We start from the raw sequence: 57,671 nt of genomic DNA on the forward strand, positions 1-57,671 counted from the left end.
ATTAACAGTAGATATTCTCTTAAAACTCCTAAAACTACAAAGAATATTAAGTACTTCTTATAATAAGAAAACCAGAATATTGAAGGTGGTTGTTAAGAATTTGGGCTCTGGTGTTGGTGTTATAAGCTATATTATAAAACGTAATAAGCCTGTTTATAATGGTCGAAACATTAGAGTTTCTAGATATACTTATACTAATTATCATCCAAGGAGTGTGTTTAAGGCTTATAGTGTTAAAGCTCTGAAATCACATAAAATAACTAAGATTAAGGTGACTAAAAACACATCTTATAAAAAGAAAGGTATTGCTGTTTATAGTGTTGCTAAAAATCTTAAAACAAATCAGAAAACTCAAACAATAGTTTACAGTAAGAAAAAAACTTAATATTCAAGTAACAAACAAAAAAATAAAGAAACTTATAATTAGTTTAAAATATTTTATTTACAGATGGAGACTTATTTTTTTCTCTCCTATTTTTACTTCATTTTTTTTTAAATTTTTAGATTTAATAAAATATAATCCAGTATATCGATTTATGAAATAACACTGATTTTAATTAAAAATCTTATTAAAAAGTATTAATTAACAATTTAGCTAATAAAATTATTATTATTATTTTTATTATTATTATTATTATTATTATTTTAAAATATTGAATCTAAAGTTAACATAATAAACCTAATAGGGTATTATCATATAATATTATTATATAGTATTATTATATAATATTATTATTTAGTATTTTATTATTATCAAAATAAAATATAAAATTATATAAACCAATAAAATTAATTTAAATTATTAAACTATATTGATTATTAATTTAGATATATTCAATTAATTTAAACTTGTTTAATTTCAATTCAAACCTATTTAATTAATATAAATCTATTTCATTAAGTTTAAAAATATAGATAAAAAAAGGTTATTAATTTGATCGCGATATTATCTGGTGGAACAGGAACTCCAAAATTAATTCAAGGAATTAAAAATATTCATAGTCCTTCTGATTTGAATATAATTGTTAATACTGTTGAAAATGATTACTTTTCTGGTGTATATGTAGCAGCAGATATTGATACAGTTCTTTATACTTTAGCTGATATTATAAATGATGAAACTTGGTATGGGATTAAAGGAGATACATTTTTTACAAATGAATCTCTTGAAAAATTAGATTGTCCAGAACTTCTAAGAATAGGGGATCAGGATAGAGCTACAAAGATCCAAAAGACAATTCTCATGGAAAAGTATGGGCTTAGTAAAGCTGTGGATATTCAAAGAAAAAAGATGGGAATAGAATCAAAAGTAATTCCAATGAGTGATGAACACTCTGAAATAATTGTAAAAACAGATATAGGTCACCTTAAGTTTCATGAATTCTTAATAAAGCATCAAACCAAACCAAAAGTATTTGGAATAGAATACACTGATATAAACCCTAGTTCAAATATTATAGAGACAATAGAAAACTCAGAAATGGTTATTATTGGACCTTCAAATCCTATAACTTCAATTCTCCCAATAGTTAATCTTGAAGGAGTTGAAAAAGCACTGAAAAATAGCTATGTAGTTGCAGTTTCTCCTATAATAGGAGATAATCCTGTTAGTGGACCTGCTGGGAAATTTATGGGGTCTATGGGTTATGAAGTTTCTTCTTTTGGTGTTGCATCAATTTATAAGAGCTTTTTAGACAAATTTGTAATTGATGTTGTCGATACAAAGCTAAAGAATAATATAGAGAATATAATTGAAGAAGTTCTTGTAACTAATACTAATATGAAAACTATTTCTGATAAAGAAGAGTTAGCTAGAATATTGTTAGAATGATTAAAATATATAAAAATATATTTAAGTACCAATAATAAAAAGGATAAATGTGATGAAAAGGTTCTATTGTAAAAATCTATATGTGATATTTACTTTAATATTAAGGTGAGATTAATATGATACAAATGACATTAATTCAGATTGATAATTACGGCCCATGGACAGTTACTCCAAACCCTCGAAACGAATCAGATCTTCAAATTTTACAAGCAGAATTATTTGCAGATGTTCAAAGACAGATAGCTATGAAAAAAGGACTTGTATTTTATACTAGATTTGATAATATGCTGGCAGTAACAAATGGTCTTAATGAAGAAGACCATATGAGAATCCAAAGATCAATAAGAAACAGATACCCTATTACTATTAGTATGGGTGTTGGAACTGCAAAAACACCATATGAAGCTCAAAAAATAGCCACTGAAGTTCTTCAAAAAAATGGAGGGGCTCAATCTGAAGATAGAACTGAAATTTTAGCTATTGATTCACTTGTAAAACCAGAAGATAGCTTTGTTCAGATGGCACATATAGATATAAATGGAATTACAGAATCTTTAACCGATATTATACCTGCATTTGATACTAATTTCCTTGTTAATAAAGCTCAACATTATCTTATGACAAAATTAATTGAAAAAGGTGCTCTTTTATTCTTTATAGGTGGGGATAATTTCATGTCTCCGTGTAATGAATTAACTACCAAAGATTTAATGGAAATAATTGAAGAAATCGATGAAGAAATCGATATACCTTTAAAAGCTGGTGTTGGAAGAAGTGATAATGCTGAAGATGCTGCTTATATGGCAGATCTAGGTCTTGAAGAAATAAGAGAAAGAAATAATGAAGAATTGGTTTATGTTTTAGAAAAAACAAACTAATGATCATAAATAATAATCATAACTAATAATCATATTATAATAAAATATAAATTATAAAAATTATAGATTATAATAAAGTAAAGGTTGTAATAAATTATATTTACAATAAATTTAGATTTTATTAAGTTATAGACTTTATTAGATTATATACTTTATTAAATTATATACTTTTATTAAATTATAAATTTTATTAGATTGATATTTAATAATCATTTAAAATTAATATTTAATGATTATTTCAAATAATATCTAATATTGTTTCACAATTTTATTAATAAAAAAATCATTTTATTAAATGGTTTTTATTTTGGAATATTATTTTTTAGATTCATTTAAAATTATATAAATTTATCACAGATTATATATTAGATTATAATATCATTAATATTATTAACATTACTTATTAAGATTATTAATACTATTAATATCATCAATACCATTAAGATTATTATATTATTAGGTTATTATCATTAATATTATTAACATTATTAAGATTACTAAGACTACTACGATTATTAATAGTATTAGATTATTCAGATGTTGAAATTTAAATATGGAGATAATATGATTAAAGTACTTGCTCCAATGGCAGGAATATCCAATAGTAACTTTGCATTGAAACTTATTCCATATGGATTTGATGTTATTACTCTTGGAGGTTATAATACAGATAATAAAACAATAAATGCTGGGGAAAAAATTCTAAAAAGAGGAAGGGCTGAGTTTAATATATCTGAAGAAGATTTGGTTTCTCATATTGAAAGTGAAGTAAATATAATAAAAAATAAACACCCTGAAATTGATGTTTCGGTTAATCTTCGTGCTATTTCGCCAGAACCAATTATAGAAATTAGTAAAATTAATAATTTAGATATTATAGAGATTAATGCACATTGCAGACAGAAAGAATTTTTAGAAATTGGCTGTGGACAGGAAATGCTTACTAATCTTAACAAACTAAATGATTTTGTTAGTGAGGTTGTTAAAAAATTAAAATCAAAACAAAAAGTTTCTGTTAAAGTTAGAGCAAATGTTCAAGGCGTTGATAGTGTAAATATAGCTAAAACAGTGGAAAAGGCTGGTGCAGACTATCTTCATATTGATGCGATGAAACCAGGGTTTCCTACTGCAGATTTTGATATAATAAAGAAAATAGCTAATGAAACAAATATTTTTATCATTGGAAATAATTCTATTACTGATATTGAAAGTGGACAAAAGATGATTAATTCTGGTGCATCTGGAATATCAATTGGGAGAGCTGCAATTAATGGAAAATTAAATTTTGATATTTCTAAAATATGAAATTATTAGATTAGATGTCAATATTAATTAGATATCAATTATAATATATATCATATGTATTAACTCATAATGTGTTAATTATATTGAGAGAATTAATTATAGTAATAGTATTAATTATAGTATATATTAATTATAATAATAAAATATTTATTATTATAATATATTAGATTTTAATAAAACATTTTATATTATAATATATTAGATTTTAATAAAACATTTTATATTATAATGTATTAGATTTTAATAAAACATTTAAATATAATGATAAAAAGTAAAGTATTATGGTATTATATTAAATTATTATGATAGAAATAACAGGGTATTATGATTATCTATTGAATTATTACAATTAAATAGTAAAGTATTATAAAAATTATACAAACATTAATTTTAAATGTTATAAGCGTGAATATTATAATACTGAGAGTGTATTTTAATAATCAAATAAATATAACGATAATTATATTATTAAATCGTTTAATATTTTATTTTGAATACTTAATCAAGATATTATTGATATACAATCAATTAATTTTTAAAGGTGGAGATATGTCTTTTATAGAACTTAAAAACATTACAAAAACATTCAATGGAGTTGCTGTTTTAAAAAATTTGAATGTTGAAATCGAAGAAGGAAATGTTCTTGGAATTCTTGGTAGAAGTGGCTGTGGAAAATCTGTTCTAATAAATATGTTAAGGGGAACTAAAGAGTATAAGCCAGATAGTGGACAGATGATTTTCAACATAGCTATATGTAATAAATGTTCTCATGTAGAGCCTCCATCAAAAGTAGGGGAAACTTGTAAATGTGGGGGTGAATTAAAAGCTAAAACTGTTGATTTTTGGCATTCTGATAGAAAAGACTTTGCAGAAATCAGAAAAAGAATAGCAATAATGCTTCAAAGGAATTTTGCTCTTTATGAAAGAGAAACTGTAATAGAAAATGTTTTAAGAGCAATGGAAGAGGGTGAATATGAAGATAATCTTTATAAAGCTTTAGATCTTCTTGATATGGTTCAGATGAGTCATAGAATTACTCATGTTGCCCGTGATTTAAGTGGTGGGGAAAAACAGAGAGTCGTTCTTGCAAGACAAATGGCTAAAGAACCTATGCTATTTTTAGCTGATGAGCCAACTGGAACTTTAGATCCACAAACTGCAGAATATCTCCATCAAACATTAATTAATGGTGTTAAAAATAAGGGAATAACCATGGTAATCACTTCTCATTGGCCAGAAGTAATGAATAAACTTGCAGATCAAGTTATATGGTTAGATAATGGGGAAATTATTGAAAAAGGACCTTCAACTGAGGTTGTAAAGCATTTCTTAGAAACTGTACCTTTACCTAAAAAAGTTGATGAAGTTGAATATGGTGGGCCAGTAATTGATGTAAAAGATGCTAAAAAACATTATTATTCTATTGAAAGAGGAGTTATTAAAGCTGTTGATGGTGTTGACCTAAACATCAATAAAAATGAAATATTTGGAATTGTTGGTCTTAGTGGGTCTGGAAAAACTACATTATCAAGAATGCTGATTGGTTTAACTGAACCTAGTAGTGGGGAAATAAAAGTTAAATTAGGGGATGAATGGATTGATATGACTAAGCCAGGTCCTTTAGGTAGGGGTAGAGTTATACCTTATATTGGATTACTTCATCAAGAATATTCATTGTATCCTTATAGGTCTGTTCTTGAAAATTTAACTGATTCTATAAGCTTAGAACTTCCTGCAGAGTTTGCTAAGATGAAAGCTATTCACACATTAAATGCAGTAGGCTTTGATAATGAGTATTCTAACACTATATTAAATAAAGAACCTAATGAACTAAGTGGTGGAGAACGTCATAGGGTAGCAATTGCCCAAGTATTAATTAAAGAGCCTAATATAATAATATTGGATGAACCAACTGGAACAATGGATCCTATTACAAGAGTACAAGTTACAGATTCTATATTGAAAGCTAGAGAAGAATTAGAACAAAGTTTTATTATTATTTCTCATGATATGGATTTTGTAATCGATGTGTGTGATAGAACTGCTTTAATGAGAGGAGGAAAAATCCTTAAAATAGGAGATCCTAAAGATATAGTAAAAGAATTGACTCCTGAGGAAGAAGAAAAAATGCTAAATTAATTATAAATTCTTTTAGCTAAATTATATTTATAATTTAATAATTATAAAAAATTATTAATATTTATAAAATTATTACTATTTATCTAATTAATATTAACAATAATATCATTTTTATTATATATTAATTTTATTAGTATATTCTTTATTACTATATCTTTTATTAATAAATTTTTTATTAATTAAGTTAAATAATAAGTTATATATATTTTAATTAGATATAGTAAGTCATTGTTGACTTATATTTTAAAATTAGTTGAGAAAAATGACTAATATTATAGTAAATAATAAATATTATTATTAAATAATTACAATTAAATATATAAATCTTATCGGAGGATTATTAATGGTATGGGATGATGCACCATCACATGTATGTAGGGGTGGAGACAGTAGGGCATTAGCTTTTTGTTGTCCACCAGTAAAACCTTGTCCAATATTACATGCTCTTGATGATGTAAATTTAACTCCTCAAGAATACATGGATATTAAGGAGGACTTTGCAAAAAAAACTAGACTTGGTGAAGGAGCAGGAACTTGTTTTGGATCTTTAGTCTGGTGTTGTAAAACATCAAAACCTTGCCCACTAAGGGATATGGTTTTAAGAAATATTGATATGGATGTAGATGAGTATTTAACTCTAAAAAAACAATTATCAGAAGCTTTAGTAGGGAGTGATATTAGTAATAGTGATGATAATGTTAATGCTCTAGCTGATGCTTTTTCAATTAGTGATGAAGAGGCATTTAAGGTTCTTCATGATTGTGATAATGATTTAAGGACTGCTATGAAATTACTTAGGATGAAGGCTTTAGAGAATTCAGAATAAATATTTTTTATAATATCTTGATATAATAAATCTTATTAATAATATAAGATTTATAATTAAATATAGTTTATAATTAAATATATTTTATAATTAAATAAAATTCATAGTTAAATAAATTCATAAATAAAATTTATAATTAAAATTTATTATTATAATTTATAGTTAATATTCTAGCTAATTATATTTATAATTAATATTCTAGCTAATTATAATTTATAATTAATTAATAGAATATAATCGAATGATTTATGATTATATTTTAAATATACTTTGTATTTCTATCTTTATTTAAATTTTATTATATTTTACATTTTTATTAATTAATTTATATTTATAGAGGGCTTTTTATGGGATGGACTTCACTTTTTTTAGATGTTAATGGAAAAAAGGTATTTATATTAGGTACTGGTGAGGTTGCACATCGAAGAGCAGATAGATTTCTTGAAAATGGCTCAAAAGTTATCTTGTCTGGTAATAAAATATCAAAAGATTTATCTGATAAAGGAGCAATTTTAGAAGAAGATGGATCTAAAGAGACCTATAAAAAATTAGTTGACTGGGCAGATATTGTAGTGGTAGCTAGTGGAGATAAAGCTAACAATGATTATGTTTCACATATTAGTAAAGATAAATTGTTAAATAGGGCAGATTTCCCTGAAAAAGGAGACCTTGTTGTTCCAACCAGTTTTTGTATCGATGATATTCAGATATCGATATTTACTAATGGAAAAAGCCCTTTAATGGCTCGTGAGCTTAGAAAAAAGATTCAAAACATAGTTTCTGATGAAGATATACTTCAAATCAAGCTTCAAGATTTCTCAAGAAAAATTTTAAAGGAAAAATTTGATAATCAAAAAGTTAGAAAAGAATACCTCTATAAAATTCTTAATAATTCTAATATTTCCAAACTTTTAAAAGAAGGAAAGTTAAAAGAAGCTGAAAATTATGTTGAAAAAATTATAAACAATAATGATAACAATAATGATAGATAATATGATAAATAGCAATGATAAATAGTAATGATAGATAGTAATGGGGGATAGTTGTTGATAATCAATCTGAGAGTAGATCATAAACTTGCAAGCATTGAAACAATGGAAAAAACAGCGAAAGATTTGGAAGTGATATTTCATAATCTTAAAGAAGAATTGGATGTTCAAGAATATATTGAAATAAGTACTTGTAATAGAGTTGAGTATTATATAAATACTGATATTGTTAGCTATGAAAATGATTGTTTAAAAACAGATAATGAAAATATAATTATTCATTATGATGATATAGCTATAATTCATCTTTTCAGAATGGCTTCTGGGTTGGAATCAATGATAATTGGTGAAGATCAGATATTAGGTCAAATTAAAAGTGCTAAAAAAAGAAGTATTGGTGAAAATCATTGTGGTAAGGTACTTGATGCTCTTTTTACAAAAGCTATTCATGTTGGGCAAGTTGTAAGACAAAGGACTAATATAAATAGGGGCTCTGTTTCTATTGGATCTGCAGCTGTGGATTTGGCAGAGGAAAATATTGGGAATTTGGAAGGTAAACATGTTTTAGTGATTGGTGCTGGAAAAATGGGGAAATTAGTGGCTAAAGCTCTCGCTGAAAAGAATTTAAAAGCTATTTTTGTTGCAAATAGGACTTATTATAGGGCTGTTAGATTAGCTGAAGAACTCAATGGAAAAGCTATTCTTCTCGATGAACTAAGTCAATGTTTACCAACAGCAGATGTTATAATAAGTGCTACTGGAGCACCACATACTATTTTAAACAAAGAAAGAATTGAGAATTTTATAGATACTAAAAAATCTTCATCAATAATTATGATTGATATAGCTAACCCCAGAGATATTGATGAAGATGTTGAAAATATTGGTGTTAAACTTTTCAATATTGATGATCTAAGAGGAATTGCTTATAAAAATAAAGAATTAAGAGAAAATGAAGTTAAAGAAGCAGAAAAAATAATAGACTCTGAATTCACATTACTTAAAAATTCTTTTAAATTAATGGAAGTGGAAGATATTTTAGCTGATATTCGTTTATCAATGGAGAATATCCGAACAAAAGAAGCTTTAAAAGCTTCTTCTAAGCTTTCAGATATTGAAGGTAGTGCTAAAATAATTGACAATATGTCTAGATCTATTGTTAATAAAATATTTCATGATATGTCTTCAAATATTAAAAAAGTTGCAGAAGAAGAGAATCATGATGTTATAGAAACATTAAAATGTATATTTAAAGAAAATTAGTTAGAAACATAATCAAAAAAATACTCAGAAAAATATTCAGAAAAATACTTAGGAAAATACTTAGGAAAATATTTAGGAAAACACTCAGAAAACCCTCAAAAACATAATTATCCTATTAAGATTAATCTTCTTTAAAATGATATCTTCCTATTAATCCTGTGAATCGTGCTGAAAATACTGTTAAAAATGGCAGTATAGTAAAACTCATAATTATTAATATTAACGGGTGCATATTTTCAGAAATATCAGATAAAATAGGCTGAATGATTAATGTAAATAATAACAATAATGAAAATGAGCTTATTAAATTACTAAACCCCATATTTTTTAATTTTTTTAATATTGTTTTAATTTCAAATGCTGTTCTTAATTTTGAATGCTTATATTCATAGTGTATAATTGCACTTTGCATGATCACTAATGAGAAAAATAATGAGAAAATAAATATTATTAGCAGTATTAAAGTTGAAATATCATCTGAAAATATTATAATTTCAAAAATTGCTATTATTAATATTATAATAGGTATTGTTGAATAAACTAACAATATTAAAAGTTCTTTTATTCCTCTCCAGATTAAATTTTTGATATTTTTGAATTTAGGATGATTATCTGAGCCAAATAAAGTATTTTCAATTATTGTAGCAATATATCCTCCTTCTATAAACAGAAAAATTGATATTGGGATAAACAATATAATACCTAATATTGAATATTCATTAGTAATATATATACTAAAACTTATAGACCATAAAAGAAATCCAAAAAAAATGAAATCTTTTTTTCCTTTTAGAGAGTATTTTATAGAGTCAATAATCATTTCTTTTGTATTCATTTTTTTCATAATATAACTATATATTTCATATTAGTATTTATATTTAATATATTATCTTATTCTTTCTTTAGCAGTTTTCTTTAAATATCAATTATTTATCTAATTATTTAGCTTTAGAACATTCATATTATTTGTTCTTCATGTATACTAACTTCCATATGAATAATAGTATTTTAAATTGTTTTTATTACATTTTACATAATATTTATATATTTTTATATACATAATATATAATATATACAAAAAATATTTTTAACATATTAAAATTGTCTTAAATTATTATTTGATTTATTATTTAATTTGATATTTAATTTAATGTTTAGTTTATTATTTGGTTTATTATTTTCAGTGTCATTTTCAATATCATCTTTAATATTTTTATAGGGGTTATTATAATGGAAAATTTTAAAAAAGAAGATATTATTAAATTGGGAATTTCTTTATTAATTGTTTATATAATTGCTTTAATAGGATCTTTTATCACATACCCTGAAATATCTACATGGTATGCTTCCCTTGCAAAACCAAGTTGGACACCTGCCGGCTGGGTTTTTCCAATTGTATGGAATATTCTTTATATTTTAATCAGTATCGGTCTATTTTTTGTTTGGAAAGATGGAATTAAAGATAAAAAAGTTAAAATAGCATTATATGTGTTTGCTGTACAACTGGGTTTAAATTTACTATGGTCTATAGTTTTCTTTGGATTTCACTCTTTAAATGGTGGACTTGGAATCATTATCTTATTATGGTTATTTATACTTCTAAATATAATTGTTTTTTATAGAGTATATAAATTAGCAGGAATAATATTAATACCTTATATAATATGGGTCACTATAGCTATGTATTTAAATTATACTGTTTATATTTTAAACTTTTAATATTTAAATTTCATTATTTTTCTTTATATAATTTATTAAGGATTTATAAATAAAAAAGTTAAAATAAAAAGACTAAAAGATTAAAAGGCTCTATTAATGTAAAATAATAAAAATATTAATAAACACAATATACAAATACCAAGACCTATTCAAATAGAAATTCCTAAACAAATTATAAAAAGGTGACATCCCAGATAGCTAAAAAACTTGATTTGAGAATTAATCAAGTTAGTACCTTAAAAGAATTATCTGCGAAAAATATATCTAAACACCCATGATTTCAGAAAACTAAGAGGACAGCACTTATATTTAGATGGAAATAACTTAGAGATTATCCAAAGTTTATATGCACATAATTTCATTAGACTAAACAATAGAATATTTACAAATATAAGAAATAGAAGTAAAATAAAATGTTATTATGGGATACTAGTTAATTAATAAAAATAAGAAGTAAGTGGCTAGCTAATTTTTTAACATTTTTCAAATGAAAATTTATACTATTTTTTCTGTATTAAGAAAAAATAGAAAGTGTGTTAAAAACAGTAGAAAACTGAATGGAAACCTACATTTTTATAACTGGAAATTGAATTTCAGTAAGTAACTCTTCTTCTTGAACTTCATGAGGGCTATTGATATAAATTTCTTTAGGAGAACCAATAATATCATAATTGTGTTTAATTGAATATTCAACCATTTCTTTATAAGATTCACTTAATGTTTCATAAGATCCTTTATGAATAATTGATATAACCCTATGTTCTAAAAGTTCCACTACTTTTATTTCACCTTCTTCACTAAGCTCAGTATCTTTTGAAACAGGAATTCCTATATCATAAACCATTTCATCAGGCTTTGTGTTTTGAGGACTAGTAAAATAAATAGCAAATGGACTTCCAACAACCTTAACCTTGTTAGCTTCTGCCCATGAAAGTAACTTTGCAATAAGTATATCCATATCTTCAACATTTCCATTATAATTAATTATAGCTAATTTTTCCTCTTCAATTATTTTATCTTCTATTTCCATTTTTTCACCATATTTGATTTATTTTACTATAATTTATCTTAACCCTAATTAATTTATCTTATCCTTAATTAATTTATTTTATCCTTATTTAATTTATCTTATTATTATTAATTTATCTTATCATTACTAACTTATTTTAATTTTATTTAATTTATAATATTAATTTATTAATTTATTTAAAAAGTGTGACTGTAACTTTTTCCCCTTCATCTAAAAGCTCTATATTTTTTGGAATTTTTATATATCCGTCTGCATGAGCAAGAGATGTTATTGCACCAGAGTCTTTTATAATAGGATAAGCAAGATTTTCTTTCACATGTACTAAACTATAATGCATTCTCCCTTTTGGTGAATGAATCCTTTTAGATAAAGTAACATTAACTTTTGAATTACTTTCACCAGGTTTTCCAGCTATTTTCCTAATATTTGGTATTATAAAAACATAAAAAATGATTAATGCTGATACAGGATTTCCTGGAAGCCCAATAACAACCTTTTTACCTACTTTTCCAATAATTGTAGGTTTTCCTGGTTTTACTGAAATTCCATGAAGAATTACTTCTCCAATATCCTCTAAAACATTTCTTAATACATCTCCAACTCCTGCTGAAGTTCCACCTGAACAAACAATAATATCTGAATCTTTAAGTGAATTTTCTATATTTGTTTTTAATTCATGGTAATTATCTTTTACTATTCCTTTAGAAACAGCTTCAGCTCCATTGGATATGGCTGCATTTTTAATAGAATAGCTATTAACATCATATATTTTACCATATTCAATAGACTCATTTTCCATTACAAGCTCGTTTCCAGTAGATATTACTCCAATTTTAGGTTTTTTAAACACTTCAACCTCTTTTATACCTTGACCTGCTAAAACACCTATCTTATCAGGACTAATGATTGTTTTTTCTTTTAAAAGTAGCATATCTTTTTTAATATCAGACCCTTGAAGTGCCACATCTTGATTTGGAGCTACACTTTTTAAAATGTAAATCTTATCATATTCTTCATTTTCATTTTCTCGGTCAGTAAATTCAACCATAGCTATTGCATCTGATCCATTTGGAATAGGTGCACCGGTACTTATTTCAATGCACTCTCCATTTTCAATCGTTTTTTCACTAAATGAACCTGCTTCAATACTATCAATACACTTTAATATTTTAGGAGCTTCATCAGTAGCTCCAAATGTATCTTCTGCTTTTACAGCATATCCATCCATAAGTGAACGATTAAATGGAGGAAGATCCATTAAGGCAGCAATATCTTTAAAAATAACTTGATCATGACTATCTTCAATAGGAATATTTATTGATTTTTGGGGATAAAGTTCATCAAAAAGATTTTTTATGATTTTTTTTGCTTCATCTGCTTCTTTTATTTTTAAAAACTCAGTTCCCATATTTAATTATCTCCTGATCTCTTTATAAATTTATTTTATAAAAATAAATTACTATAAACATAAATTATTATATAAACAAAATTACTATATAAAAATAATTTATTATATAAGAATATTCTTTTAAAATGATTAATTTCTAAATACATCAAATTCTTTTTCTCTTATCAATGGTTTTATATTTGATTGAGTATTTTTTAGTTTATCAAAATTTTCAAAGCCTCTTATTATTACTATTGGAACCCCTTCGTTGGCTTGACCCATTAAAAGTGATGCAGCAGCAGCTAATTCATCTGCAACACCTATTTCAGTAGTTTGAAGTTCTCGCCCATAAAGGTCTTTTTCTCCAATCCTCTTCCAAATGGGGGAAATTCCAATACAACCAATAGCTACACCCACTGCCCCATTTCTAAAAGCTCTTCCTTGAGTGTCAGTTATTATAACTCCTATGTTCTTTCCAGTTTTATTTTTTAAAGATTCATAAATCTTTTTTGCTGATTTATCAGGGTCTATTGGCATTGGGGTGGCTAATCCTTCTTCAACATTGGATTCATCAATTCCTGCATTTGCACAAACAAATCCATGTTTAGTTTCACTAATAATAAAATCAGGACCGACTGCTATAATTTCTTTAGATTCATTGATTATTGATTCAACAAGTTTTGGATCTTTTTTACTTTTTTCTGCTAATTTTTTAGCTTTAGAGCTAGGATTTATTTTTTTTAAGTCAATATAATTTCCTTCAGCTTTTGATATTAGTGTTTCTGCTATTAATATTATATCTCCATTTTTCAAGCTGTCTTTTTGTTTTTTAAGAGAAGATAATATTAGCTCATCAATATCCTCTCCTTTTATTACTAAAGGAATTTCTGTTAATCCAAAAAGTTCTAATTTCATAATTTAAAACCATTGATTTTTTATATTTAATATATTTTTTATATTTAATATCTTATTGATTCTATATCTTATTAATTCTAATTAAATATAATAATTAATAAATAATCACAAGTTTATTGATTTGATTTTCCATTTTCCATCAAACACTGACCCTACAGAAGCTACAGGATTTGTAAAATTTTCAAATTCACCTTCATCAAGTATGAATTTTGCAGAGGATTCTGAATCACTTGCTATAAAATCTACTTCTTTAGGAGATTGGCATTCGTATGTTGATATGAAAAAAGCTTTATTTTTACTTATTTTCTCTACTAATATTTTTTCATGAGTTACTATTCCAATATAACCTTCATATTCTTCTTCATTAGTTTTTGGCTTTATAACTGCTGCTATTCTAGGAGTATTATAATCATCTTTTTCATAATCCATTGCCATTAAGGATATTGTCAAAGCATCTTTTATATTCATTCCTACAGATATTTTATCTGCTATAACATCGGTATGGGATCCATTAGAAACTATGGCTATGTTATCAATGATTTTGACACAATTGTAAGCTATATATGCATTTTCAAATATATCTGTTTCATATCCTTCTTTTGGTATTATAGCTGCTTTATCTTTAAAACTTTTCGCCATTCTATTTGGAAAAGACCTACTAGATACTCTATATGCTATGAATGGATTTCCTTCTTTATTCATTCCTGCGGATACTATTCTTCCTAAATACATTTTATTCCCTCTTTATTTTTTTATTATTTCTTTATTTGTTATTCTTTTTATTTATTTAGCTATTCTCTCTTAAATTAGATAATAATATTAATAACAATAATAAACAACAATAATAATATAATCAATACTAGTAATATAAAAATGCTAGTAATAGAATTAATAAATATTAATAATTATATTAGTAATAATATTCTTAATAATATTAATAAAAAATATTTCAAAATTTATTGTTTTTGTTTAATTTCCAGTTTAGGTACTTCAATTTGGAGAACGTACTGCTTGTTCTGGACTCATGCCTGGAGGTGTTACAATAATAATAGATCTTTCTTTTGGTTTTATACTAATTTCTCCTTCATCTATAACCTTCGTCTGAACAGCTATGGCATGATCTTTAATAAGTGGGGACATATCTTGTCCATTCACAATAACCTTCTCTAAACCTGCTACTGGTATTAAATAATACTCAGAATTCCCAGTTGTATCAGTTATATTAGGTTTTCCTGTAGCACCATCTGTAGCATCTTGGATTCCTCCACCACTAAAGCTACTTGTAACTACTAAGAATATTAATAGTGTGAATAAAATATCAATAAATGGAACAAGGTTAAATTGGGGACTTGTATCCTTTAATTTTTCTTTATGTCTTTCAATATCTAATGACATATAATACCTTCATAGTTTTTATTGTTTCAATTTACTTTCAGTTATTTCTGATTTTATATCACATTTTTCTAATATGATATTGTTTATACTTTTTTCAAGCATACTTGGCTTAAATGATATTTGTATGTTGGATTGGGTAATATCATCTCCAATTATCTCTCTTGTGTTAACTATTCCTTCAGCCTCTTTTAATGCTTCTAATGCACAAGGTACATTTTCACTAACTTTAATTTTAGCAACTGCGTAACTCCAGTTAGTCATTTTATTAGCTAACTCTATTTTATCCATTTCTGTAGATATGAGGCTTTTTATATAAGTTTGAATTGGTAATAATATAATTGCTGTAGCTAAACCAACTATTGTTGTGATAAGTGCAATATATATTCCTTCTGCCATTGCAGTACTATTTGCCTCAACTCCCAATGTTCTAAAAGTCATCCAAATACCAATCACTGTCCCAATAAGTCCTAAAAATGGTGCAAGTTCAATTATTGTTTTTAAAGTATTAAGACCCTTTGTCATTTTACTTAATTCAACAATGAAAACTTGTTCCATTCCTTCTTCAACTTCAGTTTTATTCTTATATCCTATTTTAAGAGCTTCAGATATAATTTTTGAAACAGGATTTTTGTAGTGGCTTATTGATTTTAGTGCTTCGATAGCACCTCCTCTGTTCATTGCTTCTATGACAGTTCCCATAATTTCAGTAGTATCAGATTTACTTATACTTCTAAGATAACGTATTTTTTGTATTGATGTTAGTAAACCATAAATTCCGATAAGAACTATTATGTATGTTATTATTCCTCCACTTTGGAATATCTCTAAAAGACTATTAAATATGCCTGTTAAAAATTCGATTATCATATTATCCTCTAAGTAGTTATTATAACAATGTAAATTTGTATATTATAAATTTGTATATTATAAATTTTTATATTATAAAATTATATATTATAGATTTGTATATTATAACTTGTATATTACAAAATTGTATCACAAAATTGTATTTCATAAATTTTTATATTATAAATTATCTATTTTATTAATGATATTATCACTTTCCTAAATAATATTATTAATATATTCTCTTAATTATTATCAATTAATAATTAACAATTATATTAAAATTATATTGACAATTATTTTATTTAATAATTATTTAACAATTATCTTATTTAACTATATATTTAAAAATTTTATTTAATAACTATTTAAAATTATTTAATAATTATTTAATAGTTATTTTTAATAGCTATTTAAAAATTATTCAGAAGCTATTCAGAAGCTATTTAGAAGTTATTTAGAAATTATTTAGAAATATATAGTTAAATAAGATATAAATATTATATAAGTATTATTTAAAAGTTATTTAAAAATTAGCTTATTATTTAAGTTGATAATGATTTAAATTTAATTATAAATTATTTAATTCTTTTTAGAGCTTTTTTTAATATTTTGCACTGTTTTCCAGGATTTTCTAACTATATCTGGCATCTCATCGTAAGTAAATTTTTCTAAAAACTTTTTAGTTTTAGGATCACTTGGATATCCTGATCCCATTTCCCCTATTTTTCTATAATCCTTTTTTAAGTGTTCTATTATCATATCTCTTTCATATTTGGCTATTATAGATGCTGCTGCCACTTGAATGTATTTATCATCGGCCTTATGCTCAGATATAACATTAGTGCTCCTTGTAATAGATTTTATTTCCTTTTCTAATCTTTTTGGTTTTACATCAACAGAGTCTATAATTACGCAGTCACAATCTAATTGATTAATAATTTTTAACATAGCTATTTTCTCTATTTCATTTAAATTAACATCATTTGCCCTTAATTTATCAATGTCTTGGGCTGTTATTTCAACAGTTTCATATTCAAACATATTTTTTAATTTTCGGGATAAAACTTTTCTTCGTGTTGGTGTTAATTTTTTTGAGTCTTTTATGCCCATTCTTTCTAATACCGGAATCTTTTCATCAGGAATTACAACTCCTGCAACTATTAATGGACCAATTACAGGACCTCGCCCTGCTTCATCTATTCCTAAAATGTTCATTTGTTCACCATTGATTATTCTGAAATTGTAAAAACAATCTAATAAAGAATTAATAAAAATGTAAAAATAAAAAATATGAAAATAATATGAAAATAAAAAATTAATGAAAAATATTATGATTTAAAATATAATAAGTTTATTTCTAGTAAGTTTATTTCTAATAATTTTATTTCTAATAAGCTTATTATAATTTATTTTACTATTTATACCATTTATTTTACTAATATTTTTAAATTAATAATTTAATCTTGATTATTATACTAATTATTTTCTAATATTTCTATAATTATTTCTATAATTATTTTTATAGTTATTTTATAATAATTAATTTGTATAATTTCTTTATAAATTATTAGATTATAATACTATTTATAACTATAATAATAGAATTAACTATAATAATATAATAATCAATTAATTTTATTATAATGATTATAATAATGATTATATTTTTATAATATTAGTAAACCTGGTAAAAATGTTATTGTATCAAAGATTAAATGTATTAAAAAGGATACAAAAATGTTCTTTGTTTTCAAATAAGCAAACATTGTAAATATTGATCCCAATCCCTGAATAAGCAATACAGAAATTAAATTATCATAAGCAGGTAAATGTATTAATCCAAATATTATTAAAACAATTATTGTTGAAATAACTATGCTTATCTTTCTATTTTCAGTAACTTTGTAAAAAATTGTTAAAAATATTAAAAACGGTATAATTTTCAATAGCTCTTCACCAAAAATCTGAAAAGGGAATAATACCCAGAAAAACAATGAATTTAACTCTGTAAAAACAGGATTACTTTGGATATGCATATTAAAAATATGCATCATGATAAATCCTACAGTAATTGAGAAAATAAATTCTAAGATTATTAAGATTGGAATTAACTTAAAATCATTTTTTTGAAATTTTTTACATATTAAATCATATTTCCAGTTTGTTACAATACCAAAAAATAAAAAAGGCAGTATAAAATATAGCAAATTTTCAAAACGCCCTCCAAATGAATGGGGCGTGAAAATTAATATAAAAGGTATTATAACTGATATTGCTAAAAGAACCCATCGTGCAATGCTTAATTTAGGATTATCATTATAGAAAGGGAAATCTAATTTTTTTCTTTCAAATTTAAAAAAGTTTTTTTCATTTAAATCTTTCATTTTGATCACTATTTATTATTGATTTTTTATTATATTAATATATTACTAAAAAATATTAATATATCTCTAAACAGATATGCAATAAATAACTAATTTTCTATAATTTTTATTTTAACGTTTTACTTTGAACTTTTACAAAATTTTTGCATTTTAATTATACTTTTAAGAATTTTTATAATTTTTCAATAACTTTTACAATAATACGTTATTTTTTTATAAATGTTATTTTTATTAATGTGTTTAACATATTTTTTTTATATTTTTTATATTTTTTTTATATTTTTTTTTAAAGAAGTGATACAAAATTTATTTATCTCATTTATTAACAAGTTTATAATAATAGAAATAATAATAGAATAATTATATTCGAATTTAAACTATAACTATTCAAATTGAAAATATAAAGAACAATACAAATATAAAGACTAATACAACATTTATTTAAAACTGTTTAATTTATTTCATATGATTTAATTTACTTGTTTTAGATAATTTGTTTCTTTATTATCTTTTTTTCGCCGTTTAAAAGCAAATATTAATAAATAATCAAAATAAAAACATTTTTAGGAGTCAAATTATGGAATTAAAAAAAACTAATATAGGATGTTTCATGGCAGTGCCTGATCTGATTTCATTGTTGAATTTATCATTTGGGTTTTTAGCGATTTTGATGGCTATAAATAACCAGATAGTTATTTCTGCAACTTTCATAATTATTGCACTAATTTTTGACTCTTTAGATGGATGGGTAGCTAGAAAATTATCTAGAGTTGATAATCATGGTTTTGGGAAAAACATTGATTCTTTATCTGATATTGTTTCTTTTGGTGTTGCTCCAGGAATACTTTTGTATTGTTCAGGAAAAATTTATATGGAAATCTTAGGTTTATCTAGTCAAATTCATTATTTGGATTATTTATTAGCTATTATATCATTATTTGTGGTTATTTGTGGAGTATTACGCCTTACTCGTTTTAATGTTATTGCTGAGAAGATAGATTTTAATGGATTTATTGGAATACCTATTCCAACTGCAGGAATCATTTTGGCTTCATTTATATTAACTGGATTTTTTAATATATACTTGGCTATGTTTTTAATGATAGTAGTTGGATTTTTAATGATAAGTAATATTAAGTATTCAAAACTAAATAATCCAAAAATATTGCTTATTTGTGCAATATTGGTCATTTTAACTATTGTTCCGTATAAACTAATTTATATGGGCATAAATATCCCTGCAACTATCATTTTTATAATAACTATATTATATATTCTTATGGGAATAATTAAGCATATATTTAAGAAATAATTATTATTTTCTGATGTTTAGGTATTCTTGGCTTAAGTATTTTGGTGTTTAGGTAATTTTAGTGCTTAGATTTTTTAGCATTAGATTTTCGGTGCTTAGGTATTTTTGGTTAATACAAAGAATATCTTAAATATACGAATGAACAAGGCATTTATATTCTTTCTAGCTTCTTTCCTCTATGATAACATTCTATTTTTCAGTAGAGGTTTGGTAATTTGGAAGATGATGGTGAAAAAAATAATTCTAAATTTGATATTGATAAATTAAACTTATTCAATAAATCGAAATTATTCAGTAAATTGAAATTATTTAATAGATTAAAATCATTTAATTCGACTTCAATGGATAAATTAAGATCATTAAAATTTATTAATAATTTAGAACATGATTTTAAAAATAGAAATTTTTTAAAAAATAAATTAAAGAAAGGGGTTAATAATAATAAATATGGTAAATCTAATGATAATTACAAATATAATGGATCTGATAAATCTAATAATAAACAGGGCCATGATAAAAAAAATATTGATACTATACAAAATATTAAAAATATCAGAAAAAATTTCATAAATAATCGCAGTTATAGTTTTAATAATCCAAATAGTTATAATAATCCTGATAAAGCTAACAATAATAAAATTAGCTCTGATAAATTTAATCATAATTATTTAGATGAAGTTGAAAATATTAATAAAATTAAACTTGAAAGGATTGAATCAGGAAAAACTAAATTAGGAAGAAACAAACTAGGAAAAATTAAGTCAAAAAGAAATAAATCAGAGAGAATTGAATCCAGAAGATTTAAGTCAGAAAAAAATATTAAAAATATAAAACAAAATAAAAATCCTATTAAAAGTATTAAAAGTTTATTCAATAAAAGTATTAATAATTTAAATAATAGTAATAATACTAATAACAAGGATAATATTGATAATGTAGATAATGACGTTAGTAGTAATATTGGTAACAATATTGGTAATAATATTAGTAATAATAATATTGATAATAATAATATTAGGAGTATTAATGAAGATAATAATGAATCAAAAACAATCATTGGTGCAGCTATTTTTGGTTTAATAATTATTGTTGTATTATTTTCTTCTTACTATTTTTTATTTTATCAACCTTATCAAAATGATTTGGCTGCAGCTAAGACTAATAAGTTAAATGAATTAAATTCTCTTTTTAAAGGACCTCTTTCTCTTGATAACAACGTTTTAGCACTTACTTCAGAAATTGAATTAGCTAAATCTCCTGAAGAGGTAAATGCTATTGATGTTTTAAGACCTGCTACTAGTTCGTGGAGAGAATATCATAGTAAACAGCTAAATAAAACTAAAGATGTTTTTGGTAGAGTTATGCTAAATTATGATACAAATGAGCAAGGTATTTCTATTGGGGGCAGTGAAGAAAATTCTGATTCTATTAAAGATTATAGTAAAGATTTCAGTATGAGTTCTAGTAATAATGGTAATCCTAAAAATGTTATAATGGATGTAAATGATGCTAGTTTATTTATAAGTGAAAATGATGCTATTGTATTGTCTAATATTGCATTTGAGAAGCCAGATACTGTTGCAGTTCCTATTTTGATTGATAGATTACAGGCAGGAGCGGGGTTAATATCAATAGGTTCTGTTGTTGATATTTACACTTTATCTAATAGTAGCTATCAAATTCAGTCAAATGAAGATGATTCTACAGAAGGATCTAATATTTCTACTAATGATTCTAATAATGAGAATAATAATCAAAATACTGATTTAACAACTACTAATAAAAATTCTAATTTAATAGACAATTCTCCAGACATTAGTGGTTCTACAGTTCTTGCTATTATGAGGTCAAAAGATAGTGGTGTTATAGATGCTAACTATATTAAATCTAGAACTTTGATTAATGGGAATAATACAAATCAAATCGAAAACAGCAACTCATTTTCAACTGATGTTGAAGAAATGATTAGAGGATCAATTTCTGGAGGCTATAATGAGGAACATTTTGCTTCTATTTTAAATAAATATGGCCTAAGACTCTCTGATTATGAGAGAAAGTCTAGTTTAGGTGAAATTGATGTTCAATATTTATTATTAATAGAGGTTCCAAGAGAAGACGTGTCTCATGTTATAAATAATATGGATAATATAATTTTAACTATACCTACTTCAAATGCTCCTAATTGGATGATAAATGAGTTAAAACAAGCATATTTTAGTTAAATCTATAAATAATTATAAATAATCTAATATTAATTTACTTAATATTAATTTACTAACTACTAATTTAATAAATATAATAATATGATTGATTTATTAGTATGATTGAGTTGATTAATCTAATTAAGTTGATTAATTTAATAATTGATAGGTAAACTATTTATTATTAAGTATTATTATTAAGTATTAGCATTAAGTATTAGCATTGAGTATTAATATTGAGTATTAGTATTAAGTATTAATATTAAGCATAATATTCATAAGTATAATATTCGTAATATTTAGCTGTATATTATTATTAAAATAAATATAATTTTATAGTATAAATATAATATATATATAACATATAATTAGTATAGTATTTAATATAGAATTATATAATTTTATATAGATTATATACTATTAAATTTTAATGGATAATTTTAACTTATTTTATAATCATAACTTATATAATGACTTAAATTATTATAAATATATTAATAAGAGTTTTATCTAATATATTTATTTAATAATGAGGTTTATAATTATTTGTGCTTGTTATCATGTTTGATTATTTTAATCTTAAGCAGTAAAATGTTATATATAGTTAAATTTATTTATATTAGTGATAGTATATTAATTATAGTCATTGTTTAATATTTTGGTGATATTTTGGTAAAAATTGCAACAGTTGTGGTTATTATAGGTCTTTTAGTAGTGGGTATGTATGCTTTACTAGAAGTTTCATACTACTCATCAAAGTTGTCAATTGAGAAAGACCTTTCATCCCCTGTGGTTTTGATTCCCTCTATAGGGGTAAATGAGAAAGTTAATAATGTTTCTATTTCTCAGGGTGTTTATCATGAAGAAGTTTCCAAGCTTCCTACAAAGGGAGATGTTATCCTATTTGGTCATAGGACAAGTTATAGTTCTCCTTTCTTGCGATTAAATGAGCTTAAAACAGGAGATATAGTTACTTTGGAATGGCCTGGAATAGGTCAGGTTAATTACACAGTTAAAAACTCAACTATAGTTCCAGCTAGCTATTTATTGCCAGTTCATAATGATACTCAAAGATTATATTTAATCACCTGCGATCCTCCAGGGTTTACAACAAATAGATTGATAATTACTGCTGATATGAGTAGTTTGGGTCCATTAAATGAGACAATTACAAAAGAAAATCCTAATACTCAAAATGCTTTAATAATCTGCTTATTATTTTTAGGTTTAGGTTTAATTCTTTCATACTTTTATCCAATTAAAGAGGATAGATTGTATATTTTAATTGCGGTATTAATTATATCTGGAGCTTTATTCTTTGCATATTTTGTCCCGTTTGACCCCGATATAATAGCTTCTAAAATTAATTGGTTAAACGGAGACTTTAGTACTTGATTTGAAAATTGAAATTTTATTTATGGTGAATTTTTTATGTTGAATGTTGAAAAAGAATTTTTTTCTAATATTACTTTTAGAGAAAGAGCAATATTTGAAGGAGCAATTAGTATGGGTGCTCTTTTTCACCAGTTTATTGGCACTCCTGTAAATAAGGAGACTGTAAATAGTTTAGAACTTGCTATTGAGAAATCACTTTCTCTTCAACCAGCTATTGAAAAAGTTGAAGTAGATATTAACTTAGATATTTTAGAAAGAGAAATATCTGAATTTGAATACACTTCTCTAACTGGAGATATGATAGATGTTAAAATTTACTCAAAAGTCAATAAAACTTTAGCAATTATAAGGATGAAGTTTATTGAAGAGTTAAACTATCCTTTAATGTTTATTGAAGATATTCAGGAAGATATTAATGAAAATATTCAAAAATAATTAAAAGTTAGTTAAAAGTTAGTTAAAACTTAGTTAAAACTTAATTAAAAGCTAGTTAAAAGCTAGTTAAAAGCTAGTTGAATTTGTTTAAAAAATATTTTTCAATTATATAGTTTTTAAACATAAATTAAATTATTTTACTTATTTTTATAAATTTTATTTTTAAATTTAACTTAATTTATATAAGTTAATTTATATATTACCAATGAAAAATATATGAAGATTATAAAAGAATAAATTTAAATATTAATAGAATAAATCTTATTATGTTACATGGTAAGTACATAATTTTTAAAAAAATTTCATTTGATTTTTAATATTTTGGAGTAAAAAAGATTTTAAATTTAAGTTTCCATTATAAAATTGTTTTACAATATTTTTAATTATTCTTTTATCTTAATAATTATCTATAATTTTTAATTTAAAGAATGGTTAAATTCACATCTCTTTAGAGTGTATTGTACACAGGAAGTGAACATATGATAGAAGATAAAATACAAGTTCTAAGAAAAGCTGCTAAAGTTTCTAATGAACAAAGTTCAGACAAATTATGGTGTGTTGCTGCTGGAAATGAAGAACTAGTTAATAACATTGCTTACACAGCTATAGCTTCTAAAGATCGTGTTAAGATACTCTTCAGAGAACATATTACTTTGGAAGAATCTTATGTTCATAAAAAATTTGATTTTATCATGTTATATGGAGACTCTGATAAAATACGTGAACTTAGCTATGTCTGTAAAGAGAATGGAGGGGCTTATATTCAAATTGCTCCTTTTTATGTAGGCAATGAACCTAATTTAACTTTACTTGTGGCTCCAGATGATGCTCTTAAAAAACTTGTAGGGGATGCAGAAAGAAATAATTCTCAATTTTCTATATTATTAGAAGATCAAACTACTGGATTTATTGAAACTGATTTACATCTAAGAATTAACCTCCCTAATTTTTTACAGACTATGTTAGCTCCATTATTTAATATGAGTGATGTTGTTTTATCAACGATTCTTATATCAATTGAAAATGAAGAAGATATTGGGAAAATTAGAAAAATTGCTGATAAGAATAATGTATTTTTAATTGATTTCAAAGATATTGTTGAGAATAAATAAAATTTTAAAATAATAAAATTTTGAAATAATAATTTTGAAATAATATTTTTAAAATAATATTCTAAAATAAAAATATTCTAAAATAAATAAAATTTTTATGTATTTATATATTTAATTCATTGTTAATTATAATTCATTATTGTTAATCAATAAATTAATTAAATAATAATTAAATTATTATTAATAAGAGGAATTAATATAAGAGGAATTAGTATGAAACTATTTGGAAGTAATGATAATAATAAAAAAATAGAACCTAAAAAAGGAATTACTAATAGCTTAGGGATTGATTTAGGTACTTTAAATACTGTAATTGCAAAACCATCTGGGGATAAATTCGATTTGTATCAAATTCCTTCAGTTGTAGCTGTTAAAAAAGAAGACACTTCTTCTGTTTTAGCTGTTGGTGAAGAGGCTAAATTAATGCTTGGAAGAACTCCTGAAGATATTGTGGCACTTAGACCTTTAAGAAAAGGTGTTATTGAGAGTATTGCTCAAGCTCAAGCATTACTTGTCAAAGCTATGGAAATAGGCATTAAAGAAGGTGAATCTGTCGGTAGAATTGTTATTGGTATTCCTGGAGATTCTTCTGAGGTAGAAAGAGGAGCTGTTGAAAAAATTGGTAGAGATGCTGGTGCAAATTATATTTTAGTTATTAGTGAAGGATTAGCTGCTGCTATTGGGGCTGGATTACCTATTGCAGAACCTGATGGAACTATGGTTGTTGATATTGGTGCAGGTTCTACTGACTTAGTTGTTATTTCTCTTGGTGGAATAACTGATATTGAAACTGTTAGAGTTGGTGGAGATGATATTGATAATAATATTGTAGATCTTGTTAAAGAGAAATATAATGTTGGAATTGGTATACATGATGCTGAAGCTGCGAAAATTAAAGTGGGTATGTTCCATTGTAGTGAAGATTTAGAAGTTCAAACTACTGAAATCATCGGTAAATCTATTGAAACTAACAGACCTAAAAAAGTTGTGATTGATTCTTTACTCGTAGCTGATGCTGCTGAACCAATAATGCAGGAAATTATTAATGGGTTAAATTTAGTATTAGAAAGACTTTCTCCAGAGTTAATAACTGGTGTTTATCATAATAGCGTTGCTGTTGGTGGAAGTTCTCAGTTAAAAGGTCTTAAAGAAAGAATCTGTGATGAATTATCAATTCCAGTATCTATTTCTGAGGATCCAATGACTGTTGTAGCTAAAGGTGCAGCTATTGTTGCAGCTGAACCAAGAGCTTTAGAACCTGAAGTTCGTTTAAAAGCTATGAAATAATTAAATATAATTTTTATTGTAAATTTTTAATTATTTTTAATTATTCTTAATTATTTTTCATTATTTAATTATTCTTAATTATTCTTAATTATTTTTCATTATTTTTCATTATTTTTTGCTTTAATTATTTTTTTGCTTTATTTTTATTTTTATCCATTGTTTTTATTCTTTATTTTATTTTTCGTCTTATTTTTATTTTTATTCTTTTGTTTTTTCATTTTTGCATTGTTTTTTTTGTAATGAATAATTTTATTAATTATCATGAATAATCTATATATCATAATAAAAATATTATATAATAATGTAAGTTTAACTAAGATATCAACAAGATATTAATAAGTAATATTTGTTAATATTAGATATATATAGAGATTTAAATTGATACAAATAGTTGGATGTTTGCATATAACTTTTTTAGATTTAATAAAATTATTATATTAAAAATTATCTTATAGGAGATTTTCATGATTAAAATAGACTCTGAATTATGTAAAGGATGTGATCTTTGTATTGAATCGTGTCCTAAACATGTTTATCAAAAATCATCTAAGGAAAATAAGAAAGGTGTTTATTTACCATTTCCTGAAAATGAAGAAAAATGTAATAAATGTCACTTATGTGAATTAATGTGTCCTGATCAAGCTATAACTGTAGAAGATGAAGATGATCATGGTAAAGATGATAATAAAGATGATCATGATGAAAATATTAGTGATGATAAATAGGGAGATATGAGGTTTTAAAATGACTGAAGAATTATTTGTTCAAGGAAATGAAGCTTGCGCTCATGGCGCAATTAAAGCAGGTTGTAGATTCTTTGCAGGATATCCTATTACTCCTTCTACTGAGGTAGCTGAAGACTTAGCCGCATTTCTTCCAAGATATGGTGGATCTTTTCTTCAAATGGAAGATGAAATTGCTGCTATTGGGGCGGTTATTGGTGCTAGTTGGAGTGGTTTAAAAGCTATGACTTCTACTTCTGGACCAGGTTTTTCTCTTATGCAAGAAAATATAGGTTATGCTCATATTACTGAAACTCCTTTAGTTATTGTAGATGTTCAAAGAGGAGGTCCTTCTACTGGTCAACCAACAATGGCATCTCAAGGAGATATGATGCAATTAAGATGGGGTTCTCATGGGGATTATGAACCAATAGCTATTTCTCCATCTTCTGTTCAAGAATTTTTTGATTTTACTATAAAAGCTTTTAATTTAGCTGAAGAATATAGGGTTCCTGTTATTATTGCTGCTGATGAAGTAATTGGGCATATGAGGGAAAAAATAAATATTCCTGATAAAGTTGAGATAAAAAAAAGAGTTATGCCGAAAGAGAAACCAGAACAATTTGATATTTCTAATCCTTATCTTCCTTTTAAAGCTGGTGATAATGAAATTCCTCCAATGGCTCCTTTTGGTGAAGGATATAATATTCCAGTTACTGGTTTAACTCATGATGAAAGAGGGTATCCTGATTCTTCTGATCCAATAGCTCATACAAAGTTAGTTTCTAGATTATGTAATAAAATATTGAATAATCGTGAAAAAATTGTATCTGTTCATGAGTCTTTTTGTGATGATGCTGACACTATAGTTATTTCTTATGGTGCTCCTGTAAGATCAGTTTTCACTGCTGTTCAGAATGCAAGGGAGGAAGGTTTGAAAGTTGGTTCAATTAAAATTGATACTCCTTGGCCTTTCCCAGAAAATCAAATATTGAAAGCAGCTGAAACAGCTAAAAATTTGATTGTTGTTGAAATGAATTTAGGTCAAATTGTCCATGAAGTTGAAAGGGTAGCTGGTTTGGCTGATGAACGACCTGATGTTCACCTTATTCCAAAAATTGGTGGAGAACTTCATAAACCTAATGAAATTTTATCGGAAATTAAAAAAATTAGTTAGGAGGAGGTATTATGGTGAATAATGAATCAAATAATAAGAATAATCTTAAAAAACAAGATAATAATAGTAAAAATAATGAAAATCCATTTATGAAATATCTTAGAAAAGACCGTCTTCCTAATATATTTTGTGCAGGCTGTGGAAATGGGATAGCTTTAAATACATTTTTTAAAGGAATGGAATCTGCAGAGATAGATTTCGATACTCTTAGTTTAGTTTCTGGGATTGGTTGTTCTTCTCGTATTCCTGGTTATGTTAAGTGTGATTCTCTTCATACTACTCATGGAAGGGCAATTACTTTTGCTAGTGGTTTAAAAGTGGGTAATCCTGATTTAAATGTTGTTGTATTTACTGGTGATGGTGATGCTGCTTCTATTGGTGGAAATCATCTTATTCATGGTGCTAGGAAAAATATAAATATAACTGTTATTTGTGTTAATAATAATATTTATGGTATGACTGGTGGACAAATTAGTCCAACTTCTCCTGAAGGTAGTTTTGGAACAACTGCTCCTTATGGTTCTAGGGACAAACCATTTAACTTAGCTGAACTTGTAGCTGCTGCTGGTGCAAGTTTTGTTTCAAGATGGACTACAGCTCATCCATTACAACTTTCAAATTCAATCAAAAAAGCTCTATTAAATCCAGGTTTCTCATTTGTTGAGGTAATTTCTCAATGTCCTACTTATTATGGTAGAAAAAATAAATTAAGGTCTCCAGTTGATATGATCAATGCTTTTAAAGAAAATAGTGTTAATATACGGAAAGCAAATAAAATGAGTGATGAAGAATTAGCAGGAAAACTTATTGTTGGAGAATTTGTTAATAATCCTAGAAAAGAACTTACTGAAAATGTTTGTGATTTATCTGTTGAACAATGTGGTCGGAGTTTAGCTATTAAATCAGCCTATCTTGATAATTTTGATGATTAAATAATAATTAATATAATAATTAGTTAATAATTAGTATAATAGTTATCATGATAATTAATATTATAATTAACATAATAATCAATAATTATATAAGATTTAATTTTATAAGAGGTATTTTTATGCGAAAAGAAATTAGAATAGCGGGCTTTGGAGGACAAGGTGTTATTTTAGCAGGGATAATTGTTGGAAAAGCTGCTTCTCTATTTGATGGTATTAATGCGGTTCAAACTCAATCATATGGTCCTGAAGCGAGAGGAGGAGCTTCAAAAACAGAAGTTGTACTTTCTGATGATGAAATTCACTATCCTAAAGTAATAAGTCCTGATATATTAGTTGCAATGTCTCATGAAGCATTATTGGCATATATTTGGGATTTAAAAGATGGGGGAACTCTTATAATTGATCCTGATATGATTGATGAATCGGAAATAGGAGATTTTGTAAGAGATCATAATATTAATTTATATTATGCAAGAGTTACTAAAACTGCTATGAATGATGTTGGTCTTAAAATAGTAGCTAATATTGTTATGGTAGGGGCTATTTCAAAAATTACGAATGTTATTTCTCATGATGCTGCTAAAGAAGCTATTTTACAAAGTGTTCCTCCTGGAACTGAGAAAAAAAATATACAAGCTTTCGAAGCTGGATATGCAATGGATGGTAGTTGAATATTGATTAAATTAGTTTTAGAATTATTATGCTAGTTTAGTGTTTTGGGTGTTATAAATATGAAATTTTTTGAACATGCTGCAAAAAAATTATTTAAAAAAAATGGAATTAGTATTTTAGAAGGACATGTAGCTTATTCTCCTGAAGAAGCGATGGAAATTGCTAGTGAGATGGGTGGTTCTGTAGCTTTAAAATCACAAGTTTTGATTGGTGGTAGGGGAAAAGCGGGTGGAATTAAATTTGCTGATGATCCTGGTGAAGCTTTTGAAATAGCTGGAAATTTGTTAGATATGGAAATTAAAGGTGAAAAAGTAAAGCATCTATTGGTTGAAAAAAAAGCAGAAATTAAAGAAGAGTTTTTTTTAACTGTTTCTATTGATAGGTCTTCTAAAAAACCTATTATTATGGCTAGTATAGAAGGTGGAGTTGAAATTGAACAATTAGCTATTGATAATCCTGAAAAAATCATTAAATATCATGTTAATCCTTTAGAAGAGTTTTTACCTTATGAAGCAAGAGAAATTGCTCGTAAAATGGGTGTTAGCTCCGATCTAATCTCTTCTGTTGGAGGTATCATTTGGAAGTTATACAATGTATTTGATAAATATGATGCACAGGTAGCTGAAATTAATCCTCTTATACTTACAAATGATGGCTTGATTGCTGCTGATGCAAAGCTTGAAATTGAAAATGATTCTCTTTTCCGCCATACAGAATTAGCTGAGGCTAATTCATTTAAACCTAAGGAATTTGCTTTTGTAAAACTTGAAGGAGATATTGCTGTTATTGGAAATGGTGCAGGTCTTACTCTTACTGGCATGGACATGATAAAACTTAATGGGGGAAATCCTGCTACTTTTTTAGATATTGGTGGTGGTGCATCTGAAAATACTATTAAAAAAGCATTAAATCTTGTTTTAAATTATTCTCCTGTAAAAGTAGTTTTTTTAAATGTACTTGGAGGAATAACAAGGGCTGATGATGTGGCTAAAGGTGTTATTAAAGCTTTAGATTCTTCAAAAAGGAAAATAAATATTGTAATACGTCTTACTGGGACTAATGAAGAAGAAGGTCAAAAAATATTAGAAGAAGCAGGAATACCTTTTGAAATATCAATGGAAAAAGCAGCTAAAAAAGCTGTTGAAATTAGAAATTCTCTTGTTGAATAGTTTTTATAATCAATTGATAATTTAAAAATAGTTAAAAGATAGTTTAAAGATAGTTAAACTATAGTTAAAGGATATAATCAAAGGATAATTTATGTCAAATTCATTAATTAATCAAGAAAAAAATGTTTCATTATCATTGGAAGATCAAAAAAAATTGGAATATAGTGGGTATCGTTTTCTTGGTAGTAAGGGACATTCTGCTGTTAAAATTTGTCATTGGACTAAAAAAAGTATTCTGAATGAAGGATTTTGTTATAAAGAAAAATTTTATGGTATTGAAAGTCATAGATGTCTTCAAATGTCTCCTGCAGTGCCTTTTTGCCATCAAAAGTGTTCTTTTTGTTGGAGGGATCTCTCACTTACAAAAACAAAATGGGTGGGTGATTATGATGATCCTAAGACCATTATTCAAGATGCTATTCATGCTCAAAATAAACTTCTTTGTGGTTTTTTTGGTAATGATAAAGCAGATAGAAAAAAATTAGAAGAATCTAAGAAACCAAATAATGCAGCTATATCATTAGCTGGCGAACCTATGTTTTATCCAGATATTAATGACCTTATTGCTGAATTTAAAAAACAGGATTTTACAACATTTTTAGTTAGTAATGGTGTTATTTATGAAAAGTTGGCTAATCTTCAAAATGAACCAACACAACTATATCTTTCCTTAGATGCACCTGATAAAAAAACTTATGTTGATCTTTGTACTCCTCAAATAAATGATGCTTGGTTAAATATAAATAAATCACTTGAAACACTAAATAGTTTTGATTCAAGAACATGTATACGAACTACATGTGTAAAGCATAAAAACATGTTTGATCATGAAAATTATGCAAAATTAATTGATCTTGCAAACCCTGACTATATAGAAATCAAAGCATATATGTGTGTTGGTTATTCTAGAGATAGATTAACACTTGATAACATGCCTACATTTAATGAAGTAATTGATTTTGCTCAAAAGATAGCTGACCTCACTGGAAGAGAAATTACCAATGATTCAGAGATCAGTCGAGTTGTTCTTTTAGAATAATAATAGATAAAAACATAATAAATAAAGAAATTATAAATAAAAATATAATAAATGAAGAAACTGTTGATAAAAACGTAATAATAAAAGAATAATAGATAGAATAATAGATAGAAAAATAATATTATATTTTTAATTAGATCCATATATAATTTTTTAGCATATAGCTATAGCTTTTTATACTGTATATATAGCATTCTATAGCTACTATTTAATTTTTCAAGCCATTAAAATTAAATTAAATTTTTACTTTTTTCAAGTGATTAAATATCTTTTTTTTAACTATAAAAGGTTAAATGAACTTATTTTTTGATAATGTTTTTTATTTCTTTTTTTCTTAAAATTCTTTCTATTTGTCCTTATTTATTTGAAATCTGAATGGTATGGTCCTTTTCATATTTTATTAAAATACTTATTCATAGTCTTTTCATTGTTTAGAAACCAAATTTCAATCCCTATGATTTGTCCTTTATATGTAAAAAAAAGCTTTATTTAAGCTTTCTTTCTAAAAAATTTTCAAAACATTTATATACTATAGTCTTTTAAATAAAAGATGATAAAAAATGTGGCTTTATGATTTTAAAGTTAGTAATTAAAATCTTGATTTATCAAAATCTAAAATTATAGTTCTAATAATGTTTAAAATTTTTAGTTGTTTAAAGTTTTTAAGTCTAAGTTATGAGTTTGAAATTTTAAAATACTCTATAAACTTATATAAATTTTTTTATTATTAAAAACATCATTTAATTAAATTATTGTTAAAAACATTATTTAATTAAAATATCATTCAAACTTAGATATTATTGTGTATTATAATCTTAGGATTGTTTTAAAATTATTGAGATTTTTTATTTCTAATGAGTTGGATTATATAGCTCGGAGGCGGTATAATTAGTAGATACTCAAAATATGGACCTATAGTTGTAATTATTACAATATTCACATTAGCTTTAATGGTCTGTGCAACTCCTTTTGGAGTAAATGTAGATAGTCAAATCAATTCTGAAAAGACACATAATAACGGAATAAAAGCATCTGCAGCTTCAGAAGTCGTTAAAAAGACAAATAGTTCAGATTTAAATAAAAATACAACAAAAACTGTTAAAGTTGTTGTCAAATCTACTAAAATGTCTAAAAGTGACTATAAAGTGATGAAAAGTTCCATTAACAAATATAAATCTGCCAATGGTTCCAATCCCGATAGTTATTATTGGAAATCTAAAGCATTAACAATCTATAAAAAAGATTATCTTGATGCAATAAGTAGATATAATAAATTTGTAAAAACTAATAAAGTAGATCCTATTTATGTAAATATTTTCAATTCTGTGAAATATGTAAAATGTACTGAATCTGATAATGATGATAAAAAAATTAAAAAATCTGCTAAGTTACCATTAGCAGGGGAATTATCTGGAGTTAAAGGTTTAACAGTTTTACAAAAATATATGAATAGGCATCTTAATCATGTAAATGGAGGCCCTTCAACTTTTTCAGGTGTTGTAAAGTCAAAAGTTGGAGATTGTTGGGGGTTAGCTGAGTGGGCAGCTAAACAATTAAAAGCAAATAAATATAAGGTTAGAATTGTTCAAGGTGTAAACTCATATGTTTCAAACCATAGATGGGTTCAAGTAAGGCTTAATGGTAAATGGTTAAACTTTGAATCTTCATTAGTTACTAAAAAATATGGAAGTAAAAACTATTCCAATACATGTGCAAGGTTAAATAAAATAGTTAAAACTTTGTAGCTACTTTGTTACAAAGTATTTTTATATTTTATTTCTATTTTAAGATCTAATATTTTTTATTTAATATTTTTTTGTATTTTTATAGACTTTTTTTTATAATTGTAAATTTTTATATATTTATATAGACTTTTTTATAATTGTAAATTTTTTTATATATTTTTAATTCTTTTTAATTCTATTTTTAATCTATTTCATTATTTTCATTAGATTTTTCACTTTAGGATAATTTTTTATGATTTATTTTAAGCACTATTTCAAATAATTTCTTTTACTTATTTATTTTATAAAATAGTTAAATTTAATATAATTAAATTAATATATAATATTTATACGAAATACTTTTATTAAATTAATTTAAAAAAATATATTAAATACAAAAGTTATTAAATACTAAAAATAATCTAAAATATATTATTAATAGTAAATAATGTGATATTTACGTTTTAATAATTTTTATTTATATTATATTCATATTTTAATAATTAATTAAGTGAGGAATTTTTTTGACAATAAATAAAATCAAAACACCAATTGTTATTTTAAATTTTAAGACTTATTTAGAATCTAGTGGAGAAAATGCACTTAATTTAGCTAAAGATCTTGAGTCTGCAGCTATTGAATCAGGTATAACTATGGCAGCTGCTCCTCAAGCTACAGATATATTTAGAATAACTCAAGAAACTGATATTCCTATTTTAGCTCAGCATATCGATCCTATAAATCCTGGAGGGCATACTGGAAGCAATCTTATAGATTGTATGATTGAATCAGGGATAAAAGGGACTTTATTAAATCATTCTGAGAAAAGAATGAAATTATCTGATATTGATGAAGTTATTAAATCATCTAAAGAACGAGATGTTTTTTCAGTAGTATGTACTAATAATATTGAAACTAGTGTAGCAGCAGCTACTCTTAATCCAGAATTTGTTGCTGTTGAACCTCCAGAACTTATTGGGTCTGGTATTCCTGTGTCTCAAGCTGAACCTGAAATTGTTGAAGGAACAGTAGCAAAAGTAAAAAAAATTAATAAAAAAACAGAGGTCTTATGCGGGGCTGGAATTTCTACTGGTGATGATATGCATGCAGCTTTGGATTTAGGAGCCTCTGGAGTTCTTCTAGCTTCAGGAATAATATTGGCAGATAATCCTAAAGAAGCATTAATAAATTTAGTTAGTAAGATTTAAATTTATTTAATTTTTATGACCTGGGGAATAGAATGACAATTAAATTTAATACGATTGATGATTTTGATATTGAGGGAAAAACTGTTCTAGTCAGAGTAGATATTAATTCACCAGTTGATCCTAACTCAGGAATTATCTTAGATGACACTCGGATGAAATTACATAGTGAAACACTAAAAGAACTTTCTAATAAAGGTGCTAAAGTTGTTGTTTTAGCTCACCAAAGTCGTCCTGGTAAAAAGGATTTTACAACACTTGAACAGCATAGTCATGTCCTTTCAAAAAATTTAAATATTGATGTTAAATATATTGACTCAATCTTTTCTCATGAAGCAAAAGAGACTATAAAAAACTTAAAAAATAGTGAAATTCTTCTTCTTGAGAATGTTAGATTTTTTTCTGAAGAATCTATTAGCAAATCTCCTGAAGAACAGTCTCAAACTTTAATTCCTCAAAATTTAGCTCCAATAATAGATATATTCGTAAATGATGCTTTTGCAGCTGCACATAGATCTCAACCTTCATTAGTTGGTTTTGCACCCGTTTTACCCTCTGCAGCAGGTAGAGTAATGGAAAAAGAATTGAAAGTTCTCCAAAATGCTATTGATAATGTTGAACATCCTTGTGTTTTTATTTTGGGCGGGATGAAGTCTGATGATTCAATTGATGTTATGAAAAATGTTTTAGAAAATGGAACTGCTGATTATGTTTTAACATCAGGACTAGTGGCTAATATTTTACTTTTTGCTGCAGGATATGATATTGGTAAAGTTAATAAAAAATTTATTAAGGATAGAGATTACTGTTATTTAGTTAAAAAATCTAAAAAACTCATTAAAAAATATGGCTCTAAGATTGTATATCCTAAAGATGTAGCTATTCAAAATAAAAAAGGTTTAAGAGAAGATGTTCCAGTTGATAAGATCCCTAATTTCTCTATTTTTGATATAGGGATTGAATCGATTAAAGATTATGCAAAGATTATTAGAAGTGCAAAAACTATTTTTGCAAATGGTCCTGCAGGAGTATTTGAAGAGCCAAAGTTTGCAATGGGGACTGAAGACATTTTAAATGCTATTGCTAGCTCTGAAGGTTTTTCTATAATTGGTGGAGGTCATATTGCAGCCGCTACTGTAGCAATGGGGTTTGAAAATGATGTCGATCATATTAGTAGTGGTGGAGGTGCCTGCATAAATCTTCTTTCTGGTAAAAAATTAGTTGCTGTTGAGGCATTAATAGACTCTGCTAAAAAATAAATTTATTCTTTAATTATTTTTATAATTATTATTTTAGATATAAGATATAAATATAAGATAATAACTATTTAAATACAATATAATTACTATTTTAACACATAAATACAATAATTACTATTTTAAATAGATAAATATAATATAATTACTATTTTAATATATAAATACAATAATTACTAGTTTAAATACAATATAATTATCATTTTAAATATAAGATGATTATTGTTTTAAATATATTATTTTAAATTAAATTATTGTTATTTTATCAGTAAAATAATTATTATTTTAATTATAAATAATCATATTCTTTTTTTAATATTGTTGCTGATTTTTTAGGGTCTATACTATTCATAATAGCAGAAACAACAGAAATTCCTTTAATATTTGTTTCTTTTAAGGAATTAATGTTATTTTCGTTTAATCCTCCAATGGCAACTACTGGAATATTAACTTTATTTATAATCTCTTTAAGATAGTTTATATCTATACATTCTGCTTCTTTTGTATCAGTTGGAAATATAGCTCCACTTCCAATATAATCTGCTCCATACTTTTCAGCGGTCAATGCATCTGAAATTGTAGCTGCAGATACTCCCAATATTTTATCTTCTCCAACCAGTTTTCTAGCTATATTTGCAGGCATATCACTTTGGCCTATATGAACTCCATCTGCATCTATAGCTAATGCAATATCTATTCTATCATTTATTATTAGTGGAATATTATATCTGGAAGTTAAATTTTTAAGTTTTAAAGCTATATCATAAAATTTTCCAGTAGGAGTATCTTTTTCTCTCAACTGAACAATTGTAACTCCTCCTAAAATACCTTCTTCGACAATTTTTAAAAATTCTTCATCTTTTTTATTATTTCTGTCTGTAACAAGATACAATGAGTAGTTAGGCTTATTTGCATATTCGAGCTTATCCATTCTTTCCACCTATAACTAGCTAAATATTTTATAAATTTTTTAGTTCAGTATTTTATAGTTTTATATTATTTTATATAGTTTTATATAATTCATATAAGCTTTGTTCTAATTCATATAGCTTTATTCTAATTTATATAATCTTATTTTTTCTTCAATTGTTTGTTCATCTATCTTATACAAATAATCAACTAACTTTGATCTGAAAGTTCCAGTTCCAGAATTTTCTTTTTTAACTTCCTGACCTGCTATTTCACCAGCTATTCCCATAATTGTTGTACCTGCTAGTCCTCCAATAAAAGGGTCATTAACACCGCAAAATGCCCCAATAATCGAAGTTAACATACATCCACTTCCAGTTATTTTTGGCATTATTGGGTCTCCATTTTCACAAGCATAAGTAGTAGTTCCATTGGAAATTATGTCTATAGCTCCACTAGCTATAATAATAATATTTAATTTTTTTGCTAATGCTTTTACAATTGTTCCATTATCATTTAGATTTGCTTTTGTTATTTCATCATCTTCTGAAACATCTACTCCCTTACTCTTAGCTTTATTTAGTGATAATATTTCATCTAATTCTACTAATCTTGCTATAGCTTTTATTTCAGACATGTTTCCTCTAATAACACCTATTTTAGATTCATTAATCAATTTAAGAACAAGATTATTTCTAAGTTCAGTTACACCTACAGCCACAGGATCTAAAACAACAGGAGTATTAGTTTCCATTCCATGCTTACTTCCAATTATCATAGCTTCTATTTGGCTTTGACTCATTTTTCCTATATTTATAACTAATGTATCTGCTATTTCAACAAATTCTTCAACTTCTTCAGGATCATCTGCCATCATAGGTGATCCTCCAATAGCTAAAACAGCATTTGCACAATCATTAATTGTAACATAATTTGTTATACAATGTGTAAGTGGAATATTATTTTTTACATTCTCCAATGCTTGTATAATATCTTTTATAATTTTAGAATTAGCTTTAATCATTTTATCACATACTTATATTAAACCTATAATAATTTTATATCTATTCTAGCAATTTTATAGTCTATTCTAATAACATTATAGTATATCTAATTTTATAATATTTTAATAATTTTATAATATATTTTAATAATTTTGTAATATATTATAATATATTCTATTAAATTTCTTAACTATTGTTATTTTTCAATTATATTTTTTATATTCTTTATTAATAAATATTAATAATTTTTATATGTTTCATTTTTTATTGGATGTTTTTTGATATTCTTTAATCTTAATTCTATGATTATTGCTTCTAAATTTAGAACTAATATAATTTAATAAATTAATATTCTAACATTTAAAAATTACTAGAATATAATATAATAATATTTATATGCTTGTTTAATAAAATATTATCTTGATAATGCTTTTACAAGAACTACAAGTTTTACAAGTTTTAGTAATATATTATACTTGTATATTATAAATGCTTATTTTTACTATTTTAAAGAAATATTAAAATTATAAATTTAGAAAAGTATTTAAGCTAAAATAAACTAAAAGAGTGATGTTGCATTATTGAATGATGTAAACATGTGCCTCGGTAGCTCAGTCTGGTGGAGCGCGAGACTTGTAATCTCGTGGTCGCGGGTTCAATTCCCGTCCGGGGCTTTCAAAACTATTATCATACATGTTGGATTGAAATATATTGTCTTTTTAACTAGTATCTTATTTAAAGAATTTTTTTATCTGTGATATAATATGAAGGGATTTCTATAAATTCTTAAACTTTTATAAGCTATTATACTTTTATAGATTCTTAGATTTTTATTAATTCTTAGATTTTTGCAGATTCTTAGATTTTATAAATATTTCTTTCAATATTTATTGTAATAAACTTTAAAAAATTAAATATGTAAAATATTATTCTATAACTTGTTAAAATATGAAAAAGTATATATATGATTAAATTTAACATACTATAATGTGCTGGGTGATAGAGTTTTGATTTGTATAATTCAAACAAATTATCCTAACATAATGAATAGTTTAACTTAAGTAAATTTGGGACCATAGGGTAGCTTGGTCGATCCTTTGGGCTTTGGGAGCCTGAGACTCCGGTTCAAATCCGGGTGGTCCCATTATCAATGCCCGCCTTAGCTCAATTTGGCAGAGCGTTGGACTGTAGATCCAAATGTTGCTGGTTCAAGTCCGGCAGGCGGGATTTTATATTAAAGCATTAAAATTCAAATTAAATATAGAAATTCAAATTTAATACTAATTAATAATTAAGACAATTGCGTTATTTTATTTGAAATTTATATAAAACCATAAGCTTTATATATAAGTAATTTTATAACTATAATGTGTTGATTGTATTCATTAAAGATTATATTAATTTAATTTATTATAAATATATAAAATTTATAATGTATAATTAAATTCATGAATTAATTTTTAGTAATTATAATTGATTTTAATAAAATTTAGTTCTTTAACTTGTTATTATAGTTAAACATTTATATAGTATTAAATATTATATAATAATTAGTATAATAAATTTAAATCCTGCCCTGGTGGTGTAGGGGCTATCATGCGGGCCTGTCGAGCCCGCGACTCGGGTTCAAATCCCGGCCAGGGCGTTTAAATATATATTTAAAGTATTAAATTAAAATACGTTGTATATATTTAGTATATTTGAGATAGTATGTGGATAAATAATTATTGGTTCATTGTTACCAACTTTTAATTGCTACTAGTTTGATTTACTAGTTTAATTGTTATTAAATTATATTGCACATATTTGAGAAAGTATATTTAAATATAAATTGTTTGTATTCAATCAGGGCCCGTAGCTCAGTCTGGCAGAGCGCTTGGCTTTTAACCAAGCGGCCGCGGGTTCAATTCCCGTCGGGCCCGTTCTAATTTTATATTTAAATTTTCTTATCCGGAGGAAATATTGTGAGTAAAGATATTTTAAAGCATGAACTTGTTCCAAGTCATGCTGTTTTATCTAAATCAGAAATAGAAAAAATTTTTAAAGATCTAGATTTTGAAATAGAGCATCTTCCTAAAATTAAGATTAATGATCCTGTTGTTAAATCTATTGATGCTAAAAAAGGAGATATTTTAGAAATTACACGTGATAGTCCTACTGCTGGAACTTTTATTACTTATAGATTAGTTGACTAGTTACATTAGGTAGCTTTACCATTAGGCAGCTTTAATCACATTAGTTTAATATATTAAGCGCTGTAATCAAATAATTTGGATTAATATTAATTCATTATAACTTTTATAATAATTTTATAATATTATATTTTTATATATTATCAGAAAAATATAATATATAGCTAAATATATAATATATAACATATAATAATATAATGATAAAATTCTAATATATGATGAAAATTATAATAAATAGCTTTTATTATAAGATAATTTTTTTATTATAAAATAATTAATTCGGTTATTGTTGGTTAAGTACTGTTTAATGAAATTTAAGAATTGTTATTAGTAATTATTATATCTTATTAATTTGTATATATTTTCTATATATAAATTAATATTTTTTATAATTATATATTGATAATACATATAAATACGATAATACATATAAATACATTATGGTTATACATTTATGGGAATCTAATATATCATTTGGCAATATTTATTAAATTCTATGTTTTTTATTTTACTGAATTTGATATCGTAAATTGATATCTGAACTTGTGAATAATAGCTATTAAAGCTATTTTATATATGTGATATATGACTTGATAAATTACTAATCTGCTAAAAAATTTGAACTGAAAATATATTTAATTAGTCATATTCAAATATTTATAATATCATCTAATTAGCTGTATTATAATATTATAAAGTCTATTATTTGAATAAAATGGCTTTTTGAGTTTTGTTTTTTGTTTAATATATTATTCATGATTTATATTACTATGGTCACATAATTTATATTATTTCATAATTTACATTTAATAATTTACATTTATATAATTAATATTAATATAAGCATTATATAATATGAACATTATATAATTATTATATAATAATATCATATTAATATTGCATGATTTAATATAATCTTTCATATTAATATTGTATAATTTAATATATTCTAATATAATTTAATATAATTAATTATATTTTAATATATTCTAATATATTCTAATATAGCTTAATATATTCTAATATTAACTTAATATATTTAATAATAATACTTTAACATACTTTAATATAGACTTTATTTTGGAGGAAGTCCATGAAAAATAATACATGGGGATTGGTAGACGCATTTTTTGATAAATATGATTTGGTTGATCATCACATTAAATCATATAATGACTTTGTAAATAACCGTATACAAAATATTATTGATATAACTGAGCCTATTACTCTTGAACAAGGAGAATATATACTTAGGACTGGTAAAATTGAGATTCAAAAACCATTTACTAAAGAAGCTGATGGTTCTAAGAGTTTAATTTATCCTACTGAAGCAAGGCTTAGAAATTTAACTTATTCTGCACATATGTATTTAGAGATGGCATTGGATCATGGGGAAGAGGAAAATCCACTTGAAAAAGTTTATATTGGAGAACTTCCCTTAATGTTGAAATCTGATGTTTGTCATTTAAGTGGTCTTGATAAAGATGAACTTTTAGCTAAAGGTGAAGATCCACAAGATCCTGGTGGATATTTCATTGTTAATGGTTCTGAAAGAGCTGTTGTTACTATGGAAGAAATAGCTCCAAATAAAATAATATTAGAACGCCTTGGTGAAATTGAAGATAGGCGTGCTAAAGCTATTGTTACTTCTATTAAAAGTGGTTTTAGAGCAAGAATTTCTCTTGAATATAGAAAACCAAGAAAAAGTGGAGTATTTTTAAGAATATCCTTCCCATATGTTCCTGGTGAAATTCCTCTTGTAATATTGCTTAGAGCATTGGGTCTTTCTACTGATGAAGAAATTATCACTGCTATCTCTGATGATTTTAATTTCCAAATGGTTGTAGCTGATGATATACAAGTTTCAGAAGCAGCATTAAAACTCGATTCAAAAGAAATGGAAAGTCTTAATAAGGAAGAGAGAGAAGAATATCTTCAAAAGGCAGCTATTAAATATATTGGTAATCGTGTTGCAAAAGGCATGACTGAAGAATATCGTATTAAACGTGCTGAAGATGTTATTGATAGGTATTTGCTTCCACACATGGGTGTAGAAGGAGATAGGAGAGGAAGTAAAGCTATTTATCTTGCTGAAATGTGTGAAATGTTACTTCAAGTAATATATGAAATGAGAGAACCTCATGATAAGGATCATTATACTAATAAAAGACTTCGTGTTTCTGGTGATTTGATGGAAGATTTATTCCGTGTTGCATTTACAAGTCTTACAAGAGATATGAGTTATCAGCTTGAAAGAAGTATTTCTCGTGGTAAAGAGCCTTCAATTAGACAAGCTGTAAGGTCTGATGTTTTGACTGAAAATATTAAACATGCTATTGCTACTGGTAATTGGGTTGGTGGAAGAGCTGGTGTAAGTCAGCTACTTGATAGAACTAGTTACATGGGAACACTTTCACATCTTAGAAGGGTTGTTTCTCCATTAAGTAGAAGTCAACCTCATTTTGAAGCTAGGGATTTACATCCAACTCAATTTGGTAAAATTTGCCCTAATGAAACTCCTGAAGGTCCTAATTGTGGGTTAGTAAAAAATTTAGCTTTGATGTGTAAAATTTCTGAGGGTTCAGATCCTGAAGATATTAAAACAGCAATTAGAGAAATGGGCATTTTGGAGTAAAAATTAAAATTATAAAATAAATTATTATAATTATTATTAACTATTCATAATTAATTATTATAATTAATCATTAACTAGTAATTATTAAATATTAATTATTAAATATTAATCATTAAATATTAATTATTGATTATTATTTATTCATGATGTAAATGTTACTTAATTTTTTATTGGAGGAGTTAGGTGAATAAAGCTAAGATTTATATAAATGGGGAATTAATCGGAAATTGTGAAGATCCTGAAAATTTCGTCACTGAGATGAGAGAAAAAAGAAGGTCAGGCGAAGTTTCTGATGAAATGAATATTACTTATTATGATGAAACTGATGAAATATATATATTCAATGATCCTGGAAGAGCTAGAAGGCCTTTAATTTTGGTTAAAAATGGTGTTCCTTTACTTAAAGATGAGCACATTGAAAAAATAGCTGATGGTGAGCTTAAATGGGATGATATTATAAACATGGGGGTTATTGAGTATCTTGATGCTGAAGAAGAAGAGAATTCATATATTGCTATGGGATTAAATTATTTGAATGAAGATCATACTCATTTGGAAATTGATCCATCTACTATGTTAGGTATTTGTGCAGGAATTATTCCATTTTCTGATCATAATTCATCTCCAAGGAATACTATGGAAGCGGGTATGACAAAACAAGCATTAGGACTTTATGTTTCTAACTATGGATTACGTACTGATACAAGAGCTCATCTTTTACATCATCCTCAAACACCTTTAGTTAAAACACGTATCATTGATGCTACTAATTATGATAAAAGACCTTCTGGACAGAATTTTGTTGTAGCAGTAATGTCTTTTGAAGGTTATAATATGGAAGATTCATTGATTTTAAATAAATCTTCTTTAGAAAGAGGAATGTCTAGATCTTCATTCTTTAGATCTTATGAAGCTTCTGAAAGAAGATATCCTGGTGGACAAGAAGATAAGTTTGAAATTCCAGAAAAAGGAGTAAGAGGGTATCGTTCTGAAGAAGCTTATCGTCACTTAGATGATGATGGTATTGTTAATCCAGAGTCTTATGTTGAATCTGGGGATGTTTTAATTGGAAAAACTTCTCCTCCAAGATTTTTAGAAGAAATTGACGAGTTTGGAACTGTGGCTGAAAGAAGAAGGGAAACTTCTGTTACTGTAAGGCATGGTGAAAAAGGTATCGTTGATGCAGTTTTATTTACAGAAACTGTAGAAGGAAGTAAGTTAGCAAAAATAAGAGTCAGAGATACTAGACAACCTGAATTTGGAGATAAATTTGCTTCAAGACACGGTCAAAAAGGTGTTGTTGGTCTTATATTATCTCAGGAGGATGTTCCATTTACAGAAGAGGGTGTTGTTCCAGATTTAATAGTTAATCCTCATGCTATTCCTTCAAGAATGTCTGTTGGTCAGGTAATCGAGATGGTTGCTGGTAAAGCTGGCTGTATGGAAGGGCAGCGAATTGATGGAACTCCCTTTAATGAAGATTTAGAAGCAGAACTTAAAGAATCTTTAAAAGCAAATGGTTTTGAATCAGCTGGTTGTGAATCTCTTTATAATGGTATGACTGGGGAGAGAATTGAAGCTGAAATATTTGTTGGAGTAGCTTTCTATCAGAAACTTCATCACATGACTACTGATAAAGTCTATGCTCGTTCAAGGGGACCAGTTCAGGTTCTTACACGTCAACCTACTGAAGGTAGAGCTCGTGAAGGTGGTTTAAGATTTGGAGAAATGGAAAGAGATTGTTTAATTGCTCATGGAGCAGCTTTAGCACTTAAAGAAAGACTTCTAGATGAATCTGATAAATATGAAGCTATTATTTGTGGTGATTGTGGTATGATTTCAGTATATGATAAAATTAGAGATAAAAAATACTGTCCTATTTGTGGTGATGTTGATTCATACCCTGTTGAAATTTCTTATGCATTTAAACTTCTCTTAGATGAACTTAAAAGTTTATGTATATTCCCTAAATTAGTTTTAGAGGATAAAGCATAATTATGAAATTATTATAAAATTATTATAAAATTATTATATAGTTATTATAAAATTATTATAAAGTTTATATAAATTTGTCATTATATTAGAATTTTATAATATTAGATTTTATGATGTTATTAGAATTATGATGAATATGGAAATTATGAATATTATTATAATTAATTAGGAATTATTAAGGAGCCAATATTTTGAAAGGAATAATAAAACAGATTTCTCAAATTAACTTTGGGCTTATGTCTCCAGATGATATTAGAAAAATGTCTGTTACTAAGATTGAAACTCCAGATACCTATGATGAAGATGGATATCCTATTGAAAATGGATTAATGGATCCTCATTTAGGAGTTATTGACCCAAGTTTAAGATGTCGTGCTTGTGGTGCTAAAGGAGGAGAATGTCAGGGACATTTTGGTAGTATAGATCTAGCAAGACCTGTAATTCATGTAGGTTTTGGTGATACCATTCACAAAATCTTAAGATCTACATGTAACTCTTGTGGCCGTATACTTTTAACAGATACTGAAATTGAGGATTATAGAGCAAAAATTGATGCTTTGAAGAAAAATGATGAAAGTATTAATGATATTGTTAAAGAGATTTATGTTACAGCTAGAAGAGATAAATGTCCTCATTGTGATGAAGAACAAGAAGATATTAAAATTGATAAGCCAATTTCAATAATTGAAGGAGATTACAAGTTAACTCCTAGTGAAGTAAGGGAAAAATTGGAAAAAATCACTGATTCTGATGCTTATATTTTAGGAGTTAACCCAGAAGTTGCTAGGCCAGAATGGATGGTTTTAACTGTTTTACCTGTTCCTCCTGTTACAGTAAGGCCTTCTATTACTTTAGAAACTGGAGAACGTTCTGAAGATGATTTAACTCATAAACTTGTTGACATTCTAAGAATTAATCAAAGATTAGTTGAAAATATGGAAGCTGGAGCTCCTCAGCTAATTGTAGAAGATCTTTGGGAATTATTACAATATCATGTTACTACTTATTTTGATAATGAGGCATCTGGTGTTCCTCCAGCTAGGCATAGGTCTGGAAGACCACTTAAAACATTAGCTCAGAGACTTAAAGGGAAAGAAGGTAGGTTTAGAAGTAATCTTTCAGGTAAAAGGGTTAATTTCTCTGCACGTACTGTAATTTCTCCAGACCCTAATATTAGTATTAATGAGGTTGGTGTTCCTGAGATGATAGCTAAGGAAGTTACAGTTCCTGTTCATGTTAATGATTGGAATATTAAACAAATGAAAGAACATATTAATAATGGTCCTAAGGTTCATCCAGGTGCTAATTATGTTATTAGACTTGATGGTAGGAAAATAAGAGTTTTAGATGAAACAAAAGAAGCAATACTTGAAATGTTAGAACCTGGTTTTATTGTAGAACGTCATTTAAAAGATGGAGATATTGTATTATTCAACCGTCAACCTTCTCTTCATAGAATGTCTATGATGGCTCATGAAGTTAAAGTTCTACCATATAAAACATTTAGACTTAATTTATGTGTATGTCCTCCATATAATGCAGATTTTGATGGAGACGAAATGAATATGCATGTTTTCCAGACTGACGAATCAAGAGCTGAAGCTAAATCTCTTATGAGAGTTCAAGAACATATATTATCTCCTAGATTTGGTGGACCAATTATTGGAGCTATTCACGATCATATTTCTGGAGCATATTTACTTACAAGGACTGGTTCAAATTTCACTGAAGAACAAGCTTTCCAAATTATTAGAAAAGCTAAACTTCCAATTCCTAAAAGGAAACACCGGGACTGGACTGGAAAAGAAATATTTAGTTTATTACTTCCAGAAAATCTTAATATGCAGTATAAAGCAGAAATTTGTAAAAAATGTGACGAATGTATGCTAAAAGAATGTGAATATGATGCTTATGTTGTTATTGAAGATGGAGAACTTGTCTCTGGTGCTATGGATGAAAAAGCTTATGGTTCTTTCTCTGGTAAAATATTAGATACTATAATGAAGGAATACGGTTCTAATGAAGCAAGAAAGTTCCTTGATGCATCTACAGATCTTGCTATTTCTGGTATTATGAAAGTAGGTATTACTACAAGTACTAATGATGAGGAAATCCCAGATGAAGCTAAAGAAAGAATTGAAGCTCATCTTTATAGTGCTGAAGAAAGGGTAGATAAATTAGTAGAAGCTTATGAAAATGATGAACTTGAAGCATTACCTGGAAGAAGCTTAGAGGAAACTCTTGAAATGAAAATCATGCAAGTTCTTGGTGAAGCAAGGGATAAGTCTGGCGAAATCGCTGAAAGTTACTTTGGAATGGATAACCATTCTGTTATAATGGCTACTACTGGTGCTAGAGCTTCCATGCTTAACTTAACTCAGATAACTGCTTGTGTTGGTCAGCAATCTGTTCGTGGGGGTCGTATTGATAGAGGTTATATCGAAAGGACTTTACCTCATTTTAGAAAGAATGAACTTGGTGCAAAAGCAAGAGGATTTGTTCATTCAAGTTATAAGGAAGGACTTGATCCAATTGAATTTTTCTTCCATGCAATGGGAGGAAGAGAAGGGTTAGTTGATACTGCTATTCGTACTGCACAAAGTGGATATATGCAAAGAAGACTTGTCAATGCTCTTCAAGACCTTAATGTAAGAGAAAGCGGTTTAGTCACTGATAATCGGGGAATGGTTATTCAAACAATGTTTGGTGAAGATGGTGTAGATCCTGCTAAAAGTGATTATGGTAAAGCTGCAGACTTAGATAAAATCATTGATGAAATGAGGGTTAAATAAATTAGCTATTATTTTATGAGTATTGATTAGGTGATTTTTGTGGAAGAAATGGGAATTGACAAAAAAATAATTGAAAAAGTAGAGAAGTTAGCTAAAAAGAAAAAAGCAGACTTTCCAGAAAGTTATATTCATGATATTGCAGAAGCTTATGTTAGAAGAGAACTTACTGATATTGAACTTGAAAAACTAATAATTAAAGTTAGAAAAGCTTATGATCGAGCTAAAGTTGAAGCTGGAGAAGCAGTTGGTACAGTTGCTGCTCAATCTGTTGGTGAACCAGGTACTCAGATGACTATGCGTACTTTTCACTATGCGGGAGTAGCTGAGCTAAACGTTACATTAGGTCTTCCAAGACTTATTGAAATTGTTGATGCAAGAAAAAAGATTTCAACTCCAACCATGGCTATTTATTTTGATGAAGAATATAGAGATGATGAGGAGTTTGTTAAAAAGTTAGCTAACCGTATTGGTAAAAGTACTTTAAATGATATCTTGAGAGATTTTTATATTAATTATGCTGAAATGAAAGTTGAAGCAATACTTGATGAAGAAAAAATTGAAGATAAAAGACTTGATATTAAAGAGATTTTAGCTAACATTGAGAAAGCATTTAAAAAATCAAATATAAAAGAAAATGTCATTGTTTTTGAACCTGCAAAACAAACTATAAGAGAACTTAGACTTCTTGCAGATAAAGTTCGTGACTTACAGATAAGTGGTATTAAGAATATTGGAAAAGTCATTATAAGAAGAGAGGATGAATGGATCATCCATACCGAAGGTTCAAATCTTGGTGATATTTTAAAAATTGATGGTGTAGATGGAGTTAGAACCACCACAAATGATATTCATGAAATTGAAACTGTTTTAGGTATTGAAGCTGCTCGTAATTCTATTATTAATGAAGCTCTTCGTACTCTTGAAGAACAGGGTCTTAGTGTTGATGTTAGACACATTATGTTAGTAGCTGATATGATGACTTCTGAAGGAATGGTTCGTTCTATTGGTCGTCATGGTATTAGTGGTGAGAAATCTAGTGTTCTTGCTCGTGCAGCATTCGAAGAAACTGGTAAACATCTTCTCCGTGCAAGTATACGTGGAGAAGTTGATAAATTAACTGGAATTATCGAAAACATTATCATAGGACAACCTATACCCCTCGGTACCGGTTCAGTCGGTGTCGTCATGAAACCAAATAAATCTAAGAAATAATGAAGGAGGCAGATGATGGACGTAGATAGAGGAATTAGAGTAGCAGTTGACACAGGTGATGTCACTTTAGGCTCTGAAAAATCAATTCAATCTTTGAAATTAGGTAAAGGACAATTAGTAGTTGTTGCTCAAAATAGTCCTAATGAAATTTTAGAAGATGTAGAGTATTATTCAAAACTTTCAGAAATCCCAGTTCACACTTTCGAAGGAACTAGTGTTGAATTAGGTTCTGTTTGCGGTAAACCTTTTACTGTGGCTACATTAGTCATAAACGATCCAGGAGATTCTACTATATTAGAAATAATATCTAAGTAGGGGTAGATTTTTGTGTCTATTAAATTTAATGCGAATGAAATAAGATACATAGCTCTATTTGAGAGTATGACTGGAGCAATGGTTAAAGACTGTATTATTGATGAAGATAATGGCAAAGTTACTTTTGTTGTTAAAAATGGTGATATGGGTTTAGCTATTGGTAAAGGTGGAAGTACTGTTACTAAAGTTCAAAAGGCTGTTGATAAGGGTGTTGAAATAATTGAACATTCTGAAGACATGACTGAATTTATAAAGAATATAATGGCTCCTGCTGAACTTAAATCTATTAAGGTACTTCAAAAAGAAAATAAGGAAAAAGTAGCTACAGTAGTTGCTGATTCTACAAATAAGAGAATTGCCATTGGTAAAAATGGCCATAATATTGAAAGAGCTAAGTTGTTAGCTAAAAGACAGCACAATATTAGCAGCATCATTTTAAAATGATGCTTTCAATATTATTTTTATTATAATCCTGATTATAAAATTATTTTAATATTTAAAATAAATAACAAGTATTTATAAAAAATTTTATAAAAAAGACTATTATAAAAGATTATTAATAAAAATACTATTTATAAAAGATATTATTATAAAATAGTATTAATAAAGAATATGTTATTTAAGAATAAGCTATTTAAGAATAGATTATTTAAGAATAGTTTATCTATAAAAAATTATTTATAAGAAATAGAATATTTATAAAGAATATATTATTTATAAAAAAATTACTTTTTGCAAAGAATTATGTTTATTATTATATTTATTATATTTAATAAATTGACAAATTATTGATAAAATTATTAATAAATTCTAAAATAATTCACAAGATTTATAAAGGTTATAATTAATATATTTTTATAATAGATATGGTTAAAATATATAGTAATGAGTTAAATTTTTTCCATCTTAATATATCTTAAAAGACTAAAAAAATTTAGACTATAGCTATTGTGTGCCAAATTGCTATAGATCATACTTAATTACATATTAATTAAAAAATCCATTTAGGATTTAACAGTATAACCTACTATATAGATAAATGTCATTGATATTTGATATACTTTAAGATTGAAATCTTATTTTTTAAATTCAATGTTTTTTAGACTGTAAGCTACTCATAGCTAACGGCATGGTTATTTATATATTGTATGTCTATTATATAGGATTAAATTTAATATATTATAATATAAATGGTATTAGATTGATTAATATTAGATTGATTGATATTGGATTAATTAATACTAATTTAATTAATAATAAATTAATCAATACTAGATTAGTTAATATAGATTAATTAATATTAAATTAGATAATGCTAAATTATAATAATATTATTTTAAAAATGCTAATTTAATATATAATACTAATTTAATAATATTTAATAATACTAATTTAATTGGTAGATAGTTTAAATTACTAAAATTAATAAAATTAAAAATTAAAGAGGAATTATTTATGCCAGGACTTTTTGCTGCAAAAAAGCTTAAAAAGAATAGACAAAATTTCAAGTGGAAAGATGTGGACTACAAAAGGAAAGCTTTACGTTTAGATGTAAAAGCAGACCCTCTTGAAGGAGCACCTCAAGCTAGAGGAATTGTTATTGAAAAAGTAGGAATTGAGGCTAAACAGCCTAACTCTGCTATAAGAAAATGTGTTCGTGTTCAATTAATCAAAAATGGTAAACAATTAACTGCATTTGCTCCAGGTGATGGTGCTATTGGATTTATTGATGAGCATGATGAAGTTATGATTGAAGGAATCGGTGGACCTTCTGGAAGATCTATGGGTGATATTCCAGGTGTTCGTTGGAAAGTAAGTAAAGTTAACAATGTTTCTTTAGAACAGATGGTTATTGGTAAAATAGAAAAGCCAGTAAGATAACCAGTAAGATAATTATAACTACAACTCAAATTTATTTAAAGAGGTAATTTGATGAGTCAAGTTTTTGAAAAATGGGACCTAAAAGAAATTAAAATTGAAGATTTAGGTTTAATTAACTATATATGCTTAGATGAAACTTTAGTTCCTCACACATTAGGTAGGCATGTTAGAAGACAGTTTGCTAAATCTAAAGTTTCAATCGTTGAAAGATTAATGAATAAAATAATGAGAACTCAAAGGAATTCTGGTAAGAAAAATAAAGCTTACAATATTGTTAAAGATTCTTTTGAAATAATAAATAAAAGAACTAAACAAAATCCTATTCAAGTTCTTGTTAAAGCTGTAGAAAATACTTCTCCTCGTGAAGAAACTACAAGAATTAAATATGGTGGTATTGGTTATCAAGTAGCCGTTGATATAGCACCACAAAGAAGAGTAGATCTTGCTTTAGGTTTTTTGACTAGAGGAACTTTACAATCTGCTTTTAAAAATAAAAGATCAGTAGCTGAATGTTTAGCTGACGAGTTGATTCTTGCTTCTGAACATGATACCAGAAGTTTTGCTATTGGTAAAAAAGAAGAGAAAGAAAGAGTAGCTAGAGCTGCACATTAATTAAAATATGGATTATTAAATATGTATTTAATGAGATACATGTTAATTATAGGTGATTTTTGTGAGTAGACGTACTAAAATGATTGAAAAGATTAAGGAATTAATGTATCAACCTAAATTTATCAGAAATATTGGAATTGTGGCTCACATTGACCATGGTAAAACTACTTTATCTGATAACTTGCTTGCAGGTGCAGGTATGATTTCTGAAGAGCTAGCTGGTGATGCAAGAAGTCTTGATTTTGATGAACAGGAATCAGCAAGAGGTATTACTATTGATGCTGCAAGTGTTTCTATGGTTCATAAGTTTGATAATAATGATTATTTAATCAACTTAATTGATACTCCAGGACATGTTGATTTCGGTGGAGATGTTACACGTGCAATGAGAGCTGTAGATGGTGCAGTTGTTGTTGTTTGTGCTGTTGAAGGTATCATGCCTCAAACTGAAACTGTTTTTAGGCAAGCTTTAAAAGAGAATGTTAGACCAGTTTTGTTTATTAACAAAGTTGATAGATTAATAAATGAGTTAAAACTTGAGCCTGAAGAGCTTCAAAATAGGTTTCTTAAAATAATTGCTGAAGCAAATAAACTTATCAAGGGTATGGCTCCAGAAGATAAAAAAGATGAATGGAAAGTTGATGTTACTGATGGTAGTGTTGCTTTTGGTTCTGCTTATCATAACTGGGCAATAAATATTCCTATTATGCAAAAATCTGGTATAAACTTTAAAGATATTATTGACTACTGTGATAATGAAAACCAAAAAGAGTTAGCACAGAAAGTACCAATTACTGAAGTTTTACTTGGTATGGTTGTTGAGCATTTACCAAGTCCTTTAGTTTCACAAGCTTATAGGGTTCCAACTATTTGGGATGGAGATATTGAAACTGAAGAAGGTCAAGCAATGATCCATACTGATTCTGAAGGTCCTTTGGCTGTTATGGTGACAAATGTTAGTATTGATAAGCATGCTGGTGAAATTGCAACTGGAAGAGTTTATGGTGGAACTATTGAAAAAGGTAGTGAAGTCTTTTTAGTAGGCTCTCATGCTAAAGCGAGAGCTCAACAGGTTGGAGTATTCTTTGGTGCAGAAAGAGTTAACACTGATAAAGTTCCTGCAGGTAATATTGTTGCAATAACTGGTGCTAAGGGAGCTATTGCTGGTGAAACTATTTGTGATGCTAGTAAAAAGATAAAAGAGTTTGAAGGCATAGAACATATATCTGAACCTGTTGTTACTGTAGCTGTTGAAGCTAAAAATACTAAAGATCTTCCTAAATTGATTGAAGTTTTAAGACAAGTTTCTAAAGAAGATCCTACTGTTCGTGTAGATATTAATGAGGAAACTGGTCAACATTTAATCTCTGGTATGGGTGAACTTCACTTGGAAATTATCACATACAGAATCAATGAAAAAGGTGTTGAAATTGAAACTTCTGAGCCAATCGTTGTTTACAGAGAAACTGTAGCTGGGAAAATCGAAAATCCAGTTGAAGGTAAGTCTCCTAATAAGCATAATAGGTTCTATATCACAGTTGAACCATTGGATCAATCTGTATATGATGCAATTGATGAAGGAACTATTAAAGAAGGTAGAGTTAAAGGTAAAGAGATGGCTACAACCTTCATTGAAAGTGGTTTAGAAAAAGAAGAAGCTCGTAAAGTTTGGGATGTTTATAATAAAAGTATATTCATTAATGCAACTCGTGGTATTCAATACTTGGATGAAGTTAGAGAGCTTTTAATTGAAGGATTTGAATCAGCTTTAGATGCAGGACCAATATCCAATGAAATAGCTATGGGATTGAAATTTAAGCTTGTAGATGCTAAACTTCACGAAGATGCAGTTCACAGAGGACCTGCTCAAGTTCTTCCATCTATAAGGAAAGCTATTTTCGCTGCAATTATGATGGCTCAACCTACATTACTTGAACCAATTCAAAAAGTATTTATCAATACTCCTCAGGATTATATGGGTAATGCTACTCGTGAAATTCAAAATAGAAGAGGTCAAATTGTTGATATGGGGCAAGAGGGAGATATGGCATCAATTGAATCTAAGGTTCCTGTTGCTGAAATGTTTGGTTTTGCAGGAGATATTAGGTCTGCTACTGAAGGTAGATGTTTATGGTCTACTGAAAATGCAGGTTTTGAAAGATTACCAAATGAATTGCAAAAGCAGATTATTAGAGAAATAAGAGAAAGAAAAGGATTATCTCCTGAACCTTATGGTCCTGAACATTATATTGGATAGTGTTTAGATAAATTAATAAGATAATATTTAAATTTTTATTTCTTTATTTTTTATTATAAAGTATTATAAAATAAAATATTATATTATAAATTATATTATAAAATAAAACATTTTAAACTATTATAAATATTAATAAAATATTAATAAAATATTTATTTAAAATATTTATGATCTATTATATGCTAATATAATGGGTAAGTTTTTATATAGGAAAGTTCAAATTTAATTAAGTTAAAACATTAACTTAATTTAACTACTAAAATTAACTAATGAAATGTTTATATTAAATATTAAAAATATTAAAAAACTTAAAAATGTTAATAATAAATTAATTATTTAGAAATGAGGTTTTTATTATGGCAAAAGAAAAAGAACATATAAATTTAGCATTTATTGGACACGTTGACCACGGAAAATCCACTCTCGTAGGACACGTTTTATTACAATCCGGGGCAATCGCTGAACAACAATTAGATGAAGGTGAAAATAAATTCAGGTTTATTATGGATAAACTTGGAGAAGAAAGAGAAAGAGGGGTTACAATCGATTTAGCTCATGCAAAATTTGAAACTCCTAAATACGAATATACAATTGTGGACTGTCCAGGACACAGAGATTTCGTTAAAAACATGATTACTGGTGCTTCCCAAGCAGATGCTGCAGTATTAGTAGTAGATGCTGTGGATGGTGTCCAACCACAAACAAAAGAGCATGTTTATTTAGCTATGACATTAGGTATCAGACAATTGATTATAGCAGTTAATAAAATGGATCTTGTTAATTATGCTGAAGATAAATTCAACAAAGTTAAAGATGAAATTTCAACTTTAATTGCTTCTATTGGATACAAACCATCTGAAGTTCCTTTCATCCCTATTTCTGCATTTGAAGGAGATAACATTTCTGAACCTAGTTCTAACACTCCTTGGTACAAAGGTAAAGCTTTAATTCCTGCTTTTGAAGATTTCAAAGCACCTGAAAAACCAACTAACTTACCGTTAAGAGTACCTATTCAAGATGTTTACTCTATCACTGGAGTTGGAACTGTACCGGTTGGAAGAGTAGAAACTGGTATAATGAAAAAAGGAGAAGATGTCATATTTGAACCTGCTGGAGCTTCTGGAGAAGTTAAATCTATTGAAATGCACCACGAAATGTTTGACCAAGCTGAACCTGGTGACAATGTTGGATTTAATGTTAGAGGTGTAGGTAAAAATGATATTAGAAGAGGGGATGTTGCTGGACACACTAACGATGCACCTACTGTAGCTAAAGAATTTGATGCTCAAATCGTTGTTTTACAACACCCTGGTGTTATCACTGTAGGATACACCCCTGTATTCCACTGTCACACTTCTCAGGTTGCATGTACTTTCTTAGAATTGTCTAAAAAATTAGATCCTAAGACTGGTCAAGTAGCAGAAGAAAACCCTGACTTCCTTAAAACTGGTGATGCAGCTATTGTAAAAGTTAAACCAACAAAACCTATGGTTATTGAAAACATTAAAGATATCCCTCATATGGGTAGATTCGCTATTAGAGATATGGGTCAAACCGTAGCTGCTGGTATGTGTATCGGTATTGAACCTGCTAAATAATTATAATAATTTTAGCTATTACTTTAATAGCTATTAATTATTCATTTTTATGGATTAATACCTTTTTATTTTTTTGGAGGGTAAAAATGCATCAAGCAAGAATTAAACTTACTGGAACTGACCCAAATAAACTCAACTTTGTCTGTGATCAACTTAAGAAGATTGCTGAACGGACTGGTGTAGATCTTTCAGGTCCAATTCCATTACCAACTAAAAAGTTAGTAGTTCCAACTAGAAAGTCTCCTGATGGAGAAGGAAAAGCTACTTGGGAAAAATGGGAATTGAGAATTCACAAAAGATTAGTTGGAATTGGAGCAGATGAAAGAGCAATGAGACAAGTTATGAAAGTCAATGTTCCAGACAATGTAAGTATTGAAATAGAGCTTAAAAGTTAATTTTAACTAATCAGTTAATCTTAAACTTTTAATTTTTATTAGATTTTATTTTAGCTATATTTATAGCTATATTTTAATTTTATTAAAATTTATTAGTTTTAATTTTACAATTAGATAGCTTTATCTTTCTGTAACTTTATTTATTATGCATTATCTTTTGTATTTGCCGAGATAGCCTAGCCAGGTAAGGCGCAGGACTTGAGATCCTGTGGAGATTTTCTCCGCCTGGGTTCAAATCCCAGTCTCGGCGTATTTTTTTATTATTATTCTTATTCTTATTTTTTTATTATTTTTAATTTTATTTTTTAGATTAGTGATATTTTTTATTCTTTAGTTTTATTTTTATTCTTTAATTTTTTATTTTTAGTTAATTTTTCACTTTATTTTAATTTCACTTTAATTTCATTTTAATTTCATTTTAATTTCATTTTAAATTTATTTTAAATTTATTTTAAACTTATTTTAAATTTATTTTAATTTTTTTCTTATCTTAAAAAATTTCTATCTTTAGATTATTATCGGGTTATATTTATTTCATTAGTTTTTTAGTAAATCTTAAATAGTTTTAATTAAAAATATTAGGATATAAATGTATTATTTTAATTATAAGAATTATAGAATTTATTGGTTAAAATAATTTAATAAAGATAAAAATCAACAATAAAAATTAATCAAGATAATATTAGATAGATTAGATAGATAATACTAGATAGATAATATTTAGAAAGATAATATTTAGATATTTAATGATTTTTACTAAAAAAGATCTTTTATTAATGTTTCATAAATATGAATTGTATAAAAATAAGGTGTGAATATGTGGTGGTTATACTTAATAATAGGAATAGTTATAGTTATAATTCTTTTAGTCATAATGGGATTATATAATGGTCTTGTTGGTGCAAGGAATAAAGTTAAAAATGGATGGGCTCAGATTGATGTTCAATTGAAAAGAAGAATAGACTTAGTTCCAAATCTAGTTGAAACTGTTAAAGGTTATGCAAGTCATGAAAAAACTGTATTTACTGATATTACTGAAGCAAGATCTAATTTAATGAATGCAGATTCTGTTAAAAAAGCTGAAGATGCTAATAATCAATTGACTGAAGCTATTAAATCTCTTTTTGCTGTAGCTGAAAATTATCCTGATTTAAAAGCTAGTCAGAATTTCCAAGATTTACAGATGCAATTATCTGAAACAGAAGATAAAATAGCATATTCTCGTCAGTTTTATAATGATACTGTTTTGATGTATAATAATAAGTGTCAAATGTTTCCATCAAATTTGATTGCTTCTTTATTTCATTTTAATGAAGCTGATTTCTT

At 26.5% G+C, this 57,671-nt stretch carries 49 protein-coding genes and 6 tRNA genes (1 of these 55 running past the window's edge); 44 read left to right on the forward strand and 11 right to left on the reverse strand.

Features of this window, described 5'->3' with window-relative positions; genetic code table 11:
- From MBBAR_RS10350 to hemA, 8 genes are all read left to right on the forward strand, one after another.
- Positions 1–385: hypothetical protein (locus MBBAR_RS10350; protein ID WP_158082572.1), on the forward strand; the 385-nt coding region annotated here is incomplete at its 5' end.
- A 549-nt stretch (positions 386–934) separates the two neighbouring features.
- Positions 935–1,831: a 2-phospho-L-lactate transferase gene (gene cofD, locus MBBAR_RS08800; protein WP_080460987.1), complete on the forward strand. Its 897-nt coding sequence runs from the start codon at positions 935–937 to the stop codon at positions 1,829–1,831.
- Positions 1,832–1,947: 116 nt separating this feature from the next.
- Positions 1,948–2,709: a GTP cyclohydrolase IIa gene (locus tag MBBAR_RS08805; protein WP_042703209.1), complete on the forward strand. Its 762-nt coding sequence runs from the start codon at positions 1,948–1,950 to the stop codon at positions 2,707–2,709.
- Positions 2,710–3,294: 585 nt separating this feature from the next.
- Positions 3,295–4,014: an MJ0144 family RNA dihydrouridine synthase-like protein gene (locus MBBAR_RS08810; protein ID WP_080461028.1), complete on the forward strand. Its 720-nt coding sequence runs from the start codon at positions 3,295–3,297 to the stop codon at positions 4,012–4,014.
- A 549-nt stretch (positions 4,015–4,563) separates the two neighbouring features.
- Positions 4,564–6,153 carry a methyl coenzyme M reductase system, component A2 gene (gene atwA / locus MBBAR_RS08815; protein ID WP_080460988.1) on the forward strand — a complete coding sequence of 530 codons (1,590 nt, stop codon included), beginning with the start codon at positions 4,564–4,566 and terminating at the stop codon, positions 6,151–6,153.
- Between the two features lie 343 nt (positions 6,154–6,496).
- Positions 6,497–6,979, forward strand: a complete 483-nt coding sequence (locus MBBAR_RS08820) for a methanogenesis marker 9 domain-containing protein (RefSeq protein ID WP_080460989.1) — start codon at positions 6,497–6,499, stop codon at positions 6,977–6,979.
- Positions 6,980–7,326: 347 nt separating this feature from the next.
- Positions 7,327–7,971 (forward strand): precorrin-2 dehydrogenase/sirohydrochlorin ferrochelatase family protein, encoded by a 645-nt coding sequence (locus MBBAR_RS08825; RefSeq protein ID WP_080460990.1) that lies wholly within the window; start codon positions 7,327–7,329, stop codon positions 7,969–7,971.
- 54 nt (positions 7,972–8,025) lie between these two features.
- Entirely contained in the window at positions 8,026–9,231 is a 1,206-nt protein-coding gene (hemA, locus tag MBBAR_RS08830; protein ID WP_080460991.1) for a glutamyl-tRNA reductase, read from the forward strand.
- Positions 9,232–9,352: 121 nt separating this feature from the next.
- On the opposite strand, the gene MBBAR_RS08835 is transcribed toward hemA, so the two are convergent.
- Positions 9,353–10,075 carry a DUF4013 domain-containing protein gene (locus tag MBBAR_RS08835; protein ID WP_080460992.1) on the reverse strand — a complete coding sequence of 241 codons (723 nt, stop codon included), beginning with the start codon at positions 10,073–10,075 and terminating at the stop codon, positions 9,353–9,355.
- A 386-nt stretch (positions 10,076–10,461) separates the two neighbouring features.
- Here MBBAR_RS08835 and MBBAR_RS08840 point away from each other — a divergent pair, with 386 nt between their 5' ends.
- Entirely contained in the window at positions 10,462–10,950 is a 489-nt protein-coding gene (locus tag MBBAR_RS08840) for a TspO/MBR family protein (RefSeq protein ID WP_080460993.1), read from the forward strand.
- Between the two features lie 565 nt (positions 10,951–11,515).
- On the opposite strand, the gene MBBAR_RS08845 is transcribed toward MBBAR_RS08840, so the two are convergent.
- From MBBAR_RS08845 to rnhB, 7 genes are all read right to left on the reverse strand, one after another.
- On the reverse strand, positions 11,516–11,980 hold the full coding sequence (locus tag MBBAR_RS08845; protein ID WP_080460994.1) for a GyrI-like domain-containing protein: 465 nt from the start codon (positions 11,978–11,980) through the stop codon (positions 11,516–11,518).
- A gap of 172 nt (positions 11,981–12,152) precedes the next feature.
- The gene (locus MBBAR_RS08850) at positions 12,153–13,388 is read right to left on the reverse strand and encodes a molybdenum cofactor synthesis domain-containing protein (protein WP_080460995.1); all 1,236 of its coding nucleotides are present in this window, start codon (positions 13,386–13,388) and stop codon (positions 12,153–12,155) included.
- Positions 13,389–13,517: 129 nt separating this feature from the next.
- Complete coding sequence (locus tag MBBAR_RS08855) at positions 13,518–14,282, reverse strand: coenzyme F420-0:L-glutamate ligase (RefSeq protein WP_080460996.1); 765 nt, start codon at positions 14,280–14,282, stop codon at positions 13,518–13,520.
- A gap of 105 nt (positions 14,283–14,387) precedes the next feature.
- On the reverse strand, positions 14,388–15,014 hold the full coding sequence (locus MBBAR_RS08860) for an IMP cyclohydrolase (RefSeq protein WP_080460997.1): 627 nt from the start codon (positions 15,012–15,014) through the stop codon (positions 14,388–14,390).
- Positions 15,015–15,272: 258 nt separating this feature from the next.
- Entirely contained in the window at positions 15,273–15,677 is a 405-nt protein-coding gene (locus MBBAR_RS08865) for an ExbD/TolR family protein (protein WP_080460998.1), read from the reverse strand.
- A gap of 18 nt (positions 15,678–15,695) precedes the next feature.
- Positions 15,696–16,544, reverse strand: a complete 849-nt coding sequence (locus MBBAR_RS08870) for a MotA/TolQ/ExbB proton channel family protein (protein ID WP_080460999.1) — start codon at positions 16,542–16,544, stop codon at positions 15,696–15,698.
- A 561-nt stretch (positions 16,545–17,105) separates the two neighbouring features.
- Positions 17,106–17,687 carry a ribonuclease HII gene (rnhB, locus tag MBBAR_RS08875; RefSeq protein WP_249025059.1) on the reverse strand — a complete coding sequence of 194 codons (582 nt, stop codon included), beginning with the start codon at positions 17,685–17,687 and terminating at the stop codon, positions 17,106–17,108.
- On the opposite strand from rnhB, the gene MBBAR_RS10575 reads away from it, so the two are divergent.
- The gene (locus MBBAR_RS10575) at positions 17,629–17,772 is read left to right on the forward strand and encodes a hypothetical protein (RefSeq protein ID WP_249025061.1); all 144 of its coding nucleotides are present in this window, start codon (positions 17,629–17,631) and stop codon (positions 17,770–17,772) included. The genes rnhB and MBBAR_RS10575 overlap by 59 nt on opposite strands.
- 421 nt (positions 17,773–18,193) lie before the next feature.
- On the opposite strand, the gene MBBAR_RS08880 is transcribed toward MBBAR_RS10575, so the two are convergent.
- Positions 18,194–18,910: a CPBP family glutamic-type intramembrane protease gene (locus MBBAR_RS08880; protein ID WP_080461001.1), complete on the reverse strand. Its 717-nt coding sequence runs from the start codon at positions 18,908–18,910 to the stop codon at positions 18,194–18,196.
- 577 nt (positions 18,911–19,487) lie between these two features.
- Here MBBAR_RS08880 and MBBAR_RS08885 point away from each other — a divergent pair.
- The 15 genes from MBBAR_RS08885 to MBBAR_RS08955 all read left to right on the forward strand — a co-directional run bounded on the left by MBBAR_RS08885 (position 19,488) and on the right by MBBAR_RS08955 (position 36,551).
- The gene (locus MBBAR_RS08885) at positions 19,488–20,222 is read left to right on the forward strand and encodes an archaetidylserine synthase (RefSeq protein ID WP_080461002.1); all 735 of its coding nucleotides are present in this window, start codon (positions 19,488–19,490) and stop codon (positions 20,220–20,222) included.
- A gap of 215 nt (positions 20,223–20,437) precedes the next feature.
- Positions 20,438–22,444 carry a DUF515 domain-containing protein gene (locus MBBAR_RS08890; protein ID WP_080461003.1) on the forward strand — a complete coding sequence of 669 codons (2,007 nt, stop codon included), beginning with the start codon at positions 20,438–20,440 and terminating at the stop codon, positions 22,442–22,444.
- A gap of 699 nt (positions 22,445–23,143) precedes the next feature.
- Positions 23,144–23,818 (forward strand): class E sortase, encoded by a 675-nt coding sequence (locus tag MBBAR_RS08895; RefSeq protein ID WP_080461029.1) that lies wholly within the window; start codon positions 23,144–23,146, stop codon positions 23,816–23,818.
- Between the two features lie 39 nt (positions 23,819–23,857).
- Positions 23,858–24,253 (forward strand): dihydroneopterin aldolase family protein, encoded by a 396-nt coding sequence (locus MBBAR_RS08900; RefSeq protein ID WP_080461030.1) that lies wholly within the window; start codon positions 23,858–23,860, stop codon positions 24,251–24,253.
- Between the two features lie 479 nt (positions 24,254–24,732).
- The gene (locus MBBAR_RS08905) at positions 24,733–25,365 is read left to right on the forward strand and encodes a hypothetical protein (protein WP_080461004.1); all 633 of its coding nucleotides are present in this window, start codon (positions 24,733–24,735) and stop codon (positions 25,363–25,365) included.
- Between the two features lie 213 nt (positions 25,366–25,578).
- The gene (locus MBBAR_RS08910) at positions 25,579–26,652 is read left to right on the forward strand and encodes a rod shape-determining protein (RefSeq protein WP_080461005.1); all 1,074 of its coding nucleotides are present in this window, start codon (positions 25,579–25,581) and stop codon (positions 26,650–26,652) included.
- Between the two features lie 464 nt (positions 26,653–27,116).
- Entirely contained in the window at positions 27,117–27,377 is a 261-nt protein-coding gene (locus MBBAR_RS08915) for a 4Fe-4S dicluster domain-containing protein (RefSeq protein ID WP_080461006.1), read from the forward strand.
- Between the two features lie 19 nt (positions 27,378–27,396).
- Positions 27,397–28,551 carry a 2-oxoacid:acceptor oxidoreductase subunit alpha gene (locus MBBAR_RS08920; RefSeq protein WP_080461007.1) on the forward strand — a complete coding sequence of 385 codons (1,155 nt, stop codon included), beginning with the start codon at positions 27,397–27,399 and terminating at the stop codon, positions 28,549–28,551.
- Between the two features lie 89 nt (positions 28,552–28,640).
- Positions 28,641–29,483, forward strand: coding sequence for a 2-oxoacid:ferredoxin oxidoreductase subunit beta (locus tag MBBAR_RS08925; RefSeq protein WP_249025060.1), 843 nt, complete (start codon positions 28,641–28,643; stop codon positions 29,481–29,483).
- A 119-nt stretch (positions 29,484–29,602) separates the two neighbouring features.
- Positions 29,603–30,154, forward strand: a complete 552-nt coding sequence (locus tag MBBAR_RS08930; RefSeq protein WP_080461009.1) for a 2-oxoacid:ferredoxin oxidoreductase subunit gamma — start codon at positions 29,603–29,605, stop codon at positions 30,152–30,154.
- A gap of 60 nt (positions 30,155–30,214) precedes the next feature.
- Positions 30,215–31,324, forward strand: a complete 1,110-nt coding sequence (sucC, locus tag MBBAR_RS08935) for an ADP-forming succinate--CoA ligase subunit beta (protein ID WP_080461010.1) — start codon at positions 30,215–30,217, stop codon at positions 31,322–31,324.
- Positions 31,325–31,415: 91 nt separating this feature from the next.
- Positions 31,416–32,363 (forward strand): 4-demethylwyosine synthase TYW1, encoded by a 948-nt coding sequence (gene twy1 / locus MBBAR_RS08940; protein ID WP_080461011.1) that lies wholly within the window; start codon positions 31,416–31,418, stop codon positions 32,361–32,363.
- Positions 32,364–33,313: 950 nt separating this feature from the next.
- Positions 33,314–34,108 carry a transglutaminase domain-containing protein gene (locus MBBAR_RS08945; RefSeq protein WP_080461012.1) on the forward strand — a complete coding sequence of 265 codons (795 nt, stop codon included), beginning with the start codon at positions 33,314–33,316 and terminating at the stop codon, positions 34,106–34,108.
- 518 nt (positions 34,109–34,626) lie between these two features.
- On the forward strand, positions 34,627–35,295 hold the full coding sequence (tpiA, locus tag MBBAR_RS08950) for a triose-phosphate isomerase (protein ID WP_080461031.1): 669 nt from the start codon (positions 34,627–34,629) through the stop codon (positions 35,293–35,295).
- Between the two features lie 32 nt (positions 35,296–35,327).
- The gene (locus MBBAR_RS08955; protein ID WP_080461013.1) at positions 35,328–36,551 is read left to right on the forward strand and encodes a phosphoglycerate kinase; all 1,224 of its coding nucleotides are present in this window, start codon (positions 35,328–35,330) and stop codon (positions 36,549–36,551) included.
- A gap of 286 nt (positions 36,552–36,837) precedes the next feature.
- On the opposite strand, the gene thiE is transcribed toward MBBAR_RS08955, so the two are convergent.
- Positions 36,838–37,479, reverse strand: a complete 642-nt coding sequence (gene thiE / locus MBBAR_RS08960) for a thiamine phosphate synthase (protein ID WP_080461014.1) — start codon at positions 37,477–37,479, stop codon at positions 36,838–36,840.
- A 120-nt stretch (positions 37,480–37,599) separates the two neighbouring features.
- A complete protein-coding gene (thiM, locus tag MBBAR_RS08965) occupies positions 37,600–38,481 on the reverse strand; it encodes a hydroxyethylthiazole kinase (protein ID WP_080461015.1) in 882 nt (293 codons plus the stop codon).
- A 580-nt stretch (positions 38,482–39,061) separates the two neighbouring features.
- Between thiM and MBBAR_RS08970 the strand changes: the two genes are divergently transcribed.
- From MBBAR_RS08970 to MBBAR_RS09060, 19 genes are all read left to right on the forward strand, one after another.
- Positions 39,062–39,135: transfer RNA gene (locus MBBAR_RS08970), tRNA-Thr, on the forward strand.
- A 395-nt stretch (positions 39,136–39,530) separates the two neighbouring features.
- Positions 39,531–39,605: transfer RNA gene (locus tag MBBAR_RS08975), tRNA-Pro, on the forward strand.
- Between the two features lie 9 nt (positions 39,606–39,614).
- Positions 39,615–39,688, forward strand: a tRNA-Tyr gene (locus tag MBBAR_RS08980).
- 346 nt (positions 39,689–40,034) lie between these two features.
- A tRNA-Asp gene (locus MBBAR_RS08985) sits at positions 40,035–40,106 on the forward strand.
- A 203-nt stretch (positions 40,107–40,309) separates the two neighbouring features.
- Positions 40,310–40,383: transfer RNA gene (locus MBBAR_RS08990), tRNA-Lys, on the forward strand.
- 42 nt (positions 40,384–40,425) lie between these two features.
- Positions 40,426–40,656 carry a DNA-directed RNA polymerase subunit H gene (locus tag MBBAR_RS08995; RefSeq protein WP_211272930.1) on the forward strand — a complete coding sequence of 77 codons (231 nt, stop codon included), beginning with the start codon at positions 40,426–40,428 and terminating at the stop codon, positions 40,654–40,656.
- Between the two features lie 1,090 nt (positions 40,657–41,746).
- On the forward strand, positions 41,747–43,288 hold the full coding sequence (locus MBBAR_RS09000) for a DNA-directed RNA polymerase subunit B'' (RefSeq protein ID WP_080461017.1): 1,542 nt from the start codon (positions 41,747–41,749) through the stop codon (positions 43,286–43,288).
- A 183-nt stretch (positions 43,289–43,471) separates the two neighbouring features.
- A complete protein-coding gene (gene rpoB, locus MBBAR_RS09005) occupies positions 43,472–45,283 on the forward strand; it encodes a DNA-directed RNA polymerase subunit B (RefSeq protein WP_080461018.1) in 1,812 nt (603 codons plus the stop codon).
- Positions 45,284–45,474: 191 nt separating this feature from the next.
- The gene (locus MBBAR_RS09010; RefSeq protein WP_080461019.1) at positions 45,475–48,075 is read left to right on the forward strand and encodes a DNA-directed RNA polymerase subunit A'; all 2,601 of its coding nucleotides are present in this window, start codon (positions 45,475–45,477) and stop codon (positions 48,073–48,075) included.
- Positions 48,076–48,123: 48 nt separating this feature from the next.
- A complete protein-coding gene (rpoA2, locus tag MBBAR_RS09015; protein WP_080461032.1) occupies positions 48,124–49,287 on the forward strand; it encodes a DNA-directed RNA polymerase subunit A'' in 1,164 nt (387 codons plus the stop codon).
- Between the two features lie 12 nt (positions 49,288–49,299).
- The gene (locus tag MBBAR_RS09020; RefSeq protein ID WP_197016898.1) at positions 49,300–49,602 is read left to right on the forward strand and encodes a 50S ribosomal protein L30e; all 303 of its coding nucleotides are present in this window, start codon (positions 49,300–49,302) and stop codon (positions 49,600–49,602) included.
- Between the two features lie 12 nt (positions 49,603–49,614).
- Entirely contained in the window at positions 49,615–50,046 is a 432-nt protein-coding gene (locus MBBAR_RS09025) for a NusA-like transcription termination signal-binding factor (RefSeq protein ID WP_042703268.1), read from the forward strand.
- Positions 50,047–51,057: 1,011 nt separating this feature from the next.
- Positions 51,058–51,483, forward strand: a complete 426-nt coding sequence (locus MBBAR_RS09030; RefSeq protein ID WP_042703270.1) for a 30S ribosomal protein S12 — start codon at positions 51,058–51,060, stop codon at positions 51,481–51,483.
- A 51-nt stretch (positions 51,484–51,534) separates the two neighbouring features.
- The gene (locus tag MBBAR_RS09035) at positions 51,535–52,095 is read left to right on the forward strand and encodes a 30S ribosomal protein S7 (protein WP_080461020.1); all 561 of its coding nucleotides are present in this window, start codon (positions 51,535–51,537) and stop codon (positions 52,093–52,095) included.
- Positions 52,096–52,156: 61 nt separating this feature from the next.
- Positions 52,157–54,352, forward strand: coding sequence for an elongation factor EF-2 (locus MBBAR_RS09040; RefSeq protein ID WP_080461021.1), 2,196 nt, complete (start codon positions 52,157–52,159; stop codon positions 54,350–54,352).
- Positions 54,353–54,708: 356 nt separating this feature from the next.
- Positions 54,709–55,950 carry a translation elongation factor EF-1 subunit alpha gene (gene tuf / locus MBBAR_RS09045; RefSeq protein ID WP_080461022.1) on the forward strand — a complete coding sequence of 414 codons (1,242 nt, stop codon included), beginning with the start codon at positions 54,709–54,711 and terminating at the stop codon, positions 55,948–55,950.
- An 86-nt stretch (positions 55,951–56,036) separates the two neighbouring features.
- Positions 56,037–56,345, forward strand: a complete 309-nt coding sequence (gene rpsJ, locus MBBAR_RS09050) for a 30S ribosomal protein S10 (RefSeq protein ID WP_042703277.1) — start codon at positions 56,037–56,039, stop codon at positions 56,343–56,345.
- 165 nt (positions 56,346–56,510) lie between these two features.
- Positions 56,511–56,595 (forward strand) — tRNA-Ser (locus MBBAR_RS09055).
- 567 nt (positions 56,596–57,162) lie between these two features.
- Positions 57,163–57,671, forward strand: partial view of a LemA family protein gene (locus MBBAR_RS09060; RefSeq protein WP_080461023.1) — the 5' portion only. Its footprint extends 46 nt past the window's final position; only the first 509 of its 555 coding nucleotides appear in the window; its start codon is at positions 57,163–57,165; its stop codon lies beyond the right edge, outside the window.

This window comes from Methanobrevibacter arboriphilus JCM 13429 = DSM 1125 (assembly GCF_002072215.1).
GTDB lineage: Archaea > Methanobacteriota > Methanobacteria > Methanobacteriales > Methanobacteriaceae > Methanobinarius > Methanobinarius arboriphilicus.

What these genes read in the sequence shown, in the direction of transcription:
- rpoA2 (WP_080461032.1), top strand. Translation starts at nt 48,124, where the DNA reads ATGGGAATTGACAAAAAAATAATTGAAAAAGTAGAGAAGTTAGCTAAA.
- MBBAR_RS08805 (WP_042703209.1), top strand. Translation starts at nt 1,948, where the DNA reads ATGATACAAATGACATTAATTCAGATTGATAATTACGGCCCATGGACA.
- MBBAR_RS08930 (WP_080461009.1), top strand. Translation starts at nt 29,603, where the DNA reads ATGCGAAAAGAAATTAGAATAGCGGGCTTTGGAGGACAAGGTGTTATT.
- MBBAR_RS09020 (WP_197016898.1), top strand. Translation starts at nt 49,300, where the DNA reads ATGATGGACGTAGATAGAGGAATTAGAGTAGCAGTTGACACAGGTGAT.
- MBBAR_RS08880 (WP_080461001.1), bottom strand. Translation starts at nt 18,910, where the DNA reads ATGAAAGATTTAAATGAAAAAAACTTTTTTAAATTTGAAAGAAAAAAA.
- MBBAR_RS08915 (WP_080461006.1), top strand. Translation starts at nt 27,117, where the DNA reads ATGATTAAAATAGACTCTGAATTATGTAAAGGATGTGATCTTTGTATT.
- MBBAR_RS08820 (WP_080460989.1), top strand. Translation starts at nt 6,497, where the DNA reads ATGGTATGGGATGATGCACCATCACATGTATGTAGGGGTGGAGACAGT.
- MBBAR_RS09035 (WP_080461020.1), top strand. Translation starts at nt 51,535, where the DNA reads ATGAGTCAAGTTTTTGAAAAATGGGACCTAAAAGAAATTAAAATTGAA.
- atwA (WP_080460988.1), top strand. Translation starts at nt 4,564, where the DNA reads ATGTCTTTTATAGAACTTAAAAACATTACAAAAACATTCAATGGAGTT.
- thiM (WP_080461015.1), bottom strand. Translation starts at nt 38,481, where the DNA reads ATGATTAAAGCTAATTCTAAAATTATAAAAGATATTATACAAGCATTG.
- MBBAR_RS08860 (WP_080460997.1), bottom strand. Translation starts at nt 15,014, where the DNA reads ATGTATTTAGGAAGAATAGTATCCGCAGGAATGAATAAAGAAGGAAAT.
- MBBAR_RS08920 (WP_080461007.1), top strand. Translation starts at nt 27,397, where the DNA reads ATGACTGAAGAATTATTTGTTCAAGGAAATGAAGCTTGCGCTCATGGC.
- thiE (WP_080461014.1), bottom strand. Translation starts at nt 37,479, where the DNA reads ATGGATAAGCTCGAATATGCAAATAAGCCTAACTACTCATTGTATCTT.
- MBBAR_RS09030 (WP_042703270.1), top strand. Translation starts at nt 51,058, where the DNA reads ATGCCAGGACTTTTTGCTGCAAAAAAGCTTAAAAAGAATAGACAAAAT.
- MBBAR_RS08885 (WP_080461002.1), top strand. Translation starts at nt 19,488, where the DNA reads ATGGAATTAAAAAAAACTAATATAGGATGTTTCATGGCAGTGCCTGAT.
- MBBAR_RS08840 (WP_080460993.1), top strand. Translation starts at nt 10,462, where the DNA reads ATGGAAAATTTTAAAAAAGAAGATATTATTAAATTGGGAATTTCTTTA.
- MBBAR_RS08925 (WP_249025060.1), top strand. Translation starts at nt 28,641, where the DNA reads ATGAAATATCTTAGAAAAGACCGTCTTCCTAATATATTTTGTGCAGGC.
- MBBAR_RS08910 (WP_080461005.1), top strand. Translation starts at nt 25,579, where the DNA reads ATGAAACTATTTGGAAGTAATGATAATAATAAAAAAATAGAACCTAAA.
- MBBAR_RS08810 (WP_080461028.1), top strand. Translation starts at nt 3,295, where the DNA reads ATGGCAGGAATATCCAATAGTAACTTTGCATTGAAACTTATTCCATAT.
- MBBAR_RS08945 (WP_080461012.1), top strand. Translation starts at nt 33,314, where the DNA reads ATGGTCTGTGCAACTCCTTTTGGAGTAAATGTAGATAGTCAAATCAAT.
- rpsJ (WP_042703277.1), top strand. Translation starts at nt 56,037, where the DNA reads ATGCATCAAGCAAGAATTAAACTTACTGGAACTGACCCAAATAAACTC.
- MBBAR_RS08855 (WP_080460996.1), bottom strand. Translation starts at nt 14,282, where the DNA reads ATGAAATTAGAACTTTTTGGATTAACAGAAATTCCTTTAGTAATAAAA.
- MBBAR_RS10575 (WP_249025061.1), top strand. Translation starts at nt 17,629, where the DNA reads ATGCCCATTCTTTCTAATACCGGAATCTTTTCATCAGGAATTACAACT.
- MBBAR_RS08850 (WP_080460995.1), bottom strand. Translation starts at nt 13,388, where the DNA reads ATGGGAACTGAGTTTTTAAAAATAAAAGAAGCAGATGAAGCAAAAAAA.
- MBBAR_RS09000 (WP_080461017.1), top strand. Translation starts at nt 41,747, where the DNA reads ATGAAAAATAATACATGGGGATTGGTAGACGCATTTTTTGATAAATAT.
- MBBAR_RS08865 (WP_080460998.1), bottom strand. Translation starts at nt 15,677, where the DNA reads ATGTCATTAGATATTGAAAGACATAAAGAAAAATTAAAGGATACAAGT.
- MBBAR_RS08895 (WP_080461029.1), top strand. Translation starts at nt 23,144, where the DNA reads ATGTATGCTTTACTAGAAGTTTCATACTACTCATCAAAGTTGTCAATT.
- tuf (WP_080461022.1), top strand. Translation starts at nt 54,709, where the DNA reads ATGGCAAAAGAAAAAGAACATATAAATTTAGCATTTATTGGACACGTT.
- MBBAR_RS08845 (WP_080460994.1), bottom strand. Translation starts at nt 11,980, where the DNA reads ATGGAAATAGAAGATAAAATAATTGAAGAGGAAAAATTAGCTATAATT.
- twy1 (WP_080461011.1), top strand. Translation starts at nt 31,416, where the DNA reads ATGTCAAATTCATTAATTAATCAAGAAAAAAATGTTTCATTATCATTG.
- MBBAR_RS08835 (WP_080460992.1), bottom strand. Translation starts at nt 10,075, where the DNA reads ATGAAAAAAATGAATACAAAAGAAATGATTATTGACTCTATAAAATAC.
- MBBAR_RS08955 (WP_080461013.1), top strand. Translation starts at nt 35,328, where the DNA reads ATGACAATTAAATTTAATACGATTGATGATTTTGATATTGAGGGAAAA.
- MBBAR_RS08870 (WP_080460999.1), bottom strand. Translation starts at nt 16,544, where the DNA reads ATGATAATCGAATTTTTAACAGGCATATTTAATAGTCTTTTAGAGATA.
- MBBAR_RS08825 (WP_080460990.1), top strand. Translation starts at nt 7,327, where the DNA reads ATGGGATGGACTTCACTTTTTTTAGATGTTAATGGAAAAAAGGTATTT.
- MBBAR_RS08905 (WP_080461004.1), top strand. Translation starts at nt 24,733, where the DNA reads ATGATAGAAGATAAAATACAAGTTCTAAGAAAAGCTGCTAAAGTTTCT.
- sucC (WP_080461010.1), top strand. Translation starts at nt 30,215, where the DNA reads ATGAAATTTTTTGAACATGCTGCAAAAAAATTATTTAAAAAAAATGGA.